Source organism: Chitinophaga sp. ARDCPP14, from assembly GCF_051362515.1.
Classification (GTDB): Bacteria; Bacteroidota; Bacteroidia; order Chitinophagales; family Chitinophagaceae; genus Chitinophaga.
In genome coordinates, this window is the sequence record NZ_JBKIXB010000002.1 from 1 (window position 1) to 57,671 (window position 57,671).

The following is a 57,671-nucleotide window of genomic DNA, read 5'->3' on the forward strand; positions in this document are numbered from 1 at the left end:
ACTAACGGATTGATAATCATTCTCAACTGCCATCACAATGGCTAATTTTTGCTCAAAACTGTATTTTCTGCGTTTATCCATAAAAATGCCCCCTAAAAGTGTCTAACTTTTAGGGGGCAGTACATATATCCGCTTCTATCTCCCTTAATCCTTTATAAAATCAAAAGTAAAAAATCAAAGTAATCAGTATAATCAGCGTAATCCTGAGCCAAGACAAAATCCGCACCGGAGGCGATTACACCGCTGCTTTATAACGTTTCTCCACCTCATCCCAGTTTACGGCATTCCAGAAAGCGTCGATGTATTCCGGGCGTTTGTTCTGATGTTTCAGGTAGTAGGCGTGTTCCCATACGTCGAGCGCCAGGATGGGGGTGCCCTTATCTTTCACAATATTATGCATCAGCGGATTGTCCTGGTTAGGTGTATTGATGACAGCCAGTTTCTTATCCGGGGTTACGATGAGCCATGCCCAGCCGGAGCCGAAAACAGTTTTTGCGGCATCATTGAATTTTGTCTGGAATGCTTCCCAGCTGCCGAAAGCGCTGGTGATGGCTGATTTCAGCTTATCAGAAGGCGTCTTTTTTGTGGGAGACAATAATGTCCAGAAGAGGGAGTGATTATAATGTCCGCCACCGTTATTGCGAATGGCTTTATCTTTGTCCGTCACTTTGTTCATGATTTCTTCGAGCGACAGTGTTGCAAACGCTGTACCGGCGAGGTTATCATTCAGGTTCTTCACATAGGCAGCGTGGTGCTTATCGTGGTGAATTTCCATAGTGAGCTTGTCGATATGAGGCTCAAGGGCGTCATATGCGTAAGGCAACGCAGGTAGAACAAAGGGGGCTTTAGGATCGGCAAAGGCCGGCTGGCCGGATACAGAAGAAGTAGCCAGGCTGCTCAATGGCCCACTCAGGATGGCGGCGCCGGCAAGACTGGTAAGCTTGAGAAATTCTCTCTTATCCATGTTTTATTATTTAAATATATTATTGAGTAATAAAGATCGAGTCAGGCCGGGAATGCCGCAAATATTAAACCAAATCTCGTTGGTGGAGAGAGATGAAAACTAATATTAAAACTAAGGTAAAAGTATAAAAACGATGATTTAATATCAAAATAAAGGGAAACTTTTACTTTGTTTTCATATTAAATTACTATTTTACCTTACATTCATATCATTTTTGTAATGAAAAGTTGCAATTAATTGTGTGATTGCCAGATATATTTATCCCGGGCCTGGCAGGCAAACAAAGGAACCTGTTCATTAACCCGCCAATGCGCCAACGTAATAACCGATCAGATATAATTAATATTTTAAGCGAATACTAAAGAGCAACAGGAATTGCTTTACACACGATAATTTAGCGTCATTCAGTGCAAGCAATCCTGGTCCAACCTCGATAAAGCAGGAAACATGATACAAGAGTACCTCAGGAAACAACAGGATAAGAGCAATGACTACAAGCCTGTTTTTTATGATTTGAAGCGCGCACAAGACCTTCAGTCCTTCGAGACCCTTCTGGAAACCCATCCGCACCTACGCATCAACGACCATATCGACTCTCAGTTAAAGGAGCTGATGAAAATCAGGAATCCTACCAAACGCTTGACTGCAGAGGAATACGAGGAAAAAGTACAGGCACATCTTGGTGGTGTTTCCCCCGAAAAATATGGCGTGTGGGTATACTATCCCTGGAATGACCAGCTGGTGCACCTGGTAAATGAAGCGGAGTTTATTGAGTTACGTACCAGCAGGAACCAGCATAAAATTACTGCGGAAGAAATTGCGGTATTGTCAAAAAAGAAGATCGGCATTGTCGGCTTATCCGTTGGGCAATCGATCGCATTAACGCTGGTCATGGAGCGTATCTGTGGCGAACTGCGGCTGGCGGACTTCGACCGGCTGGAGCTGACCAACATGAACAGGATCCGTTGTGGTGTGCACAATATACAGTTGCCGAAAGTGGTGATAGCCGCCCGTGAAATTGCGGAGCTGGATCCGTTTATTAAAGTGAGCATTTACCAGGATGGCATGACAGAAGCCAATATGGATGACTTCTTTACCGGCGGTGGTGTGCTGGATATTTTTGTGGAGGAATGTGATGGCGTTGATATTAAGATATTAAGCAGAATAAAGGCGAAAGCGCTGAAGATACCGGTTGTTATGGAAATGAACGACAGGGGCATGATAGATATTGAGCGGTTTGATCTTGAACCAGACCGGCCGCTTATGCACGGTTTGATACCGGAGGTGAATATTGATACCTTAAAGGGTTTAACGGATGCCGAGAAGCTGCCCATCTTCAGTCCCATGCTGGCGCTGGACAAAGCATCTGACAGGATGAAATTCTCCCTGGGTGAGATTGGTAAAACTATTACCACATGGCCCCAGCTGGCCTCTTCAGTTGTACTGGGAGGAGCCCTGGTTGCCGACACCTGCCGTCGTATCGCCCTGGATCAGTTAAAGAGTTCAGGCAGGTATTACATAGATTTTGAGCAGTTGATTGTTTAACATACTTATGCCTTGTATAAGCGCTATTCCGCAATGTCATGATTAATGTAAGGGTATTTAGGGCTCCGGATGATCCTGAGGCTTGCATGAGATTTTATACCGGTCACCTCAAGTTGCTGGAAATTTATTTTGGTATTGCCCAGGTAACATCCGGCAGCGCTGACTGGATGCAACATGAAAATACAATAGTGATCATAGTGGAGGACGATACTCGTACCAAAACATATGGTGGGGCACGTGTGCAGATTGCTGACGGCGTGTTACCACTGCCCATTGAAACGGCGATAGGCAAATACGATCCGAAAATATATTCATATGTAAAAAAAGGCAGTGCGGAGATCTGTGGAATGTGGAATTCCAAAGAAGTGGCCGGGATGGGAATCGGCAGCCAGGTATTGGCAAGAGTAGGTGTTGTATTGGGCGCACAGTTACCGATAGACACCTATCACGTGTTATGCGCACCCATCACCACCCGGGTAGGGAAACGTGTAGGTTTTGTTATAGATGAATCACTGGGGAATAACGGTACGTTCTTTTATCCGAAAGACGACTTCCTGGCCACCGCTATGGTGATCAACGATTGCTACGAGCTGCCACATGCCGATCCCAAGGAGAAATTACTGATTTCAGATCTGCGTGAAAATCCAATGCAATCTAAAATTGAAGTAGGCCCAAAGGGTTCCTACGAGGTAAACTACAGCCTCCGGATCCCTACACACGCCCACTTTACCCCTTAAAACAATTAATCGGGGCCGGTATTTCTGAAAAAAACATATAAATTCAAGCCTGATACTAATCTATTTTCGTGATGCTGTCCAAGATTGTTGGTTTATGGTCAATCTTTACCCTGTTAGTCCTGTTTCATGTAACGGCACAACCTGTTGTGTTTAAAAACAGCAAATCGCTGTTACAGATAGGTGGTTATCTTGAGCTATACACTGATAAGGCAGACACGCTCACTATTGCCTCGGCTCCCATGCAGGCATTCAAGGCTTCCGGGCAGGACGTACCAAACCTGCAGATCACGCCATATACCCAATGGGCAAGGTTTTCCATCAATAACCAGTCGAAAGCGGAGAAGCTGCTGCTGGAGGTGGAATATCCTATTATAGATGACATCACGCTATACGAACTGTTGCCGGATGGCACTATCAGGCAAACCCGGCTGGGGGAGTTTACTGCTTACAAAAACCGGGGATACGACCACCAGAATTATCATTTCCCTATACGGCTGCTACCGAATGAAACCCGCCAGTTCTATCTGAAAGTAAAGGCAGGAGAACAGCTACAGCTGCCGATTTACCTGGGCACCCCGGAAAGCATCTTTGAAAAGAACAACAAACGGGAGCTGATTTTTGGTATATACGTGGGCGTTATCCTGGCCATGGCTTTTTATAATCTCTTTATTTACATATCTACCCGTGACAACAGCTATCTCATCTACGTGAGTTATATTATATGCGTAGGGCTTACCCAGGTAACGCTGCAGGGTTATTCCTTCCGTTTCCTGTATCCCAACAGTCCATGGCTGGCTATGCACGCCACGGTGCTGGTGCCGGTGTTCAACGGGCTTACGGCGCTGGTGTTTATCCAGCAGTTCCTGTCTACCAAGGTAAACTACCCGCTGGGACATAAGCTGATGAATGCCGTGATTGTACTGTACATGCTTTGCTTTATACCTACCTTCCTGGATATGTATAATTATGCGCAGATACTTGTGCAGCTGGATGCTTTCCTCGCCGCGGTGATGGCCTTTGTTGTTGCCTACCGTATCAGTATGAAGGGAGTGAACGCGGCCCGTTTCTTCCTGTTGGCATGGTCAATATTCCTCATCAGTATTTTCGTTTTTGTACTGCGCAATTTCAATATCCTGCCGTATAACAACTTTACCTACTATGCGCTGCAGATTGGTTCCGGCGTGGAAGTACTGCTGCTGTCGTTTGCACTGGCCCATAAGATCAATGTGTTCAAGGCGGAAAAAGAAGCATCGCAGCAGATGGCCCTGGCTATTTCCCAGGAAAATGAAAGACTGGTAAGGGAACAAAACATCATACTGGAAAGTAAAGTAAAGGACAGAACTGAAGACCTGCAGGCTACCAACCTGGAACTGAACATGGCCTTAACTAACCTGAAAGATGCACAAACCCGGCTGGTGGAAAAAGAGAAAATGGCATCGCTTGGTCAGCTGACGGCCGGTATCGCGCATGAAATCAATAACCCGATCAACTTTGTTACATCCAATATCAAACCGTTGAAACTGGATATCGCTGATCTGAGGGAGCTGTTAAACCGCTATGATGAATTACCTGTGAGCACAGATATATCCAAATCGCTGGCGGATATTGCCCTGTTCAAGAAAGAAATTGATATTGACTACATCCACGAAGAAATTTCCTCGCTTATCAAGGGTATAGAAGACGGCGCTTCACGCACCGCCGAAATTGTGAAGGGGTTACGTACTTTCAGCCGGCTCGATGAAAGCGAGGTAAAATCCATTGACATCCACGAGGGACTGGACTCCACGCTGGTACTGCTTCGTAATGCCATACCGCCTTATGTGAACATCATAAAGGATTATGCAGGCTTGCCGAAGATTGAATGTTACGCCGGTAAAATAAACCAGGTGTTCATGAACATTTTCAGCAATGCGCTGAATGCTATCAAAAGCAAGAAGGAGCAACACAATGAATTCATCTCCATTACCACCAGGCAGGAGAACAGCTTCATTGTTATTACCATTAAAGATACCGGTATTGGCATGTCGGAAGCGGTGCGGGAAAAGATCTTTGATCCGTTTTTCACCACCAAAGATGTGGGGGAAGGTACCGGGCTGGGGTTATCTATCGTATTCAGTATCATTGAGAAGCATAAAGGGAAGATTGTTGTGAACTCGGCGCCGGGTGAAGGAGCGGAATTTATTATATATTTACCTCTTAGTATCGCAAATCATTTATCCTAATAACCATAAGGCCCTTCAATGAAAGAAAACCGCATAAGAATATTATACATAGATGATGAGATTCATAACCTGAACGCGTTTAAAGCAAGCTTTCGCAGAAGTTATGAAATCTACACCGCTACTTCTGCGCAGGAAGGCAAACTGCTGCTGAAGGAGATCATGGTGCATATTATCATCGCCGATCAGAAAATGCCAGTAGCTACGGGTGTGGAATTCTTCAATGAAATAAAGGATATCTTGCCTGACCCGATGCGCATTTTGCTGACCGGTTATACGGATGTGGAAGATATTATTGATGCCATTAACAAGGGCCACATCTACTCCTATATCAAGAAGCCCTGGGATGAGCATGAGCTGCACAAAACCATTAACAATGCCTACGAAATATACCGCACACGAAAGCAACTCCGGGAAAAGATAGAAGAGCTGGAAAAAACGAATGATGAACTCAACCGGTTTATTTATTCCACTTCCCATGATTTGCGTTCACCATTGATGTCTGTGCTGGGAATTATCAATCTGTCGAGGCTGGATAATTCTGTGGTAGATCCCAATGGTTATATAAACATGGTAGAAACCTGTGTGTTAAAGCTGGACGATTTCATCCAGAAGATCATTGAGTACTACCGTAATTCCCGCCTGGAGATAGAATATGAGAGAATTGACTTCAATACCCTGCTGAACGATTGCATCACTGCGTTTAAACCGCAGAATACCCAGATCCGCTTTCAAACCAATGTGGACCAGGCCGTTGATTTCAGGGGGGATACCTTCAGGATCAGTGTTATTTTGAACAATCTTATTTCAAATGCTGTTAAATACCAGAAGCCGGAGGAAACAAACCCGATGGTTAACCTGGCGGTTAAAGTAGAGCCACACAAAGCAACTATCTGTATACGTGATAATGGGATCGGCATTTTAAGCGAGCATCTGAACAATATTTTCAAGATGTTTTTCCGGTCCAAGAACAATAATAAACCGGGCAGTGGTATTGGCTTGTATATTGTAAAGGAAGCATTGAGTAAAATAGGCGGTACCATTAATGTGGAGTCCAAATATGGCGAGGGCACCCAATTTGAAATTACCATCCCCAACAGAAATGAATTCGATACCTGACCTGCGAGTCATATTGATTGATGACAATGAAATTGATTTGTTGCTGCATGAGAAGTTGATCGGATTTCAACAAATCAGCAGAACGGTGATTTCGTTTGCAAATGCCAATAAGGCACTGGAATTCCTGTCTTCCAATATTGCCTTGCCTAAAATTCCGCCCACTGTTATCCTGCTGGATATCCAGATGCCGGAAATGGATGGCTTTGAATTTCTCCAGGCATTTGATTCTTACCCCAGTAAGATTAAGTCCCAATGTCATATCGTAATGGTGTCTTCTTCCCTTGATTATGGGGATATTACCCGTACCAACGCGAATCCCATGGTAATTAAATTACTCCGGAAACCCTTGCTGTTAAAAGATCTCAAAGAAACCGTGGAAGGAATTTTCAAAGATTTTTTATAAAATGTTGGTGTTTACAGGAAAAAATATATTTTTGCATCCCGAAGAAAGCAATAAACGGGGGATTAGCTCATCTGGTAGAGCGCAAGCATGGCATGTTTGAGGTGAACGGTTCGAGCCCGTTATCCTCCACCCGTAAAGCCTGACACAATGTGTCGGGCTTTTTTTATGGCTGTAGCCGGCGATCAGGCCAGTACATCAGTTAAGCCAGCTGCCACAGGCCTGGTTTGTTTCAGGGGTAATACAATGATGAAGGTAGCGCCCTCTCCTTCCCTGCTCCTGGCGGTGATAACTCCGCCGTGTTTATCAATCACTTTTTTGGCAATAGCCAGCCCGATGCCGGTGCCCTCATAGAGTTCCGAAGTGTGGAGGCGCTGGAAGATGGTAAATATTTTAGAAAGATATTTTTCATTGAACCCGATTCCATTATCGCGGATAATAATGCGGCAGTAATGCCCGCCTTCAAAGCTGGCACTGTCGGGGTTTAGATCCGTTACAACATCTGCGGTAATATGTATCTGAGGAGGTATATCTTTCCGTGAAAACTTCAACGCGTTGCTGATGATGTTTTGAAACACCTGGCGTATTTGCCCCGGCACAGCTTCAATCTGAGGCATTTTCTCCACAGTAATAACCGCATCCCGTTCAACGATCATCAGCTCCAGGTCGACCAGGATCTCCTGGATGATTTTATTGAAATCGGTAACTTCGTTTATGCTTGACCCGGATAAACGGGAATAGTTCAACAGGTCGTTGATGAGCCTTGCCATTCGTTCTGAGGAGCCTACAATCCTTTCCATATAGGAAAGGGCGTTAGGGTCCGTGTGTAGAAACTTATCTCTTAAAATAGCGCCGAAAAGCTGAATTTTCCGCAGGGGTTCTTTCAGGTCATGGGAAGCGACGGATGCAAACTGTTGCAGATCGTGGTTGCTGGCTTCCAGCGATTTATTAATCTCTCTCAGTTCTTCTGTCCTTTCCCTTACTTTCTGTTCCAGCATATCATTTACCTGTTGTTGATGTGCTATCAGTGCTTCCTGTGCGAGTTTTCTTACCTCTACTTCTTCTTTGAGCGACTGATGCATTTGCTTCAGTTCCTGCGATTGCTGATAAAGGCGGGAGAATGTCTTTACTTTCATCAGGAGGATATCCGGGTCCACCGGCTTGGTGATATAGTCGATACCGCCGGAGTCATATCCTTTTACAATAAACCGTTTGTCTTTATTCACGGCAGACAGGAATATAATCGGAATGTCCTTCGCTTTACTGTGCCCCGACAGTGCTTCCGCCACTTCAAAGCCGTCCATGCTGGGCATTTGCACATCCAGGATGATGAGCGTGTAGCTGTGTTTGAGTATTTTCTTCAGGGCTTCTTCCCCGGATAGCGCGGTATCCACTTCGAACTGGTATAGTTCGAGGGTTTTCCTGATAGACAGTATATTTTCCGGCTTATCATCTACAATTAAGATCATACGACATACTCGTTATAACAGATGGGCAACGGGTGGAAAGCGGCCCAATGTTATTCTTTTAAACTTTTAAACAATGACAGCTCAATAATCATACCTCTGCCATTCGGTTTATGAAGGCAGCCATTTCCTGTGGCTGCAGTATAGCGTCAACGGGCGCCTGGAGGATGGCTTGCCTTGGCATGTAATCCACATCTGCTGTAGCCGGGTCCTGCACGGCGGTGGTGCCTCCTGCCTCGTGTACATCTTTCAGTCCTTCGGTGCCATCTGTGTTGGCGCCGGAAAGCAGTATGGCGGTCATTTTACTGCCATAGGCCAGCGCCGCGGAAGTAAAGGTAACGTCAATACTTGGTCGGCTGAAATTCACTTTCTCCGAATCATCCAGGGAAAAAGTATGATCCGATTCTATCAGTAAATGGTAATCTGCCGGCGCGATGTAGATGGTGGCCGGTAGCAGGGGTTCTTTTTCACCAGCTTCTCTGACCGGCAGGATGGATTTACCAGACAATAACTCCGTTAATACCGACTCATAATGGCTTTGGCGGTGCAATACAATTAAAATGGCTGCAGGAAGTGAAGCAACAAGTCCTGGTAACAATGTCAGGATAGGTTGCAATCCCCCGGCAGAACCGCCTATTACAATTAAATACGGTGCTGTAGTCATATGCCTCTTATTTTGTTATTACAGCTGCACCTTCCGCCAGATCTTCTCCCGGTTTTCCAGTTGTTTAAATTTACCGGTCACGCTGGTAAAGTTAAGTGTTTCCTTACTTCCCAGTGCCAGGAAGCCCAGCTGCTCCAAACTGTCACTGAATAACGTTAATACCCTGTCCTGTAGTTTTTTATTAAAGTAGATCAATACATTGCGGCAAATGATCAACTGGAATTCATTAAATGAGCCATCTGTTACCAGGTTATGCGGGGAAAAAATGATCTTTTCCCCGAGGTCTTCCCGGAACTTGGCATATTCATAATTGGCCGTATAATAGGAAGAGAAATCTTCCCGGCCACCGGCCTCCATATAGTTGCGGGAATACTGCTGCATTTGTGAAAGCCGGAACATTCCTTTGCGTCCCTTTTCCAATACGCCTGCATTGATATCGGTAGCATAGATCACTGCCTTGTGCAGCAGTTTCGCTTCTTTGAGCAGGATGGCAAAGGAATATACCTCCTCCCCGGTGGAGCAGCCGGCATGCCATACCCGGATAGACGGATAGGTGGCCAGCACCGGCAATACCTGGGTACGCAATGCCTGGTAGAAAGAAGGGTCCCTGAACATCTCCGTTACATTTACCGTTATTTCTTCCACAAAACGTAATGCGTATGCCGGATCGGAAATAATACGGTAGCGGTATTCGGCAAAACTGGGAAAGCGGTCTACCTGGTACAGATGGTTTACCCGCCGGTTAATAGAGGCGGGCGCATACTCTGTGAAATCATACCCATACCTTTCCAGTATGTCATTCAGTAACAGCAACACTTCCTGTTCACTTATCGGGTTCCTGCTCACGTTTGCTCAGATAAATATTGTTGTAGCTGCAACAGTAGCTCATCTACATCAATTGGTTTGGAAATATAATTATCGGCGCCTGCTTCCAGGCATTTTTCACGATCGCCTACCATCGCTTTTGCAGTAACGGCGATCAGCGGCAGGCGGCTGTTCCAGGGCATGGCGCGGATGGCGGAAATCGTTTCATAGCCATCCATATCCGGCATCATGATATCCATCAACACAGCGCCGATTGCATGCTCCGGCGATAATACCCGTAATGCTTCCGCACCGGTGCCAACAGCCACGCATGGGATATTCCTGGATCGCAATACTGCCTTTAACGCAAAGATATTGCGTGCATCATCATCTACAATTAATACCTGTTTCTGTTCCATAAAAGTTATTTCATGGCTTTATCGTATAACCATACCCGTAATAAGGATAGCAACTGATCTATATCCACTGGTTTGGAAATATAATCAGAGGCCCCCGCCTGCAGGCATTTTTCCCGGTCGCCCATCATCGCTTTGGCGGTAACGGCAATCACTGGCAAACCTTTGAGTCCCGGTTGTTTGCGGATAGCCGCAATGGCATCATAGCCGTCCATTTCCGGCATCATCATGTCCATCAGCACTACGTCTACCGGGTGCTCTTTCAGCTGCTGCAGCGCTTCGTTACCGTCGATAGCAGACAGTACTTTCATCTGGTGTTTTTCCAGTGCTTTTGTTAAAGAGAAAATATTGCGTACATCATCATCTGCTACCAACACGGTTTTATCTTTCAGCACTTCATTCAATACGCCCATCTTCCCACTTCCACCCTGTGCAGCTGGCGCGTTTTCAGATACCAGGTGCAGGAACAGGGATACTTCGTCCAGCATACGCTGATAGGAATGCGCCGTTTTTACCACGATGGAATCAGCATACTGCCGGATCCGTTGTTCTTCTGCCTTTGATAAACTTTTACCGGTAAAAATGATAATAGGAAGATTTTCCAGTCCCTTTATTTCTTTCACCATTTCCAGCGCCTGATAAGCCCGCTGGTCAGGAATTCCCATATCAAGGATTACGCAGTCCACATCTTGCTGTTGCAGCAGCGATACGCCATCTTCCACGGTATTGCTGATTTCAGAACTTACGTGGTAGTTACTGAGGAAATAGGCCAGCGCTTTGGCGTGCTTCGCATTTTCTTCCAGGATCAGTACTTTTTTGGTAGATCGTTGCAATACAAACTCCATCTTTTCAAAGATCAGTTGCATGCTTTGCACGTCTACCGGCTTGCTGATAAAGTCGACCGCACCTTTCAGGAGGCTTTCTTTTTTTGCTTCCATGGAAGACATGATATGTACCGGTATCGGCCTGGTGGCCGGATCACTTTTCAGTTCTTCCATTACCTGCCAGCCGTCTTTTATGGGCAGCTGGATATCCAGCAGGATACCCAGCGGTTTGTAGATGCGTGCCAGTTCTGCGGCTTCATCACCGCGTACAGATACAATTCCTTTATATCCTCTTGCATGGGTAAAGTCTAGCAACGCCTTCGCAAAATGCGTATCGTCTTCCACGATGAGTATTACGGAATCGCCGTTTTCAATGAGGCCACGGTCGTCGTAAACGTCTTCCGGAACGGTGGGCGACAGGTATCTCTGTTTCGGACCGGCGGCTGTTTCTTCCACTACCGGTGACGGCAGTACGAAAGGTTGGCTTACGGGTGCTCCCGTTTTACGAACCACCGGGATCGTAATGACGAATTCACTTCCCTCATTGTTGGTACTGCTCACCGAAATATGTCCGCCGAGCAGCTTGGCCAGTTCCCGGCTGATAGACAGCCCCAGGCCGGTGCCGCCGTATTTCCTCCGGGTAGATCCATCAGCCTGCTGGAAAGCTTCAAAAATCACCTGTTGCTTTTCCGCCGGTATACCGATGCCGGTATCTTTTACTGCAAAGCGGATGGTTTCGGGTGTTTCTCCTTCCAGTATTTCCATGCGGACAAATCCCCTCGCGGTAAATTTCAGGGCATTGGACAACAGGTTTTTGAGGATCTGTTCCAGTCTCAACTGATCTGTTTCAATACTGGCCGGCACCGCAGCGTCTTTATGTATCAACAGCTGCAATCCTTTTTCTTTAGCCATTGGTTCAAACAACGCCTGCATATTGGAACTGATATCGGCAATGGATACCTGGCTGAATTCCAGTTCCATTTTGCCGGATTCTATTTTCGAGAGGTCGAGTATTTCGTCTATCAGCGTGAGCAGCCCTTTTCCGGAGCTATTGATCACCTGTGCATATTCGATCTGGTCGCCGTTAAGATTGGTGTCGTGATTTTCAGAGAGGAGCCTTGATAACAATAAGATAGAATTCAGCGGTGTGCGCAGTTCATGCGACATATTAGCCAGGAACTCTGATTTGTAGCGGGTGCTGAGTGCCAGCTCTTCTGCTTTCTTATGGATATCCAGGTTCCGTTCCACGATGATCTGGTTTTTTTCTTCGAGGAGGCGGCTTCTTTCTTCCAGTTCAGCGTTCGACTGCATCAGTTCTTCCTGTTGTACTTTCAGTTCTTCTTCAGACACCTGGAGCTTTTGTGTTTGGGCTTCCAGTTCTACGTTCAGGCTTTCGAGTTCGGTGTGTTGTGTTTGCAATTCTTCTGCCTGCGCCTGCGTTTCCTCCAGCAGTTCCTGCAGGCGGGTGCGGCTCCGGGTACTTTGCAGGGCAATGGCGATTTTCACAGCAGCCTGCTGGGCAAAGTCGATCACATTTTCTTTAAAAGGGAACAGGGAACCTAGTTCTACTACGCCCTCCGTAACACCTGCATGGATCAGCGGGATAATGAGCACGTGACCAGGTTGTGCGGAGGCTGCAGCGCCGGCGATATGCAGGAAATCATCCGGCGCTTCGCGGAGATATAATGGTTCCTTTTGTAACACGCTTTGCCCGAGTAAGGTTTTCCCTACTTCAACCACCCGGGGGGCCGGATGGGCCGGCGACAGCGCATATTCAGCGGATAAACGAAGTTCACCGGAGTACCGGATATACAGCACCCCTGTTTGTGCGCCGATGTATTGTATCACATCCGTTAAGGCATCTTTACTCAGTGCCTCCATGTCCTTTTCACCGAGCAACGTTTCGCTGAGGCGGTTAATACCTGTTTGTATCCATATTTTCTGGTCGGCATGATAGCGGAATGTTTTCAGGTCTGCGGCCATTTGTACTATTGCATGGCCGAGTATATCATTTTCGCTGCGGGGTTTTACATCAATATTAAAGTTGCCCTTACCGATACTGTCGGCCGCAGTAGCCAGTTCCTGGTTAGTTTGGTCAATAACAGTAAAAGAACGCCCCAGGCTTCCGATAGCATCTTTTGTGTGTACTTCGGGCGCCGATCCCGGTACGCCTTTCGCGATATTTACAGCCGCTGCCCGCAGCAGTTCCAGGCTGTCGGTGATGCCTTTAATAGTAAAGGAAATAAATACCACCACCAACACGATGATACCTACCAATACAAGCAGGTAGCGGGTTTTCAGATCATTTTCTTTTTTAGAGATAATTTTTGCATCCCTGCCTACTTTATCCATTACGGCGCGCTGCAACAGCTTCAGCTGATCTACGGCCAGGGTAGAATTGTCCCACCAGGAGTCTGCATTAAACAGGGTATCAATTTTACGGGAGGCGATGGTGCTTTTAATAAAATCGTTTGTGATAACCATTTCATTGGAGGATTCCGTTTTAAGATAATCCTTTGACACGGCGGGAGAAGCTTTGTCTACCAGCTCTGCACGCAGGGCTGCAAACATGTCGGCGTTATTTTCTATGCGGGCAAAATCTTCCGGCCACACTTCTTTTTTCAGCATGAAATAGTAAATATCCATACGGATCATTCCCTGGTAAGCTGCCATCTGTGCCAGCAGGTATTGCGCGTTCATATCCTGCTGAACGGCTTTTAATACCGGGATATCCGGGGTGTTGGTATTGGCCAGGTCGTTCAGGCGGAAAATAAGGTTGGAATAATAGTCCAGTACCTCCCGTTGCGGCATGCTTTTACTATCAATATCTTTTCTCTTTTTGGGGAGTGTATTTAGCAGTGAGTATTGGAAGAAACGGCTGTCGCTGGCCAGCAACCTGCCTTTCACCGCATCGATGGCCAGATCAGTTTTGGCGCGTTGGGTGAGCAGGTCATTCAGGCTTCCGGTTTGCAGTACATAGTTTACGCTGTTCCTGCGTTCCATATGAATTTCATCGGCCACTTTCATGATAGTGGTGGCAGTCGTAATTTTCTGCACCAGGTTATCAATAGTATCTATATCTTCAGTCTGTTTATTGAATACGGCTATACCAAAATATACGAGACACACCAGCGGTATTACAGCAACTAACATCAGCTTCCTGGGAAGAGGGAGCTGCATAAAGTATTTCTTCATTTGCCTGAGCTTGTTTAATTTTTACAGGGGCACTATTCTGCAAACTGTGCTTTCAACGGGTTTTAACACATTTCGTTCCAAACAGTACCACTAAAACGAATAATATGATAATAAAATAACAACAAAATCTTAGATTTGTCTCTATTCCAAAACGATATATGCCCGATAGTTGTAAATATACCTCAGTACTTTTAATTGACGATGATATAGATGACAGAATGATATTTGGTGAAGTATTAAAGGAGCTGGCACCGGATATTATTTACCATGAAGCTATTAACGGAGAAGACGCACTACTTAAGCTGAATAATAACCTGGCGCCGGATCTTATCTTCCTGGACCTAAATATGCCCAGGGTAGACGGGAAACAGTTTCTTGCAGAAATACGGCAGCAGGAGCATTTAAAACATATCCCTGTAGTTATCTATTCCACGTCTTCACATGAATCGGATAAAAAAGAAACCCGCGAACTGGGGGCCTCTTATTTTCTGACGAAACCTAACAGTCTTCATGAGCTGACACATATACTGGGTCATCTTCTACAACAAAAGTTATTTTAATGAAAAAGCCTCACAAAGAATTGTGAGGCAGCTTTTCTACCATTGTTACTATTTTTAAACCCTTATATGCTCACGCATATGCTTATACCTCAAAGGTGGGTTTTAAATTATGTTCAAGTGTTAACCGGATCTTAACGACTCCTGCATTAAAATTGTTTCACTACTTCTTCGAGCCATCCTGCCGAATGGAAATTTACTTTCACCGCTGGCTGAATGCCTTTATTGTCAATACCCTGCCCTGCAGCAATCCTGCGGGAGCGGGTAACGGGATAGTCTATTGAAAAATCAGGCGCTGAAAACCTTACCCTGGCTATATTAGAGTAATCCAGCGCCCCTGCCGTGGGAGCTCCCATGAGCTTCACTTTCTGACTTTGTACCGCTTCCAGTAAAAACTGTTCTGCGGTATTGCTGCACCGGCCATTAATGAGCACCGCTACTTTTGCCGGGGCTGGCAAAGGAGCCGGCAGGATCATGTTTTCATCCGGCCCCATACTTACCAGCCGGCCTTGCAAACCACTACCCTGTTCAATTACAGTGCGGATCTGCTCTACATATTCGCCGGGTAGTTTTCCGGTTTGTTCGTCCAGGGTATGGCGCCATGCAGCAATGTTATCCGGTGTAGCATAAAAGTCGGCCCCGGTAATCCTTACAGGTTGGGTATACAGCAAGGGCCGCAGGCGTTCAATCAGTTTATCAGCGCCCGCACCGTTGTTGCGTACATCAATGACCAGGTTGGGGTTTCTCCGCAGATACTCGTCGCTGGCATTCAGCACAGAATCGGCGGCCGGATAGGACGCCGCGTCAAAGCTGCTTATACGCAGATAGCCGGTGCTGTCGTTTATTTGCCGGAAAAAGAAAGGCGCCGTCATATCGGCGAAGGCGGGTATTTCCGCCGGTGTATTGTCACTCTTCTTCACGCCCGTGAATTGCTGCGGCGATGCCGCAGCGGGTTTCTGCCAACCCAATGCAGACAGGCCATCGCGTTGTTTTCCGATGGTGAGGGTATCAAAGTTCACTTCCTGCGCGGCGTAGCTGATCATATCAAATTTATCCGGCCCGGTAGCGGCCAGTTCAAACAATACGTCTCCGGGTTTCCAATCCGGCGAGGCTGATTCCATGATTACGCCGGCGTAAGTGCGCAATCCCCGCAGGTTCTTTACCAGGGCCACTTTATAGAGGGAGTCGGCCTGGTAAATACCAGCCACACCGCTTACGGGCTGTTTCTGCAGCAAATCCAGCTGCTGTGGGGTGAGGGTGATTTTTTCTCTGAGGGGCGTGTAGCCAATGTGCAGGGCGAGATGCTGGTCTTTGAAGAAGCGCAGGTAGCGGTTTACCAGCAGGAGACAATGCGTGGCGCCCTTGATGGTAGCCGCCTGTAACCGTAGTTTTGCCAGCATGGCAGTATAAGCCTGCTCCGTAACCGGGGTTACTTTGTCGATAAACCCTGCATAATTCTTCCTCAGATAGACCTGTACGCTGTCAAATTTCTTCCTGCAATCGCACTCCTGCGCGTTTACAACTGTATTACACAGGAGTAATAACAATACTGCTATTGCTTTCATGGCAAAGGATTTGAATGTTTCTGGCTGATAATAAATGGTCTTTAAATATATATATTCGGGAGGACACTACCAGAAAATATTTATCATCCTCCACCAATATTAATAAATTACATGTCCTAATAAAGCGCATATGCATTTTGACGAACTGGAAAGGCTGTATAATGAACAGGCATATACTGAAGCAATTACCAAACTGGAAATATACCTGCAGGATAACCCCGGCGAGGCCCGGGGCTGGCAACTACTGGGCTTATCCCAGCTGGAAAACGCCAAGGCCACTGATAACCGCGACCTGGCCACCGCTATGTACAACGAGGCTTACGAGGCATTCAGCCAGGTGCTGACCATTGACCCCGCACATGTGCAGGCCCGTGTACACCGCGCCTATATGGGCGCCAATGTGATGGCAGACAAAGGAGATGAAACGATCGGCGATTGTGATATCCTCATTGCCGGCGGCGATGAAGAACTGACTACCAAAGCATTACTGTACCGTTTCCAGGTATGGGTGCTGAAAAATGAAACCGAAAAGGCCCTGGCAGATATGCACCGCAACCTCCAGGTATATGAATCACTGTACGCCGACGATCTGCCACAGCTGAATGTGGCGCGGTTCCAGTGTTTTACCCGTATCGGCGATGTATATTATCACACGGAAAACAGGCCCGCCGCCCTGGAATATTACAAACAGGCCTTTGAATGTACGGTGTTTAACAACCGCCTGCTCTCTACCACCTGGTTCGCACTGGATATGGCGGATTATGATTTTGCAGCCAGCATGCTGCAGATCATGATCACGGCAGGAGAAAATACACAGGAAGACATGCTGCGTTTGCTCCGGCATATCCAGCAACTGCTTGCGGATGGCGTGCGGAATGCCGCGCTGGCAAGGGAGTTCTGCAAAGGCACTACCGAATTCTGGCAGCAGTTTTTTGGAGATGATGATGACGAAGGTACCCTGGAACAGATTTCCACCGGCAAACACTTTATTGCTGAGTACCCCGACGAAGCCTACTTCTATCATTATACCGCTACGGCGTTCTTCAACATTGGCAGTTACCAGGAGGCATTGCCCTGGTATGAAAAGTCGATGGCCATAAAACCTTATCCGTTCAGCATGGTGAGGTGGTATTTTACGAGCTATAAAGTGAACGGGCAATTCCCCGAAAGCTGGCCGGATGTGGAGCATCACATTCCGTACGACTGGTACGCAGCGGGTGTTATCTTCAGTGAAATTATTCAACTGGAAAAAGACAACGGCGTAAAACAGGCGTCCACCGCGCTGAAGCGCTTCCTGTATAAAAAAGCATTTGATATCTATCATGCCTACTGGTATGAAAATTCAGGTAACTCTTATGCAGGCCATCCTCATCATTTTGCCATGTGCTGTAACAACTATGGCATTGCCTTGTATGAAGGCGGCATTTTTGTGGAAGCAGCGCATGTACACACCATCGGTTACAATATGTCGCCCTTCTGGGAACAGCTGGAATCCAGGGCTGATGCGTATCACAGCATGGGTAAGCTGGCCGAGGCCATCGCCGACCGCCATACCATCCTGGAAAATTTCACAGAAGTATTGCCGCTGATGTACTATGTGTCTATCCATGAACGAATGATCGACGACCTGTGTACGTTAGAGAAACATGCCGAAGCATTGGATCTCTATGAAAAAATACTGGCGGAATACAATACCTGGATTGCAAAGGATATGCAGGAACTGGATGACTACGACCGGGAAACCATTACGTATAACATTGACCGTATTAAAACCGGCCGCGCATTTATCCGTACCAACAGCGCCGATGATTTATCTGAACGCATACTGGCGCTGGAAACGCACCTGGTGGAAAAACCGGATGACAGTGACGCCTATTTCAACCTGATGTACCTGTATTTTGATAATGCCCAGTACGAACATTGTATTGGCGCTATCAACAACCGCATTTCCATTGGCGGCATCACCAAACTGCCGGTGATTTCGCAAATGAAGATCTATTACTTCCGTGGAAAGGCTGCGTTAAAGCTTGGCCGCTACAAAGCCGCGATTACTGATCTGCTGCATACGCTGCAGATTATGTCTAACGGCGACGCTGCAGACAATGCCCCCAACTACCGGTTTGGGGTATACGCTTTTCTTGCAGAGGCATATTTGGGAGAGAAAGAATATGACGAGTGCCTGGCATATGCCACGCAGTGTTTGAATATTTATGCCGGCAACAACTGGGCATGGGATACAGAGGCGTCTGCCGTAAGATATACAATGGCGCTGGCTTATGAAGCAAAAGATGACCCCGGTACCTGCAAAAAAATCATTGACCTGATTGTGGCGAATGATCCGGAATTCAGGCCTGCGGCAGAGAAAAAAAATGAACTGAGAGGAGGAGGATTATTTTCTTTTTTCAGGAAGAAGAAATAATAATTCAGCTGTTTACTTTCTGCACAAACTGCAGCAGGTAAACAGCTGAAAAAAGATCTTGGTCCTTTTACATGGGCTTGTTAAAGCTCACCATCCAGGGGAAACCATATTTATCGGTTAACATGCCAAAGCGGTGCGCCCAGAAGGTTTCTGCCAGGGGCATCGTAACTTTCCCCCCGGCGGATAACGCATTGAATAATTTTTCTGATTCTTCGTTTGATTCAGTGCCCAGCGCCAGTGTAACGTTGTCACCATTTTTGGGCGCCTGGCCTCCCATGCCATCAGAGGCCATGAGCTCGAAAGAAGATGTTTTCAAAAACGCATGCATCACCAGGTCTTTGGACGCAGTGGGTACGTTTTCGCTTTCAGGCGCCTCGCCCATTGTCATGATAAACAATTCTCCTCCGAAGATGTCTTTGTAAAAGTTCATGGCTTCGCGGCAATTGGTTCCAAAAGTGAGATAAGGTGTTAATGTGGTGGACATAACAATCTTTTTAGGGTAAGAAAATGGAATTTGGGTAGCTCCTAAAGTTAGGCAAAAACTAACTTATCAACACCTTATTTCTTACCAGCAGGCAGGCGCCGATGATACCGGCGCTTTCACCGAGCCTCGACATTTTCAGTTTGGAATCGTTGCTTACCAGGCTGAGGGAATATTTTTTCATAGCGCTTTTTATGGGCAGGCGGATGTGGTCCTGTGTAGCAGCCAGGGCGCCGCCAAGTATGACGAGTTCGGGGTTGAAGATGTTCATGAGCAGGGCAACGCCGCGACCCAGGTTCTCTCCTACTTTGGCAATAAGTTCTATGGCCAGCATATCGTCGTTGTTGGCTGCGTCTATAATATCGTGCAGGTGGATATCTTCGGGGGATTGATGCGTGCGGCTCAGCATAGAGGAAGAACCTGCGGCGAGCTTTTGCCGGAACATATTCACCAGCGCCCATCCGGAGGCTTCTGTTTCCAGGCATCCTTTTTTCCCGCAGTGGCAGATGATTTCATTGTCGAACATCGGGATATGCCCTACTTCGCCGCTGTAGCCGGATTTACCGTAGTATAGCTCCCCGTTGATGAGTACGCCCATACCTATACCATAGTCGAGGTTGAGGAACAGCACGTTACGTTCGCCGTTCACCAGGTCCGAACAAAATTCTCCGTAGGCCATTGCCCGTGAGTCATTTTCCAGGAAAACGCGGATGCCTACTTTGGCGGCGATGACTTTGCTGAGGGGTTCATCGTCGAAATAGAAGAGGCTGTAGTTGTAGCCGGTGGCGTAATTGATGCGTCCCTGGATATTGATACCGATGCCGAGGATCTTTTCTTTGGGAACGGTGAGGCCATCGATAAAGTTGTTGATCAGGAGGCACAACTGTTCCAGGGAAGCTTTGGTATTATCCAGTTCGTAGGGGAGTCCTTCCACGGTGGTGACCAGGTTTTTGTGGAGGTCCGACAGGCCCAGGTTGAGGTGATCCTGTTTTACATCCACCCCGATGAAGAAGGCGGAATCCGGTACCAGTCCGTACAGGTTGGGTTTACGGCCGCCGGTGGATTCTATTTTGCCATAGTCCATTACGAGGCCGTCGACAATAAGGTCATTCACCAGGTTGGTAACTTTGGGTGTGCTGAGGTTGAGCTCTTTGCACAGATCGGCGATAGTGGCGTTGCCGGTATTGGCAAAATAGGCCAGCGCCGCCTTTTTCAGGTTGATATTCTTATAGGCTACACCGGTAGCGTTTGCGCTGTTGAGCTCTTCAAAAAAGGTTTTAGCCATAGCCATCAGATAGACTTTTACAGTAATTGCTCACCAATTTAACAGCTTAATTCTGATTTTTTAAAATTTAGGGGTAGAAACAGGGGAATGTTTCTCTATATAAATGATTTTGTTAATTCGCAAAAAATAATACCTTTGCAATCCTTTTTGAGTTAAAAAGGGGCTCTTGTCATGTATAGCCGGATAGGGTTTCCGGGCCGGTTGAACACTGGGAAGAGTAAGTTCTTTTTATTTATTGCGGATGTGATGAAATTGGTAGACATGCCAGACTTAGGATCTGGTGCCGCGAGGCATGGGGGTTCGAGTCCCTTCATCCGCACATATAATATTATGTGGCAATGCGTCAATATGGCAACGTGATAATGCTATGCTCTCCCTCACTTTCATTGTCACTCCTGTCTTATTCAGACACAGTTTCACCTGATTTTATTCAAAAACAGTTTCCTGCCATTCCTACTTGCCGTTGTGACTTCATGGCAGAAAAATAAACAAGGAATCATTATTGCTTCTTAAAGAACACTTTATACAATTCAATTATGGCAACCGTTACGAGAGAAAACATTGGTTTATTGAACGATAAGATCACTGTGAAAGTGAGCCAGGAAGACTACCTTCCTAATTTTGACAAAGCAGTAAAGCAATTCAGCAAAAATGCGAACATACCAGGCTTCCGTAAAGGAATGGTACCTGCAGGTATGGTTAAGAAGATGCACGGTCAGGCTATCTTTGGCGACGAAATTCTGAAAACTGTTGAGAGAGAATTAATGGGTTATGTGCAGACAGAGAAACTGGAGATCTTCGGCCAGCCGCTGTCCCTGGAAAAACAGGCAAAAGACCTGGATTTCAACAAGCCTGCTGATTATGCCTTCGAATTTGAAGTGGGGCTGAAACCCAGCTTCAGCGTTACTCCCCTGGAAGATAACAAAACCACCCTTACAAAATATAAAGTAACCGTTACCGACGAAATGGTGAACGATGAAGTACAGCGTTTACAGCTGAAAGGTGGAAAAACAACAGAACCTGAAACAATTACTTCAGAAGATAACGTGATTAACGTTAAATTCGAAGAGTCTGACGAGAAAGGTAATGTAGTGGAAGGCGGTATCGTAAAAGAAAACGCCTTACTGGTTAAATACTTTGCACCGGCTATCCAGGCTGAACTGCAGGGTAAAAAGAATGAAGACAGCATTGTATTCCAACTGGCTACTTCCTTTGACGAGCAGCGTTTGGGCTGGATCCTGAAAGATCTGGGCTTTGAAGCAGGCGACAAGGAAGCAGCAAACAAATATTTCAAACTGACCATCACGAAAGTTGGTTTGATTGAGAAAAGAGAACTGAATGAAGAATTCTTCAAAGAAGTTTATCCGGGAGAAGAAATCACTACTGAAGAAGCTTTCCGCGCTAAACTGAAAGAAGAAATCGGCAAATACTGGGATTCTGAAAGCCGCAACCACCTTCACAACGACCTGTTTGAAGTACTGGTACACGAAACGCCGATTGAATTGCCAAAGGATTTCCTCAAACGCTGGCTGCAGGTAGGCGGTGAAAAGCCAAAAACTGCGGAAGAAGCGGAAAAAGAATTCCCTAGTTTTGACCATCAATTACGTTGGACACTCATCAGCGATAAACTGGTTAAAGAAAATAAACTGGAAGTTTCTTTCGAAGATCTGAAGGAAAATGCCAAACAAAAAGTATTAGGCTACTATGGCGGCGCCGCTGCTGATGGAGCAGAATGGTTAGACAGCTACCTGGATCGCCTGTTACAGGATGAGAAATTTGTAGACCAGACTTACCGTGAAATGATCACTGCCAAGTTATTTGACTGGGCTGAGGCTAAGGTGAACGTGAAAGAAGAGGAAATCAAAGCAGAAGATTTTGTTAATTTACCTCATAAACATCACCATCATGAACATTAATAATGAATTCAGAAAATATGCCATCCAGCATCGGGGAATCAGCAGCCTGGTAGTAGACAGTTACACCAAAAGCCACCAGATCAACAGTCTGACTCCTTATATCCTTGAAGAACGCCAGATGAATATGACCCAGATGGACGTTTTCTCCAGGTTGATGGCTGATCGTATTATTTTCCTGGGAGATCCCGTGAACGACTACGTAGCAAACGTGATTACTGCGCAGCTGTTGTTCCTTGAGTCTTCCGACCGTAACCGTGATATACAGATGTACATCAATAGCCCGGGAGGAAGCGTTTACGCCGGCCTGGGTATTTATGATACTATGCAGATCATTTCTCCTGACGTAGCTACTATCTGTACCGGTATGGCGGCCTCTTTCGGCGCTGTACTGCTGGTAGCAGGTACAAAAGGAAAACGTACCGCGCTGAAACATGCACGTGTAATGATTCACCAGCCTCATGGCGGTGCAGAAGGCCAGACTTCAGACATCGAAATCACTGCGCGTGAGTTCGTGAAACTGAAAAAGGAACTCAACGAAATCATTGCCGGCCATTGCGGACAGCCACTCAAAAAAGTGGAAAAAGATTCTGACCGTGACTACTGGCTGACTGCGGATGAAGCAAAAGAATACGGCATCATTGATGACGTACTCCAGAAAAATCCAAAGAAAAACCTGGAAACACCTCAGTAAAGCTTAAAGCACAAGGCATAAATAAGCTATTGTAGCGAAGATTACAGCGATACATATTAAAAAACGCTATTATCTTCGCTACAATAGCTTTTGTTTTGTGAGATGATAAGCTTTACTCTATTAAGACTTACGCTTTCGGCTATTTAGTGTAAATTTGTAACCCTGCAATAACAGTGCAGGCAATGATAGTTTCGTAGAAAAATAATCTATTCCGAAATGAAAGAATCTAAAATCCGATGCTCCTTTTGCAGCCGCTCCAAAGAAGAAGTGCAGATACTGATTGCAGGCGCTGAAGGACACATCTGTGAAAACTGTGTAGCCAACGCACAGGAGATAATTGACCAGGAGTTATTCACCCCCGGCAAAAAAGCAGCTGCAGCCGTAGCCCCCAACTTTGCACCCAAAGTGTCTAAACCAATTGACATGAAGAAATTCCTGGACGAATATGTAATTGGCCAGGATGATGCAAAGAAAATACTGGCAGTAGCTGTATACAACCACTATAAAAGACTTAACCAGCAGATTGGTGATGACGAAGTAGAGATTGAAAAATCCAACATCATCATGGTGGGCGAAACCGGTACGGGTAAAACCCTGCTGGCTAAATCCATCGCCAAACAATTAAATGTTCCCTTTGCTATTGTGGATGCGACCGTATTCACAGAAGCGGGCTACGTGGGTGAAGACGTGGAAAGTATCCTCAGCCGCCTGTTACAGGTATGTAACTACGACGTGGAAGCTGCTGAACGTGGCATTGTTTACATCGATGAGATCGATAAAATTGCCCGTAAAAATGATAACCCGTCCATTACCCGCGATGTAAGCGGCGAAGGCGTTCAACAAGGCCTCCTGAAATTACTGGAAGGCACCGAAGTACTGGTACCTCCGCAGGGCGGCCGTAAACATCCTGAACAGAAACTGATCAAGCTGAACACGCAGAACATTCTCTTTATCTGCGGTGGTGCATTTGACGGCGTCGAAAGAATCATCAGCAGAAGGGTACAGACCCACTCTATCGGTTTTACCGTAAACAAGGAAAAAGAAGAGGAAAACAGAAAACAGATCCTGCGTTATATCAACTCCCAGGACCTGAAATCCTTTGGTCTGATTCCTGAATTACTGGGCCGTTTACCAGTGGTTACCTATCTCAACTCGCTCGACAGGGATACCCTGAAACTGATCCTTACTGAGCCTAAAAACGCGCTGGTAAAGCAATACAAGAAACTTTTCAAGGTAGAAAATATCGATTTACAGATAGAAGAAGAAGCAATAGATTATATCGTAGACAAAGCGATGGAATACAAACTGGGTGCGCGTGGTTTACGCTCCATCTGTGAGGTGGTACTGAGCGATGCGATGTATGAACTGCCGTCTGCCAATGAAACACACTTTCATCTTACCAGGGAATATGCACAGGCAAAACTGGAGCAGTCAACCCTCATTAAACTGAAAGTGGCATAACTGTTCCGGTAATCCGTTAACAGCAATACTATCGCTAACTATAAAACGCTATTTATGCAGGAACTCATTCAGCAATTACAGGAAAAAGCCGGACTTACCGCCGAACAGGCCGCACAGTCCATCGATGTGATCAAAGAATATGTGAAGGGCAAATTACCTCCGTTTATTGCCGGTACAGTTGATAACTGGTTTGCAGGCATGTCGGATAAAGCCGAAGGAAAAAAGGCTGGTCTGATGGATCAGGCAGGTGATTTTCTGGATAACGTGAAAGATAAAGCGGAGGATTGGGCCGAAGAAGCAAAGGATAAAGTGTCTGATTTCTTCAACAAAGATAAAAAGTAGTTTAATATACAGTGAAGAAGGGCTTTCCGGAGGTATTTCCCCCGGAAAGCCCTTCTTCTTTTTAGAGGCTTCTGAGATAAAGATACAACGCGGTTAACTCTTCATCCGTGTACTGTGCAGTCATGTTCCACGGCATATCCTTTACCAGCAGCTGCTTTCCTTCCGGCGTTTTGCCGGTACGCAGCGTGGCAATAAAATCGTTTTGGCTCCATTTTCCGAGGTTCCCGGTAGAGGTGATATTGGCTACCGGCACAGCGCCCGGTACCGGGTTATCGCCGCCGGTCAATGTAGGCTTGTGGCAACCAGTGCAGGAAACCGCCAGGTACTGGCCGTACTCTTTTGTTGCCGCCTTTGCCACCTGGTTAGGCTGTTCCCGGTGATGATCTATTTTTTCCACGGGGAACAAGGGTATTTTACCCATTACAGACAGGACTTTTCCCATCGGTCCTATTTTTATGGGAATGGAAGGTGCATCTACTTTTGGCTGTGCCCTGCAAAACGCAATTATAGCCGCAATATCGTGATCATCCATTCGGGTGAACTCCTCTGAAGGCATCAGCAATAATGGCTTATTTGCGGTGTTTAAACCGTGCCGCAATGCCTTTAGCCAGTCAGTGTTATCATAGCTTTCCGGCAACCCTCCCAGGCCATAGGTGATATTATTACCCGCAATACGGCCGATAGCCGGGTCATCCACCACCATTTTTCCGCGCAGGTCTGTCCCGTGGCATTCGCCGCAACCCTTTATTTCATAGAGGTGCCGGCCCTCCGCAATAGTAGCTGAATCGGTGGGGATGGGAATGTTTCTTACTGTAACTGCATATTTTTTGCTGGCATGCTGATGGAAGAGAAAAGTAAAAACGCCGTATGCCGTTAATACGATCACTACCAGGCCCAACACGATACGTGTGGCCCACTTAAGACTTTTGGAGAACATAACAATTAAGGAATATTTCAGCTGTAAAAGTAATAGGGATAAATATTACAGGTATCAGTAGAACTACTGAATTAAAGAAGAATCATAACGTGGATTACAGGCTTCACATTTTTACTAAGCATCTTTATACGGGATAAACCAGTTCAGACCCGGTATAGAAAAGCACCCGTATTACAGGGTGCTTTTCATTGCGTAAAAGTGTTTCAAATCTTTCTTGATTTTGTGTGTTAAGGTTGATAAACGGTAAAGAGTGATGAATTAACCCAAATTTAACGTTCCTTTTGCAATATTCAATAACACTAAAGGGGTAATATTCAATTATTTTGAAAAAATGATGAACGGCTTATAAATACTCTTTTCATAAATTATAAAAATCCTGCTATCTCAATAGAATCAGTATCAATTGCAAAATCGTTATTCTATCTCAGGGCTTCCCGGGCAATTACAATCTTTTGGATCTCTGAAGTTCCCTCCCCGATGGTACATAATTTTGCATCTCGATAAAATTTTTCCACCGGGAAGTCCTTTGTATAGCCATAACCGCCAAAAATCTGTACGGCATCGTTGGCAACCCGCACGGCCACTTCCGACGCATAATATTTAGCCATAGCTGCCTGCTGGGTCATTTTTACCTTGCGGTTTTTCATATCTGCCGCCTGCATGGTGAGCAATTCTGCAGCAGCTATTTCTGTGGCCATATCCGCCAGTTTAAAGGACACGCCCTGGAAATTAGAGATGGGCTGGTCGAACTGGTACCGTTCCTTTGAGTATTTCAGGGCAGCGTCCATAGCGCCTTTGGCAATGCCAAGCGATAATGCGGCAATGGAAATCCGGCCGCCGTCCAATACTTTCATGGACTGGATAAAGCCGTCGCCTTCTGCGCCCAGCATATTTTCTACAGGAATGCGGCAATTGTCGAATACCATTTCCGCAGTTTCGGAGGCGCGCATGCCCAGTTTGTTTTCTTTCTTGCCTCCACTGAAGCCGGGAGTACCCTTTTCCACAATGAAAGCGCTCATACCATGACTGTCGCGCACGTCGCCGGTACGGACTATTACTACCGCCACATCGCAGCTTTTCCCGTGGGTAATCCAGCACTTCGTGCCATTCAGCACCCAGTCGTTCCCGTCTTTTTTAGCCACGCATTTCATATTCATGGCATCGGAACCGGTATTAGGCTCCGTGAGCCCCCAGGCGCCGATCCATTCACCGGTAGCCAGCTTAGGCAGGTAACGCTGTTTTTGCGCTTCATTGGCAAACTGCATCGTATGACCGGTACACAACGAGTTATGGGCCGCCACGCTTAGCCCTATCGCCCCGCAGATGCGTGAAATTTCACTCACCACGGTTACATATTCCAGGTATCCCAACCCGCTGCCACCGTACTCCTGGGGCACCAGTACGCCCATCAATCCCAGTTCCCCGAGCTGTTTGAATATATGTACCGGGAACTCCTGCTGCTCGTCCCATTCCATCACGTGAGGCTGAATATGTGTTTTCCCGAAATCCCGGATCATTTGTGCAATCTGTTGTTGCATCTCCGTAGGCGCAAAGTTCATAAACGTGTGGCTTTAATATTTGATCTCAATGTAATGTTCAATTTTACGATAAATAATCTCATCCACCAACGGCAGGTTGCGGAGGTCCGATACTGCCCTGAAACCCGCGTGGCTACTGCGGTACTGCACAATGAGACGGGCCAGTTTATAGCGTATGTATGGGTGAGCTGCCAAAGATTTTTCATCTGTGAGGTTGAGGTCTAGTTTTTTTAGAGAACTGCTACCTATCTGTAAGAACGGTTGAATTTTTTGAAATGTGGAGTCGGGTAAGCCATAACATTCCGCCACCTGCTCCACGGCATAAAAACCTCCCAGCCGCTCACGGAAGGCAATAATCCGCCGCGCGAAGCCCGCTCCGATGCCCGGCAGCGACTGCCAAACGATGCTGTCTGCTGTGTTAATATCAATAGGTACAGCCGGGGCTTTCTTACGATAACGGGTAAACGACGTATCATTATACCTGACAAATGCGCTGTCCCGGTAATAGTGATGTCCTTTTTTAAATCTTTCATGCAGGGCATTGCTGTCCCCGTAGTATGATTCCCTGCCATAGTTTTTATTTCCGGGTCCGCTCCGCGGACCATATCTCCCGGAAAACCGGTTATTGTCCTTACCCGCAATGCGCACATAAGGTATCAGCTGTGTGCATAAGACGGGAGGCAACCCATATATCTTGCCCAGATCAGCCGGCGTCCTGAAATACCCGCCCCTGGCCAGGTACTTACCAATAGTAACAGCGGTGCGTTCGCTTACACCCAGCTGCTGCCAGCCGCTTGCCGGCAACGTGTTGGGATCGAAGTAAAACAGGCTATCTGTGTGTGCATTACTCCGCCGGGTAAAAGCCGGTTCTTTCTCCACTGCTGCCAGCCTGGCTTCAAAGGCCGTTACGGCCGCTTTCAGGTTATCACTACCGGCAACGGGCGTACGCTGAAAATAAAAAACCAGGTTGGGGATATAGCTGGTTAATATCATGAGCAGCGCCAGCGTTAATATGCCTAGCCGCTCTTTCCGGGAAAACCGCAGATATTCGCGGACAAATGATTTCCACATGGGTCAACAACAATTTTGACCAAGCTAGGATTATGTATGCTGTGTTTTGTTAACAGAAATAAAACGCCTCTAAATTTCGAGGCTAAGGCCGTCGTAGGCCAGGTGGGTACCCGCAGGCAGCTCCGCTGATACCGCTTCATGCAGCCCGAGCTGATGGCTGATATGGGTGAGGTATACTTCCGGCACCTCCAGCTCTTTTCCCAGCGCGATGGCTTCTTCCAGGGTAAAATGAGAAATGTGCTTTTCGCGTCGCAGGGCGTTCAGTACGAGGATCTTAGAACCACGGATCTTTTCTTTTTCCTCCGGCGCAATGTAGTTGGCGTCGGTGATATAGGTGAAATCATGGATGCGGAAGCCCAGCACGGGCATCTGATGATGCATGACATGTACCGGTGTAATGGTTAGTCCGTTTACATCGAAAGGATCGGCGGCAATGGTCTGCAGGTTTATTTCCGGAATGCCAGGGTATTTAAAATCAGAAAAAGCATAGGCAAACTCACGTTTGATCACACTTTGCGAGAACTCTGTGGCGTATATATTAATGGCGCTTTTCTGAAAATAGTTAAAGGCGCGGATATCGTCCATGCCGGCGATATGATCTTTATGGGAGTGGGTGATGAGTACTGCCTCCAGGTGTCCGACTTTTTCGCGCAGCATCTGGTAGCGGAAATCCGGGGTGGTATCTACTACGATATTACCGGCGGGCGCCGAGATCATAATACTGCTGCGTAAGCGTTTATTTTTTTTATCGGCCGAGGTGCAAACTTCGCAACCACAAGCTATAACCGGAACTCCCTGCGACGTACCTGTACCTAAGAATGTAACTTTCATCCCAACATCATTTGTCTGTTTTTGCCTATTCTGCTGCGTGTTCTTCCGAAGCCCCGCCTTCTTCCTCCCCCGCTTCCGGGATCGGTTTGCTGGCCTGTATCTGTTTGTAGAGCTTATGCGACTCTGCCGTCAGCGCTTCTTCATCCAACGGCAGCGTCGTTAAAATATCGATCAGCGTATTGATACGCCCTTCGAGGTTCAGGAATTTGTTGATCACTACCACCTTCTTGTGTTCCAGGATGCAGTAACCGGACAGGAAACTACCTTTTTCGAAGCGCAATACATATTTGGCCTCGTCGAAGATCTTTTCCAGTTTAGTCAGGTTATTAGGTGTGATTTTGATATTCATGTCGCAAAAATAGCAAAAAGCTGTTGTTACTTTGTTACCATCCTGGCAAAAGGCACAATCATTTCTTCCAGGGAAATACCGCCGTGCTGGAAGGTATTCCGGTAATAGTTCACAAAATAGTTATAGTTGTTGGGATAACAGAGATACCCATCTCCTTTTGCAAAGATGTAGGAAGAGTTGACGTTGGGCTTTGGCAATCCGGCATCACGGGGATCGCGGAAGGCCAGCACTTCTTTCGGCTCATAGTTCAGGTTACGGCCGTGTTTGTAGCGCAGGTTGGTAGTGGTTTGTTTATCTCCGATCACCTTTACAGGTGTTTTTACCCTTACGCTGCCATGGTCTGTGGCGATGATCAGGTTTATTTTTTTATCGCTGATACGTTTCAGGGCCTGGTGCAGCGGGCTGTGTTCAAACCAGCTGGCAGTGATAGAGCGGTAAGAGGCTTCATCGCCGGCCAGTTCCTTCAGTACTTCCATTTCGGTGCGGGCATGGCTGAGCATATCCACGAAGTTGTATACAATTACGCTCAGCGGGTAATCCAGCATGTTATGGATATTATTGAGCATGGTTTGGGCATCGGCGTGATTGGTCACCTTGGTGTATGAAAACCGGGGATCCATTTTCATCTGCTTCAGCTGGGCTGCAAAAAAATGCTCTTCATACAGATTTTTCCCGCCTTCTTCATCGTCGTTCTTCCATTCCTGGGGAAACCGGTGTTCAATATCTATGGGCAGCATGCCGGCAAAAATGGCATTACGGCTGTATTGTGTGCTGGTAGGCAAAATGCTGTAAAAAGACTCTTCCTCCACCAGCCGGAACGATTCCTGGAAAATAGGCTGGATCGCCTTCCACTGGTCGTACCGCAGGTTATCGATGAGCAGGAATACGTTGGGCACGTTGGGGTCCAGGTTAGGCACTACCTTATCGCGGAACAGGGTATGAGACATCACCGGGGCTTCTTTTGTTTTTGGATGGAGCCAGTCGCTGTAATTACGGCTGATGAACTTGGAAAACTCGTTGTTGGCCTCGGTTTTCTGGGCATTGAACACTTCCAGCATTTCCGGGCTGTTGGTTTTTGTCATTTCCATTTCCCAATACACCAGTTTCTTGTAAATGTCCATCCACTCGTTAAAGTCGGGGTTGGAGCTCAGCGCCATAAACAGGCTGCGGAATTCCTGCTGGTAGGCGGTAGTGGTTTTTTCGGCCACCAGTCTTTTGTTATCAATTATTTTTTTGAGAGATAATAATACCTGGTTTGGATTTACCGGTTTGATAAGATAGTCGGTGATCTGGGAGCCGATAGCATCGTCCATGACATTTTCCGCTTCATTTTTGGTAATCATTACCACGGGAATCTGCTGATCAATTTCCTTGATTTTACCGAGTGTTTCCAGTCCGGTGATGCCGGGCATGGATTCGTCCAGTAATACTACATCTACCACCTGTTCTTTCAAAAATTCGAGTGCGTCATATCCGTTGGTAAGGGCCGAAACTTTGTAGCCTTTGCTTTCCAGGAAGATAATCTGCGATTTCAGGGACTCTATTTCATCATCTACCCATAGTATATTTATCTGACTCATAATAAGATTTAAGGTTCCGGTAAAAAAAGGAATTTACCCCTAATTTTTTGCAAATATCATTCCCCGTCTATCATTTGCCGGTAATTATATGTTAAAAAGGGCTGAACACGGTAAAATCATAGCAGGAAAAAGTGAACAGGCTGATAAAGTTATTTACCTTCGCATCCATAACTTTAATTACCTGTAACCTACCAATTGTTTTGAACTGTCATAGGGGTATCGTGGATGCCGCGCGTCATTATAAGTAAAAAAATTACATATAATTAATTTCGGGTGTAGTTTTGCATACAGGCACCAGGGATTCAGACGCGGACGCCCCCGTCTGAAATCGTATAATTAAATGCAATGACCGAACGCAAGCGAAAAATTGTTAATGATCCGGTGTATGGCTTTATTACCATAGATCACCCGTTGATTCTTAACCTCATTTCACATCCATATTACCAGCGGCTCCGCCGCATACACCAGATGGCTTTGGCGCACCTGGTGTATCCTGGTGCTATGCATACGCGGTTTCATCATAGCATGGGCGCCTATCACCTCATCAGTATGGCGCTGCTGGAGCTCCGGAGCAAGGGGGCAGACATTACCCCGGAAGAGGAAGTAGCGGCCAAAATGGCCATTTTACTGCATGACATAGGGCATGGGCCTTATTCCCACGCTTTAGAGAATGGCATTATTGAAGGGGTATCTCATGAAGAGATTTCCCAGTGGCTGATGGAGGCATTGAACAAGGAGATGGATGGCGCCCTGTCCCTTACACTGGATATTTTCAATGGACGTTATCATAAAAAATTCCTGCATCAGCTGGTGTCGAGCCAGCTGGATGTAGACAGAATGGACTACCTGAACCGCGACAGCTTCTATACCGGGGTGGCCGAGGGCACCATCGGGTACGACCGCATCATCAAGATGCTGATTGTACATAAGGGGGAGCTGATGGTAGAGGAAAAGGGAATTTATTCTATTGAGAAGTTTATCATAGCCCGGCGGCTGATGTACTGGCAGGTATACCTGCATAAAACGGTGCTCAGCGCCGAAAACATGCTGGTAAAAATCCTGATCAGGGCTAAAGCGCTGGCACAGGAGGGAAAGGAGCTGTTTTGCTCTCCTGCCCTGTCATATTTCCTGTACAATACCATTACAAAGAACAATTTTGAATGCGGACCGGAATGCCTGGAATTATTTTGCCAACTGGACGACTATGATATTATGGGGGCGATTAAAGTTTGGACAACACACGAGGACAAGGTTTTGTCCCTTTTATGCAAGTGGCTGATAGACAGGAACTTATTCAAGGTTGTATTAAGTAATCAGGCGTTTGACGGAAGTGCAGCACTATTATTGAAGGAACAGGTCAGACAAAAATGGGGGATTGAAGGAGCGGATCTGGACTACTTCGTTTTTTCCGGTGCGGCCTCGTTAAGGGCTTATAACGTTAATGACGAGAAGATCAATATCCTATTTAAAGATGGAACTGTAAAAGACATTTCCTCTATCGACAATGCACTGATTAGCCATACACTGGCGATACCGGTAAAAAAATTCTACATTTGTCATCCAAAAATTCAGGCTAACAACGTTTTATAAGGAATAAAATGTTAAATAAATAAGTTCATACTATCCGGTGTAGCCTGGAAAACATTACAATTTTAAACTATGCAGTTTAGCGCATTACAATTAGCTACCATGTTAGATGGTAAGCTGGAGGGAAATCCGGACGTAAAGGTGAGCAACATCGCCAAGATTGAAGAAGCTGGCGAGGGCATGCTCAGTTTCATTGCCAATCCTAAGTATGAAGAATTCATATATACCACCAATGCCTCCATTCTGATTGTGAATGAGAGCCTGGTGATTGAGCGTCCGATCAAATCGACCCTGATCCGGGTGAAGGATGCCTATAGCAGCTTTGCGTTGTTATTGGAGCAGTACAGGTACCTGACCGGCAATAAATCCGGTATTCAGCAGCCATCTTACATTCCTGCATCTGTGAAGATGGGGGAAAACGTGTTTGTGGGTGCTTTTGCATACCTGGGTGAAAATGTGGTGCTGGGCAACAACGTAAAAATATACCCTGGCGTATATCTGGGTGATAATGTGATCGTTAATAACGATTCCATCCTGTATCCGGGCGTAAAAGTATACGACAACTGTATTGTGGGTAGCCGCGTAATGCTGCATGCAGGTTGTGTGATAGGCGGCGATGGCTTTGGATTTGCTCCTCAGCCGGATAGTTCCTATAAAAAAGTACCCCAGATTGGCAACGTGGTGATCCACGATGATGTGGAAATCGGCGCAAACACTACTATCGACCGCGCTACCATGGGTAGTACGGTGATCCGTAAGGGTGTGAAGCTGGATAACCTGATCCAGGTGGCACATAATGTGGACATCGGCATTAATACGGTGATTGCGGCACAAACCGGGGTTTCCGGCAGCACCAAAATCGGCCAGAACTGCGTGATCGGTGGCCAGGTAGGGATGGTTGGTCATATCCACATAGCCGACAATACCAAAATCAATGCACAGAGCGGCTTATCCAAGTCGATTACAGTACCCAATACCTCTCTGACAGGCTCTCCGGCGTATGATTATAAAAGTTCGCTGAAAAGTCAGGCAATTTTTAGAAATTTGCCGGACCTTGAAAAGCGCGTAAAGGAGCTGGAAGAGATGGTTAAACAACTGCTGCAAGAGCGGGCAGGTGTATAAATGATTACTGGTTAAATAGTTATATATTAGTTACCTTATTATGGAAAATCAACAGTTGCAATACCAGCATACCTTAAAGGGTGAGATCACCTTGTCGGGTATTGGCTTGCATACAGGCGCCTATGTTAATATGACCCTTAAACCGGCTACGCCGGGGCATGGGATTAAGTTTCAACGTGTAGACCTGCCGGGACAACCCATCGTAAAAGCAGATGTGGATTATGTGGTAGAAACAACCCGCAGCACCACGCTCGAGCACAACGGCGCCAGAGTGAGTACCGTAGAACACATTATGGCTGCTTTGGCAGGAACCGGTGTAGACAACGTACTGGTGGAACTGGATGGTGGCGAAATTCCTATCATGGACGGAAGCGCCTACGCGTTTATTGAAGCGATAGAAAAAACCGGTCTGCAAAACCAGGATGCCAAGAAAGTATACTATACTATTGATACCAACATCACTTACTATGATGAGAAGAAAAAGGTAGAAATGGTGGCGATGCCGGCCCTGGATTACCGCATTACCTGTCTTATCGACTTCAACTCACCGGTATTAGGTACCCAGCACGCGAAAATGAAGGGTATCGAAGAGTTCAAAACAGAGATTGCACCCTGCCGTACCTTCTGCTTCCTGCATGAACTGGAATACCAGCTGTCGCTGAACCTCATTAAAGGCGGGGATATCAACAACGCGATTGTGGTAGTTGACAAGCCGGTTACCGAAGAGGAGCTGGAACGTTTAGCAAAGGTATTTAACCGGGAAACCATTTCTGTACAGAAAGAAGGTATCCTGAACAATATAGAATTACGTTTCCCGAACGAACCGGCACGTCACAAACTGCTGGACGTGGTGGGTGATCTGGCCCTGATCGGATATCCGATCAATGCGCATATCATTGCCAACCGTCCCGGACATGCCTCCAACGTGGAGTTTGCCCGTGCGATCAAAGCGTATATCAAAAAGAACAAACATAATAAAGACGTCCCTGTTTACGATCCCAATCAGCCACCTGTATTTGATACACCACGTATTGAAAGAACATTGCCGCACCGTTACCCGATGCTGCTGGTTGATAAGATCATTGAACTGGGAGAAGAAAAAGTGGTAGGTATCAAGAATGTTACCTTCAACGAGCATTTCTTCCAGGGACATTTCCCTTCAAATCCTGTAATGCCGGGCGTTCTGCAATTGGAAGCGCTGGCGCAGGTAGGCGGTATTCTTGCATTGAACCGCGTACCTGATCCTGAAAACTATGATACCTATTTCCTGAAGATAGATAATTGTAAATTCAAACAGAAAGTAGTTCCGGGCGACACCATGATATTAAAAATGGAGTTGCTGAGTCCTATCAGAAGAGGACTTGTGGAAATGCGGGGGACAGTATTCATCGGCAACAAAGTAGCTACTGAGGCCGACATGATCGCACAAATTATAAAAACAAGAGAAGGCAAATAATAGCAATGATCCACCCGCTTACATACATACATCCGGACGCCAAAGTTGCGCCTAATGTAAAAATTGATCCATTTACCGTTATACATAAAAACGTAGAAATCGGTGATGGTACCTGGATAGGTTCCAACGTAACTATTATGGAAGGAGCCCGCATCGGCAAAAACTGCCGTATTTTTCCAGGCGCTGTTATTTCTGCCATCCCCCAGGATTTGAAATTTGCGGGTGAAGAAACTACCGTTGAAATCGGCGACAACACCACTATCCGTGAATATGTGACGATCAACCGCGGTACCAAAGACAAATGGAAAACCACTATCGGGAATAACTGCCTGATCATGGCATATAGCCACATTGCACACGATTGCGAAGTAGGCAACTACTGCGTATTTTCAAATAATACTACCCTTGCCGGTCACATTACCGTGGGCGACCACGTGGTACTGGCTGGAATGGTAGCCATTCAACAATTCTGTAAAGTAGGCGATCACGCATTTGTAACCGGCGGTTCCATGGTGCGTAAAGATGTGCCTCCTTTCGTAAAAGCAGCACGCGAACCACTTTCCTATGTGGGCGTAAATTCCGTAGGATTAAAGAGAAGAGGTTTTTCCCTGGAAAAGATCAACTCTATCCTGGACATTTACCGTGTCATCTTTGTAAAAGGTTATAAATTATCAAAAGCCGTGAATATCATCGAAGCGGAATTTCCTGCTACCGATGAAAGAGATGAAATCCTGTCGTTCATCCGTGAATCAGGACGTGGCATCATGAGAGGCTATACTTCCAGGACCAATGACGATATCTCTTAACCAGACAGGTAAGCGTTTTAACTACGACTGGATTTTCCGTCGGGTAACCCTCACCTTTAGTGAAGGACAACGTTATGCCATACTGGGTCCCAATGGTTCAGGGAAATCCACTTTATTACAGGTAATCAGCGGCGCCATTCAACACAATGAAGGCGCCGTTACCTATAGCACGCCGGAAAAACCCATCGCTCCCGATGCGTTTTTCCAGTATTGCGCCATCGCTGCTCCTTATCTTGAACTCATCGAAGAGTTCACCCTCACAGAAATCATCCAGTTCCATCAACAGTTCAAAAGCTTCCTGCCGGGAATCACTCCCGCCATTGCCATGCAACTGGTAGGACTGGAAAAAGCCGCCAACAAACAACTCCGCAACTTTTCTTCCGGGATGAAACAGCGTATCAAGCTGGCCCTCGCCATCCTGTCTGATGTCCCCGTTCTTTTGCTGGATGAACCCTGTACTAACCTGGATGCCGCCGGTATCGCCGTATACCAGCAACTCATCAATGAATATGGCGGCAACCGCCTGATTATTGTAAGCTCCAACGATGAACAGGAATACTTCATGTGCCGCGAACATATCCATATCCTGGATTATAAATAGATAAAATCACCGGGAATATTATCTTCGTGAAAAGCTAAAAGCTATATGAAGACTGCCAGTAAGAAAGTGATTAATGGCTGGGCCATGTACGACTGGGCTAATTCCGTGTACAACCTCGTTATCACCACTACTTTTTTCCCTATCTATTTTTTAGCGGTTACAGGTGAACATGTTTCCTTTCTCGGGATGAACTTTGTAAACTCCGCACTGTACAATTATTCCATGGCAGCCGCTTACCTGCTGGTGGCCCTTGCCTCTCCTATCCTGTCCTCTATTGCGGATACCAGGGGTAATAAAAAGAATTTCCTGCGCTTCTTTACCATACTGGGGGCACTTTCCTGCTGCGCCCTCTACTTTTTCGACGGGGATCATCTCCTGCTGGGCGTGATTTGCTTTATCCTTTCTACCATTGGGTATTGCGGCGGCCTCGTATTTTACAACTCCTACCTGCCTGAAATTGCAGCGCCGGAAGACCGCGACCGTATCAGCGCCCGGGGTTACAGCATGGGCTATGTAGGCAGCGTGATTTTACAACTGCTGGGGTTTGGCCTGGTGGTATTGGGTCCCAAAATGGGCATGGGTAAAAGTCAGCCGGTGCAGCTTACCTTCCTGCTGGTAGGTATCTGGTGGTTTGGCTTTGCACAGATCACCTTTGCCCGCCTACCCAAAAGCACCGTGATCACCAAACACACAGTTAACGCATTCACAGAAGGATTTACGGAATTACGAAAAGTATATGCCCAGGTAAAACAACTGCCGGTGCTGAAAAGATTCCTGCGTGGATTTTTCTTTTACAGTATGGGGGTACAAACCGTGATGATGGCCGCCACCATCTTTGGTGGCAAGGTGCTGAAGCTTCCGGATGAAATGCTGATCGTTACCGTGGTGATTATCCAGATTGTGGCTATTGCCGGTGCATGGAGCATGGCCAGGCTTTCCACAAGGTTTGGTAATTTACGTGTATTGATTGCCGTTGTCATATTCTGGATAGGCATCTGTATTGCCGGTTACAAAATGCAAACGGCTATGCATTTTTATTTACTGGCCACTGCGGTAGGACTGGTAATGGGTGGTATCCAATCCCTCAGCCGGTCTACTTATGCCAAGCTGATGCCCGAAACAGAAGACACTACGTCCTTCTTCAGCTATTATGACGTTACCGAAAAACTGTCTATTGTAATTGGTATGTTTTCGTTTGCCTATATAGATGATCTCACGGAAGACATGCGGAATTCCGTGCTGGCACTGGTGGTATTTTTTGTGATCGGACTGATATGGATCATTTCCGCATTGCGCAAGCAAAAGCAGCTATCGCAGAATTAGGTATCTTTCAAAATAGAACTATCCAACAAAATTCAAGGATAATGAAATTATACACCATAGAAACAGGATTCTTTAAACTGGATGGCGGCGCGATGTTTGGCGTAGTGCCTAAAACCATCTGGAATAAACTGAATCCGGCAGATGAAAACAATTTATGCAGCTGGGCCATGCGTTGCCTGCTGATCGAAGACGGCAACCGCCTCATCCTGGTAGACAACGGCATTGGCGATAAGCAGGATGCAAAATTCTTTAGTCATTATTACCTGCACGGAGATGCGACCCTGGATAAATCGTTGGCGGCACATGGTTTCCACCGGGATGATATCACCGATATGTTCCTTACCCACCTGCACTTCGATCACTGTGGCGGCAGTATTATCCGCCAGGGCGAACAGCTGGCGCCTGCTTTTAAAAATGCGACCTACTGGAGTAATGAAGATCACTGGAAATGGGCTACACAACCCAACGACCGGGAGAAGGCATCTTTCCTGAAAGAGAATATCCTTCCCATCCAGGAAAGCGGTCAGCTGAAATTTATTAATCATCTTGAAGGCGTCAACTTCACGGATAATATTTCCATCCGGTTTGCCAATGGGCACACCGATGCTATGATGCTGCCGCAGATCAGCTATAAGGGCAAAACCATTATATACATGGCCGACCTGTTGCCATCCACTGGTCATATACCACTGCCCTATGTAATGGCGTATGACATGTTTCCACTGAAAACATTGCAGGAAAAGAAAAGCTTTTTACAGGAGGCGGCAGATAAAGAATATATCCTTTACTTCGAACACGACCCGGTAAATGAATGCTGTGTACTGCAACAAACTGAAAAAGGTATCCGTGCAGGTGAAACTTTTTCACTCAGCAGTATTTAAATTCCTGTCAGTCTGTCACAATTATGGCTGCTGCATTATATTTGATAGCAATCCTGTATGGCTATACACATAACAACAGATAATAAATTGAAAAAACTGATCGTTGTGGGCGACCGCGTGCTGATAAAGCCAGCTACACCCCACGAGCGCACCAGCAGTGGATTATACCTGCCTCCCGGGGTTCAGGAAAAAGAAAAGGTTCAACGTGGCTATGTTATTAAAACGGGGCCGGGGTATGCTATACCTGTGCCTGTGGACAATGACGAGGCCTGGAAGCCTGAAGAAGAGAAAGTAAAATATATTCCGTTACAGGTGAAAGAAGGCGACCTGGCTATTTTCCTGGTCAGTGGTTCCACCGCGGTAGTGTACGAGGAAGAAACCTATTATATCGTACCACAGGCTGCTATCCTGATGCTGGAAAGAGAAGAAGATCTGTAGATCATCTTCTGTTATCTTATAAATAAAAAAATCTGCTAACGAATAGCAGATTTTTTTTTGTCTATCATGTATGAAAAAGCAATCTATTCTTTGTATTCCAGTATATCGCCCGGCTGGCATTCCAGTACCCGGCAGATCTCTTCCAGTGTGGAAAACCGGATGGCCTTTGCTTTGCCACTTTTTAGTATACTGAGATTTGCCATCGTAATACCCACCTGTACACTCAGCTCCGTCAGCGACATCTTCCTTTTTGCCAGCATCACGTCCAGATTGACGATTATCCCCATTGTATATTGTTATTTAGATCATTAAATGGTCAACGCCTGTTCTTCCTTCAGGCTCACCGCCCTTTCGAAAACGATGGCCAGCGCCAGGATCACCATGAAAGCCATCAGCAGTTCCCAGGAAGCGCCCAATACGCTCAGCAGCCGGAAATAAAGCCGGTTGTTGTACACCTTTATGCTGTCGCCCGCTATCCAGGCAAAAACGATTTTAGTGAGCAGCAGTCCCGATAACACCAGCAGGATCCCTTTTACCGCGCTGAGATTTTTACGGGAGATAATATCTTCACTCCCGGCGCCGATCAATAACCGGAAAAGATACCAGGTCATTACCAGGTACAATAAACCCAGTATGGTATTTTGAAGAACGGCTGCTTTTAAACCGGGGGTATCAGGACTGAAACGTGATTGAAAAAAAGCAACACCATTAAAGATCGTGATGTAAACACTGATCAATACAGAAATGAGCAGCACGATTTTCAACGGGAGAAGATACTTACTGATTTTCATGTTACGCCCTGTTTAATAGCTCAAAGGTATTTTCATTTTATCGAAAATCAAAATAATTTTATCGTTTATCAATAATTAATGATCGATAATCGGTATGTATAGACGGATAATAATTTGAAGCTCAACCGCTTGTTGCTTTTTATTATCTTCATAAAAAAAATTACGTCATGCCCAATCAGGATGCATTTCTGGAATATATCAAAAGCGGCTATACTTTTAAAGGCGAGCATTTCAAGCTGGGATGTGCCATGCTGAACGGCGAAGTAGTAGCCGGGGCGGATGTTTTCCTGCCACTCAAAACACTTAACCGTCATGGTTTGATTGCCGGCGCCACCGGTACCGGTAAAACCAAAACGCTGCAGGTGATCGCCGAAGGACTCAGCGATGCCAGCGTACCGGTATTGTTGATGGACATCAAAGGAGATCTGAGCGGCATTGCAGCTGCCGGCAGCGACAACCCGAAAATTGCGGAGCGTTATCAGAAAATAGGTGGCAGCTGGAGTGCAGCGGCCTATCCATCAGAACTGTTATCCCTCAGCCAGGAAAAGGGCGTGCGCTTACGGGCTACCGTCAGCGAGTTTGGCCCCATCCTCCTGTCGAAGATCCTGGAACTGAACGATACGCAGGCTGGCCTTGTAGCCATGCTTTTCAAATATTGCGATGATAACAAACTGCCTTTACTGGATCTGAAAGACTTTAAAAAAGTATTGCAATTTGCCGGCGATGAGGGCAAAGTAGCACTGGAAAAGGATTACGGAAAGATATCCACTACCTCGACCGGCACCATCCTGCGCAAAGTGATTGAACTGGAGCAACAGGGCGCTGCATTGTTTTTTGGAGAGAAATCTTTTGAAGTAGATGACCTGATGCGCATCAGCGACGATGGCCGCGGTATCATATCCATACTGCGCGTAAATGATATACAGGATCGTCCGAAACTGTTTTCCACCTTCATGCTCAGCCTGCTGGCAGAATTATACGCAACCCTTCCCGAAGAAGGCGACCTGGACAAACCCAAGCTGGTGATGTTCATTGATGAAGCGCATCTTATTTTCAATGAAGCCAGCGACGCCTTGCTGAAACAGATAGACACCATCATTAAACTGATCCGTTCAAAAGGTGTCGGCATTTTCTTCTGTACCCAAAACCCGATGGATGTACCTCCTTCCGTGCTGGGACAACTGGGTCTTAAAGTACAACATGCCCTGCGCGCCTTTACCGCCAACGACCGCAAAACAATCAAGCAAACGGCGGAGAACTACCCGTTATCAGATTTCTATAAAACAGATGAGTTGCTAACCCAGATAGGTATTGGTGAAGCGCTCATTACCTGCCTGAATGAAAAAGGTGTTCCTACCCCGTTAGCCGCTACCATGCTGGTATCTCCACGGTCACGTATGGATGTATTAACACCGGCGGAAATTGACGGACTGGTGAACAATTCCAAACTGGTAAAGAAATACGGGCAGGAAATTGACAGCGAAAGCGCGTATGAAATCCTCACCGCCAAGCTGCAGGAAGCCGCCGAGAAAACAGCCGCTACTGAAGCTGCGCCAAAATCTTCCGGGAAACAAAAACAGGAAAAAGGCGTTCTTGAGCAGGTGATGGATAGCTCTGTAGCGCGGCAGGTGGGTCGTACCGCTGCCAACATCATCACCCGTAGCCTACTGGGCGCATTGGGCCTGGGTGGAAAAAGCAGTAAAAGTAAAAGCTGGTTTTAATTATGCAACGACAGTCACGCTGTCAGTTTACATCAATATATCAAAAGTATGAGTAGAATTATTAAAACGGGCGTATGCTCGTACGGCATGTCTGGACAGATATTTCATGCCCCGTTCCTGCACGTAAACCCGGGATTTGAATTTACAGCGGTAGTAGAAAGAAGTAAAAACCTGGCGCAGCAACGCTATCCTAACGTTAAAGTATATACGAGCGTGGAGGATATGCTGGCAGACAAAGACCTGGAACTGATCGTAGTCAACACTCCTAACTACACACACTTCGACTTTGTAAAAGCAGCACTGGAAGCAGGAAAGAATGTGATTGTGGAAAAGCCTTTCACCGTACACGCCAAAGAGGGTGAAACACTTGCAGCCTTAGCGGCCGAGAAAGGTTTGCTGCTCAGTGTTTACCACAACCGCCGGTACGACAGCGACTATAAAGTAGTAAGAGAGGTATTGCAGTCCGGTCAGCTGGGTGATGTACTGGAAGCAGAAATACACTACGACCGCTTCAAGGAAGAGCTGAGTTATAAAAAACATAAAGAACTGGGAGGCCCCGGCACCGGCGCTTTATATGACCTGGGCTCACACCTGATCGATCAGGCCATTACCTTGTTTGGCATGCCCAAACGCATCTGGGCAGACATCCGCGTGATCCGCCGCGACTCCATTGTAGACGATTATTTTGAACTGGTACTTTACTATGATCATCTGCGGGCGCGTGTAAAATGCAACTACCTGGTACGCGAAGCCCTTCCAGCCTACCAGCTGCATGGCCGTATCGGCTCCTTTATCAAAACAAAATCTGATATACAGGAAGCGCAGCTGCAAAGAGGGCTTTTCCCCAACAGCCCCGACTGGGGCGCCGAACAGCCGCATGAATGGGGCCTGCTCCACACGGAAATTGATGGCAAAGTAGTAAAGAAATATGTTCCCGGTGGAAGCGGCAACTACATGGACTACTACCAGGGCATCTACGAAGCCTTAGTAAATAAAGCTGCCAACCCGGTACCACCGCAGGACGCCATTAAAGTGATCAAAGTAATCGAAGCTGCTTTCGAGAGCAGTAAGGAGGGCAGGGTGATTGATCTTTAACGCGGATGTTGTCTTACTCAGGATTACACTGATTATGCTGATTACCTGGATTTTCACTTTTGGATTTTTATATGATTTTTAAAGAGATTCGGGGAGACAAAAGCGATTAACCAGGATATTGATTTTAAAAGATTCGGGGAGATAAAAGCGGTTAAGCTGGATTGATCACCCTGGGTTTTAAAAGAATTTGGGGAGATATAAGCGGTTACATTCGCTTGTATCTCCCCGAATCTTTTTAAAAATCATATAAAAATCCAAAAGTAAAAATCCAGGTAATCAGTAAAATCAGTGTAATCCTGAGTAAGACAAACTCCGCTCTCACCGTGCGCAAGACAGCCGCCCCGCCTCATCCCGCACCACGATGCCTTCTTCGTTCAGGAACTGGAGGACTTCCATCAGGTCGCTTCTTTTTACATCGGGTAGTTTGGTTTGCAGCATGTTAAACAGCAGTGGTTCTTCTTTCAGCATGGTGATAACGTGGTCGGATATACGCTTGAATCCGGCGGCGTCCATAGGCTGTGATTTCTTTTTTAAGCAGATGTCGCATACGCCGCACGGAGTGGCATCCTTTTCGCCGAAATAGGCTACCAGTTGCTGCGTACGGCACATATCACGGTTACGTACATACGCAAACATGGCGGCGAGCCTGTCCGCATAAACTTTCTTGCGTACTTCCACCCTGGCCATATTGATGCGCAGGTTTTGTGAGGATACCCGTTCCTGGAGGAAACACAGCTGTGGTTCGTCGCGGCGGGGCTGATAATGCAGGATGCCGTATTGGTGCAGCTGGTGCAGCTGTGCGGCAATATCATCATCTTCCATCAGCATGATGCGGCCTATCTGCCGTTCATAAATGGGTACGGCATTATCGAAAATCCCTTCGTAGGTACGCAACAAAGTTTTGATAATTTCTTCCAATGCAGGATACGCATTTTCAAACTCGTACAGTGATTCTTTATTGGTAACGAATTCCGCCCGGGAGGGGAGGAATACGCTTTCGCTGAGCTGCAGCACGCCTTCCTGTTCCAGCACGCGCACCGCGCTGTAAGCAATGGTGAGGTTCAGGTGGAAGGTGCGGGCAAAATCGTTGATGTCAAAATCGAAGTACATGCCTTCCGCGCTGCCTACCGGCACCTGGAGGTAGTTAACAATGCCCTGGTATACTTCACGGATCTGCTCCAGCGAGGGAAACTGCAACGCAATCCGTTCATGCATATCCGTTAGTTCCTCTTCGTTATAGAGCAACACGGCATATGCTTTCTGTTCGTCCCTGCCGGCGCGGCCTGCCTCCTGGTAGTAGGCTTCCAGTCCGTCGGGCATATCGTAATGCACCACTATGCGTACATCCGGTTTATCGATTCCCATGCCGAAGGCATTGGTACAAACCATGATGCGTGTTTCATTATTGATCCAGGCTTCCTGCCGGGCGGCCCTTTCTGCCTGTGGTAAACCGGCATGGTAATAACTGGCAGGGATGCCCTGTAGTTCCAGCAGGGAAGCAATTTCCTTGGTGCGTTTACGATTACGGCAATAAACGATGCCGCAGCCGGGTACGCGGTCCAGTATATGTTTTACCTTATCAATTTTGGTAGATTCTTCCAGCACGCTGTAAGAAAGGTTGGAGCGGGCAAAGCTTTTGGTAAACACCCGGGCGTCCTTCATCAGCAGTTTCTCACAGATATCCGTTTGTACCCTTGGTGTAGCCGAGGCCGTGAGTGCCAATACCGGCGCTTCCGGGAAGAAGCTGCGGATATCCGCGATCTGCAGGTATGCCGGACGGAAATCGTATCCCCACTGCGAGATGCAATGCGCCTCATCAATCGCCAGCAGGCTTACCGGGAGGCCATCACAATAGGTTTGAAAAAGTTTGCTTTGTAATCTTTCGGGAGATACATATAAAAACTTGCATCCACCGCGGCGGGCGGCTTCCAGGACCCTTTCCACCTCCTGGTAAGGCATACCGGAATAGATGGAGTATGCAGTGATCCCTCTTTTTTTGAGATTGGCCACCTGGTCTTTCATCAACGCAATGAGCGGGGTAATGACCAGGCATAGCCCTGGCTTCATCATGGCCGGCACCTGAAAACAAATGGACTTACCACCACCTGTGGGCAGCAGGGCCAGTGTATCCTGTCCTTCCAGTACAGCATTCACGATATCTTCCTGTAACGGGCGAAACTGTTCGTATCCCCAGTATTGCTGTAATATGGCTACGGGCGTACTCAAATAAAAATTTAATGGTTAGTGCGAAGATACGCGATTAGAGCGGATTTTGTCTTACTCAGGATTACGCTGATTATACTGATTAGCCAGGATTGATCATGTTGGATTTTTAAAGGATTTTAAAGGATTAGCGAAGATATAAGCGAATGATATACCCGCTTATATCTTCGCTAATCCTTTAAAATCCTTTAAAAATCCAAAAAGTAAAATCAAAGTAATCAGTATAATCAGCGTAATCCTGAGTAAGACAACATCCGCTTAGATCACGTTTTTGTAGCGCAGGCGTATAGAGTTTACTGCCAGCACCACATCGGAGAGGCCCATTATGCCGGCGCCTACGATGGGATTCAGGAATCCGAGGGCGGCTACCGGTATCGCCACTACGTTATAAATGAATGCCCAGAAAAGATTCTGTTTGATGGTGAGATAGGTATGTTTTCCCAGTCCCAGCGCCAGTGGCAGCGAGCCCAGGTTGTTATTAAGCAATACTACGTTAGCGCTTTGCATGGCTACCTGGGTGGCATCGCTGAGAGAGATACCAATGGTGGCTTTAGCCAGTGCGGGCGCATCATTGATACCGTCGCCTACCATGGCGGTAGGGGCGGTTTTCATGAGGGCGTCTATCTTTTGTAGTTTTTGTTCGGGCGACTGTTCCGCGTATACTTCTGTAATACCCAGCTTGGCGGCCAGTTCCCGGCACTTGCGGGTGGTGTCGCCACTTAGTAAGATGGATTTGATACCGGATTGCTGCAGTTGTATAATTACCTGTGCGGCTTCTGGCCGTATTTCATCTGTAAAATCGATCCATCCTGCCAGCAGGCCGTTTTTCAGGAGATACAGGTTATGGCTGTCATCTTCCGTAATACCATTTGCCATGCGGAAAGAGCCTAACTGCCACTGGTTACCTGCTTTATCGCTGGCACGCATGCCAAGACCCTTGTGTTCGCGGACCTGCTGCAGCGGCACTTCTCCGGCAGATTTCCAGAGCGAAGCAATAGAGCGGGCAATGGGATGGGAAGAATATTTTTCCAGGCTGTATACTATCTGTTTAAAATCTTCTTCCGGCATATCAAAAAAGTGGTATTCGCCCAATTGTAATTTACCGGTGGTGAGGGTACCTGTTTTATCAAATACTACCTGCCTGATATCCTTAAACATTTCCAGGGTGTGACCTCCTTTGATCAGGATACCATTGCGTGCGGCGCGTCCCAGTCCTACCATCACGGCGGCGGGTGTGGCCAGGCCCATGGCGCAGGGGCAGGAAATAACCAATACGGCTACACTGCGCATCATGGCAGTGGCCAGCGTGGTATGCCCTATAAAATACCATCCAAGGAAGGTAACCAGGGCTATGCCGAGTACCAGTGGCACAAATATGGCGCTGATGCGGTCGGCCAGTTTCTGCATGGGTGGCTTATCCGACTGCGCCTGTTTTACCAGTTCTATGATATAGGACAACACGGTGTCTTTACCGGTGGCCGTGATATATACTTTGATGCTGCCGTCTTCCAGTATGGTACCGCCAATTACTTTGTCCTTTTCTTTTTTGCTGACAGGCGCGCTTTCGCCGGTGATCATGGCTTCGTTGGCATGGCCGCTGCCCCAGTAGATGGTGCCGTCCATGGGTATTTTATCACCTGTATTCACCAGTACGCAGTCGCCCGTACGCAGGGTACGGTTATCCACTTCATGGATATGTTCGTGGCCGTGATCGGTGTTAATAAGCCGGGCTGTAGTGACCTGCATGCGTGCCAGTTCGGCAATCGCGGAAGTGGTTTGTTTTACGGACCTTTCCTCCAGCATATTTCCCAGGAATACCAGGGTGATAATGGCTGCCGTGGTTTCGTAGAACATATAATCGGGGTTGCCGTACACAACGGTTCCTACAAAACTGTATACAAAGGCTGCGGTGGCGCCGATCGATACCAGCACGTCCATATTGGCCATGCGGTTGATGACGGAACGCACCGCGCTACGGCCGAAGTGCCACATTCCCACGAGGTATACTGGCAGCGTAAGCCAGAACTGTACCCAGGGGTGGTGTAACCACGACCAGCTGACCCACATATGCAGGAGCAGGGGTAACGTAAATATGAGACAAAAAACAAATTTGAATGTAAGGGTGGTATATATTTTCTTTTCTGCGGGTTTGTCTTCCGGCAACACTACGCGATATCCCATTTGGGTAATACCGTTGAGTATTTCCGTTGAGTTGGCGCCTTCCGGTGCGTTGAAACTAACTTCTTCCGTGGCAAAGCTGACGTTAACGTCCTGCATTCCCTTTTTCTCCAGGTATTTGGAAACGCCGAGTGCACAACTGGTGCAATGCATTCCTTCCACCTTGCAATTAATGGCTGTCATCTGACATCTTTCCTCCTGCATACAAAGTTAGCAGCGGATGAAATAGGCAGGTAAAATATTAATGCAACGAAGCGGCAGAAGTGCCATACAGGTGCCCGGAAACAGGCCGGACAAGGGCCTTACCCGATTTTTGACGCAGTGCTGCAACTTTTGCAAAATCTGGTGACAATCGCTTTTGCTTTCCGCTTTCTCCTTATTTTTGGGGATGCAATGGACATTTACGCTGGATCAACTGCCGGAAACAGCCCGGCAGTTCTGGGATCATTTCACCGGTAAACAGGTTTTCACCCTTAAAGGCCCGATGGGGGCCGGGAAAACTACCCTGGTAAAGGCTTTATGCGCCGCCAAAGGCGTGCAGGATGCTACTGCCAGTCCTACGTTTTCAATCATAAATGAATATGCCTACACCGACGCAGCGGGAACACCCCGCCGCATTTTCCACCTGGACCTGTACCGGCTCCGGGATGAAGACGACGCCATCAGCGCCGGCGTGGAAGACACACTTTACCAGGATGCCATTTGTTTCGTGGAGTGGCCGGAAATAATAGCGCATATGCTACCGCCGGATACCATTCACCTCCAGCTGGAGGTACAACCGGATCAAAAAAGGGTCCTGCGCGAAATCGCTTCATCTCTCAAATGATGTATCTTTGGATACTTCGATTTAAAAAAACTGAACACGCATATGGAGCAGAGGCAAAAACCTGTAGTAAGTGCTGGGTTTACCTATTCACCGCTGGAAGAAACGTTGGATATTCCGCAGAAAAATTCCCGTTTGTTTATAGGTATCCCGAAAGAAACATCTTTCCAGGAAAACCGGATTGCCCTTACGCCCGATGCAGTCAGCATTCTAGCGGCACACGGACATCACATAGTGGTAGAGCATAAAGCCGGCGACGGGTCGCATTATTATGACACCGACTATTCGGAAGCCGGGGCGGAAATTGTATACGACAAAAAGGAGGTCTTTAAAGCAGAGATCATTGTAAAATCCGCACCGCTGAACGATGAAGAGATAGAGCTGCTGCACCCGCACCAGATCGTTATTTCTCCCATCCACCTGGCTGCCCTGAAAGCGCCACAGGTAGAAAAAATGATGGATAAGCGTATTACGCTGTTATCTTTTGAGAACCTGAAAGACGATGCAGGCACCTACCCTATTGTGAGGGCCATGAGCGAAATTGCCGGGGGCGCCTGTATGCTGATTGCGGGACAGTACCTGAGCAACGACAACAAAGGAAAAGGTATCCTCCTGGGAGGTATTACCGGCATTCCTCCTACGAAAGTAGTGATCATAGGCGCTGGTATCGTGGGTGAGTTTGCAGCCCGTACTGCACTTGCATTGGGATCTTCCGTAAAAGTATTTGATAATAACATTTATAAGCTGAAAAGGCTGCAGAACAACATCGGGGTACGTGTATTCACCTCCGTTATCCAGCCTAAAGTGCTGGCAGAGCAGCTGCGCAATGCCGATGTAGCGGTAGGCGCATTGTCGTCACAAAGCGGGCGGACGCCTATTGTTGTCAGCGAATCGATGGTGAGCAACATGAAAGCGGGTTCCGTTATTGTGGATGTGAGCATCGACCGGGGCGGCTGTTTTGAAACCTCGGAAATCACTACACACGAAAACCCGGTATTTAAAAAGTACGATGTGGTACATTACTGCGTACCCAATATTCCATCCGGTTTTGCCCGCACCGCCTCTGAAGCCATCAGCAATGTGCTGATGCCCTTACTCGTGGAAGCTGCCGACGACGGCGGATTCGAAAACCTTGTATGGATTAAACGCGGCGTACGTAACGGCATCTATCTTTATAAAGGCGCATTAACGAACTACCACCTGAGCGAAAAGTTCAAGCTTAAATACACCGATTTGGAGTTATTGCTGGCGGTAAAAGGATAGAGCGGATGTTGTCTTGGCTCAGGATTACGCTGATTTTACTGATTACCTGGATTTTTACTTTTGGATTTTTCTGATTTTCTTAAAATAATAATTAAGGGAGATAAGAGCGGATATCCGCTTCTATCTCCCTTAATCCTTTATAAAATCAAAAAAGTAAAATCCAGGTAATCAGTAAAATCAGCGTAATCCTGAGCCAAGACAACATCCGCTCTACACTTCGAGTTGGTAGCCCATCAATATGGCCGCTATGATGATAATGCCCACCACGATGCGATAGTATCCCCACATTTTAAATCCGTACTTTTTTACGGCCCCTATAAAGAATTTGATGGCGCCCAGGGCTACTACAAAGGCCACGATGTTGCCGATTAGCAGGAGCTTCAGGTTTTCGGGATGCGCGGTTAGCAACTCCCGTCCTTTTAGCAGTTTGTAGCCGGTGGCTGCTGCCATGGTAGGTACTGCCAGGAAAAAAGAGAATTCGGCTGCTACGCTGCGGGACAGCTTTTGCTGCATACCACCGATGATGGAGGCTGCACTGCGGCTGGTGCCGGGAATAAGCGCCAGGCACTGGTAAAAGCCTATGCGTAAAGCGGTAAAAACGTCTATTTTTTCTTCGGTGGTAATAGTGGGTTCTTTAAAATAGTCGTCTACAAACAGGAGGATGATACCACCTACCAGCAGCGTAATTCCTACTGTTAGCGGGCTTTCCAGCATGGCATCGATCTTGTCGCTGAAGAGGAAACCGAGGATCAGCGCCGGGATCACGGCGATGGCCAGTTTCAGGTAAAAGTTAAACCGGTTTTTATCAAATACCAGGAACTTTCTCCAATAAAATACCACCACTGCCAGGATCGCTCCCAGCTGGATCACTACTTCGAATAGCTTGGTAAATTCGTCTTTACCAATACCCAGCAGTGCGCTCACAATGATCATATGCCCGGTGGAGGAAACCGGCAGAAACTCCGTTAGTCCTTCCACGATGGCAATAATGATAGCCTGAAAAACATTCATCGAATTTAATATGGTTAAAAGTTAAAAAAAAAGCGATGAGGGATCATCGCTGTTAAAATACTTTTATAGAAGCAATTATGCCTTTGGTTTCGGACGGTGCATAATAGCATATACTTCTATCACCAGGCCCAGTACAATAACGATAGGCGCCAGGGTGATTCTGCGGAAGCTATATACCTGTTCCGGTTTAAAGCTGTTGGGATCGCTGGAATCTCCTCCCATCATGAAGAGGAAGCCCAGGATAATCACCACAATACCAGCCAGCATAAATTTGTAGTTTTCTTTTGGGAAAATAGGGCGGCTGTCGGCCAATGTGTTTTCTGCCTCCTTATTTAAAGCTGTTTTAGCCATAGTGTTTGGTATTATATCCTCGTTAAAGATTTAAAGTTAATACAGATCGTCCAGTTTCAGGCGCAGGTATTTCATGACGGAGCGGTGTGTGCTCACCAAAGAAATACTGATTCCGATGAGGATCATGCCTATAAAGAGGAACGCTATCATCAGGTTATCACGCAATCCTGCCAGTTCCGGCAATAATTTATCGGATACCGACATAATACCGATCAGGCCTGCGATGGCGATTACCGCGGCGATAGCGCCATTGGCAATGCTGCGAAGGTCAAAGGGCTTGGCAATAAACCAGCGGGTAGCTCCCACCATTTGCATGGTTTTGATCAGGAACCGGTTGCTGAACATGGCCAAACGAATGGTATTGTCGATCAGGAAAATCACCACCAGGCATAATAATCCGCTGATGATCAGGATAATTAATCCAATCCTGTTAACGTTTTCGTTCAGTTTGCTCACCAGCATACGCTGATAGGATATTTCCCTTACGATGCTTTGCTGTGACAGGTTATTTTCAATGATCTTCAAACTGTCATTGTTTACATAATTGGCGTTTGCCTTTATGTTAATGCTGCTGTACAGCGGGTTATATTGCAGAAGGGTGATAAAGTCCTCCCCGAAATCCTTTTTGAACCGCTGTGCCGCCATATCTTTCGACACATATTCAATTGACTTAATATATGGCCTGTGTGCCATTGAATCGCGCAGGGCCGTGGCCTGTGCTTCTTTCACGTTATCCCGGAGGATGACCTGTATTTCTATGCTTTCCTTAAAATACACACTCAGCTTGTTAGCATGTATTACCACCAGACCCAATGTGCCCAGTAAAAACAATACCAGTGCTACACCAATGATGGAGTACAGGTAGGATGGTTTCGACTTCTTTGCTGATGATTTCCCGGATTGCGCCATTAATCTGCAGTTTATCGGCGAAAATAATAAAAATTAGTAGTTATGTGTTTAATTTTGCCAACCCGGTCAGGTAATAAACCCTTTCCGGCCAATAGAATGGCAATATATAGAGATGTTGGGGAATGACATTGGAGTATTAATGAATTTAACATTATTTTGCTGAACAGGCATTATAGCAACTTTTTAAATTATAACTGATAACGCCTTAATGACCGGACGTATTGTTTATATCCGGACAATTAAGGTTCATCTACAACAGATATGGAATACAATTTCAGGGCAATCGAAAAAAAATGGCAGCAACAATGGGAGCAGTCGCATGCTTACCGTGTGAGCAATAACAGTCCAAAGCCCAAATGTTATGTACTGGACATGTTCCCCTATCCTTCAGGGGCTGGTTTACACGTAGGCCACCCGCTGGGATACATTGCAACGGACATCTACTCCCGCTATAAAAGACTAAAAGGCTTTAATGTACTCCATGCCATGGGGTACGATGCATTTGGCTTGCCAACAGAACAATATGCCCTCGAAACAGGTCAGCATCCCGCAGTAACCACCGAACAGAATATCAAGGCTTTCCGTGAACAACTGGATAACATCGGCTTTTGCTACGACTGGGACCGCCAGGTAACTACCAGCGATCCCTCCTACTATAAATGGACGCAGTGGATTTTCCTGCAGATCTTTGAAAGCTGGTACAACCGCAGCACAAAGAAAGCAGAACCCATCACTTCCCTGGTAGCTATTTTTGAGAAAGAAGGTAACGCCGGTCATATCTGCCCCGGCGACCGGAGTATACAATTCACGGCGGCCAACTGGAAAAGCTATAGTGAGCCGGAACAGCGCAACATATTGATGCAGTACCGCCTCGCCTACCTGGCGCATGCGGAAGTTAACTGGTGCGCAGCACTGGGCACCGTACTCGCCAATGACGAAGTAGTGAACGGCGTAAGTGAACGCGGCGGTTACCCTGTAGTAAAGAAGAAGATGAGCCAGTGGTTCCTGCGTATCACCGAATACGCTAACCGTCTCCTGGAAGGACTGGAAACAGTATCCTTCAGCGATGCCATGAAAGAAATGCAGCGCAACTGGATCGGCAAAAGCCAGGGAGCCGAAATTAAGTTCGCCCTGAAAAACTCCACCGAACATGTGGAGGTATATACCACCCGCCCCGATACCATCTTCGGCGTGGACTTCATGGTGATAGCGCCTGAACACGAGCTCGTATCCCGGATCACCACCCCGGATCAGCAAGCTGAAATTGATAAGTACCTCGAATACGTGCAAAGCCGCTCCGAGCGGGAGCGCATGGCCGATGTAAAACAAATTACCGGCTGCTTTACCGGCGCCTACGCCATCAACCCGTTTGATGGCCGCGAAATACCGGTGTGGATTGCGGAATACGTACTGGCCGGCTATGGTACCGGCGCCATCATGGCGGTGCCCTGCGGCGATCAGCGCGACTTTGGCTTTGCCAAACATTTCAATATCCCTATCACCAACATCATTGGCGACGCCTTCAACGGGCAGGAAGCCAATCCAACCAAAGAAGCCAAACTGCAAAACAGCGGCTTCCTCAATGGCATGGACATGAAACCTGCTATGGATGTGGTGATCACCAAACTGGAAGAACTGGGTATCGGTAAACGCCAGATCAATTATAAAATGCGTGACGCCGGCTTTAGCCGTCAGCGCTACTGGGGCGAGCCTTTCCCGATCATTTATAAAAACGGTATTCCTTACGCGATGGACGAAAAAGACCTGCCGCTGGAATTACCGCATGTGGAAAACTATAAACCCGGTGAAGAAGGTGAAGGCCCGCTGGCCAACATCACCGATTGGGTGAACGTAGCCCCCGGCGTAAAGCGCGAAACCAACACCATGCCCGGCTATGCCGGCAGCAGCTGGTATTTCCTGCGCTATATGGATCCACATAATAACAACACCTTTGCAGACCGTAAAGCCACCGATTACTGGAACCAGGTAGATGTGTATGTAGGCGGCACCGAACATGCCGTAGGACACCTGCTCTACTCCCGTATGTGGACGAAAGTGCTGTACGACCTGGGACATATCGGTTTTGATGAGCCATTTAAATCACTGATCAACCAGGGGATGATTGGTGGCAGCTCCAGACTGGTGTATCGCGTACGTGGCACCCACCAATATGTTTCACATGGTTTGAAAGATCAGTACGAAACAGATGAACTGCATGTAGATGTGAATATAGTAGATGGTGTAGAACTTAATACCGCTGCCTTCAAAAAATGGAAGCCCGACTTTGCAGATGCTACCTTCATACTGGAAGATGGCAAATACATTTGCGGCGTACAGCTGGAGAAAATGAGCAAGCGCTTATTCAACACCGTTAATCCAAATGACCTGGTTGAGAAATACGGCGCTGATACTTTCCGTATGTACGAAATGTTCCTGGGACCAGTAGAGCAATCCAAACCCTGGGATACCAAAGGTATTGAAGGCGTACACCGCTTCCTGAAAAAACTGTGGCGCCTGTTTGCCGATGAGCAAAAAGGCATCCTGGTAAATGAACAACCAGCCACGCCGGAAGAACTGAAAATATTGCATAAAACGATCCAGAAAATAGATCACGATACTTCCAGCTTCTCCTACAATACAGCAGTAAGCCAGTTTATGATCTGCGTAAATGAACTCGCTACCCTGCGTTGTCACAAACGCAGCATCCTGGAACCATTGCTGATCCTGCTCACCCCCTATGCGCCTCACCTGTGTGAAGAACTGTGGCAGTATATAGGCAATAATGAAAGTATTCTGAATGCACTTTACCCGGTGTATGAAGAACAATACACAAAAGAAAGCGCTTTCAATTACCCTATTGCGATCAACGGTAAAACCCGCTCTGAAATGGGCTTTTCACTGGACGCCGCTATTCCCGACATTGAAAAAGAAGTACTGGCCAGCGAAGTAGTGCAGAAATGGCTGGAAGGTAAGGCGCCTAAAAAAGTGATTATCGTAAAAGGGAAGATGATCAATGTGGTGATATAATGCCGCGCGGAGGTTGTCTTTCTCAGGATTACGCTGATTTAATGGATTAGACCTTTTGTGATTTGCGGAGATCGGAGCGGAGGTTGTCTTGGACGCTGATTACGCTGATTTTACTGATTAATCTTTTTGTGATTTTGGGAGATTGATGGAGGAGTTGGGGATGAATAAAGATTACTTAAAGAGTGACTGGGAAATACTTCGTTCATACTTAGCATATGCTTAATACATGCAGATGACCCGGAGGTGATGTGGAGGTGACGTGGACTTGAAGCTAAGATCGTTTATCACAGGCCCTTACAGACGAAAAAGTGCAGGGTGTTTAGACGCGGCACTACCATATAAATGAAATGTGTACCCGATATAGCGTGAGCGGCATTTAATAGCAATAGCTTATTAAATGCCGCTTAACTTTTTAAATTATTTAAGGAATACTGTTGGTAAGAGCTGCTGAATTTCACGGAATTTTCCAAAAATTCAATGAAAAGCCAAATTTAAATCAATTTTCAATAGAGAATACCGATGCTGAATTAAAATCCGGCCAATGCACTCATCTCCAAAAATCCCAAAAATTAATCAGTAAAATCAGCGTAATCAGCGTCCAAGACAACCTCCTTACCGTATACTCAACCCGCTTAAAATAATCCCGCACGTGGACAACCCCACCAGCAAAATAATCCCCGACGATAATAATAATACTTTTCCTATGTGGTTCTTATTGGCAATGATCAGTATCAGTCCGATTATAAAATAACCCCCTACCAAAAACATTGCTATCAGTCCCGCAGCAATGATCCCTTCATCGCCGGCTACGCACATCAGCAGGAAAATGCCCAGTGGTATCAGGGTAAACAAGAGTACATCTTTGAAAAATTTATTCATATACAATTATTTAAACAATAGGAATAAAAGTCCGTTCTTCCTGGAGTTGTTTTAAATAGGCTTCCTTATCATCACGGTAAAAAAGGTTCATGGTTTCAAATGGGATAATGCGGCCATCTTTATGCACAATATGCACGCACGACTTTTTAATGGCGCGCACATCAAAATCATAAGCATCGAGGAAGCGCATGATCACAATGCGGAACAGGTTCGTATAGTCGAGACCGGGAGCCTGTACCTGTGGCAGGCAGCAAAGCAGCGACTGCATATCATTTACCGCAGCATCGGTGGAGATGCCGGTACTGAATATTTTCAGGATGTGCTGATGCAGTCTTTCGTCCTGTTCATACACGATGGTGTTTTTTGAATTATTCAGCAGCACAGCAGGATCCACGTAGCGGGTGAGCGGGTATACCTGTCCTTCTATTTTGAGGGCATAGGCCATTGCCAAAGCGTCCGGGTTGCAGGGAACGGGAATAATGTCGTGATCGTTCCAGATGGGTGATTGCTCCAGGATACGTTGCCGTACTTCTGTAAGGGTGATACGATCCGTAGCGGGGTCGAAGCCATCGGTGCGGCCGGCCACCTGTACCGGCTGAAACGTAACACCGCGAACGCAGGGTTGTTTCAGGGCATAGTCGATGATAGCGCCCATTTCGTCTTCATTCACGCCGCGTTGCAGGGTTACTACTAAGGTAGTACTGAGATTTACTTCATTAAGATTTTCCAGCGCCTGTTTTCTTACATCTGTCAGATCCTTTCCCCGCATACGTTCCAGCGCTTCCGGCTTAAAGCTGTCGAACTGAAGATATACCTCAAAATCCGGCATGTAGGTAGCAAGGCGTGCGGTGAATTCTTTATCTTTTGCAATGCGCACACCATTGGTGTTGATCATGAGATGCCGGATCGGCTTTGTTTTAGCGATATCCAGTATTTCGAAGAACTGCGGATGGATAGTAGGTTCTCCCCCGCTGAGTTGCACTACATCGGGCTGACCTTCGTTTTCCACGATGATATCCAGCATCTGCTCTATTTCTTCCAGGGTACGGTGCCGGCCGTAATGCGGCGACGACATGGCGTAACACGTAGGACAGGTAAGATTGCAGCGGTCTGTTACTTCAATGACGCTCAGGCAGGAATGCTGCTCATGATCTTTACAGAGGCCGCAATCATAAGGACAGCCATAGTGTGTGCTGGTATTGGTTTTAAGCGGCGCTTCAGATGGTTTGTTATAGTTGCGGGTATTTTTGTAATAGTCGATGTCGGTAGCGATTAACACCTTTTCTTTCCCATGATGCGGGCAATGCTTGATCATGAAAACCTTTTCATCTTCAAATATCACCTTCGCGTCTACACGGCGCAAACAGGTACTGCAGATGCTGAGTGTAAAATCGTAGTAGGTGTAATTTTTTTCAGGCATATTGTTTTTGTGTTAGTCGTGACGGAAAAATAATCACCGGTGAATAATAGAGTAACCCGGCCAAACAGGCCAGCTGTATAGATCCCAGCCCGAAAGCGAAGCGATATCCTGGTTTGATAAAATCCAGCCCGAAACGGAACAGCAGGTAGGCAATCATGAAAAGTTTAAACCGTGCGCCGTTTGCCAGGGAATAGCGGCGGCTGATGCCGGTTAACATCTGCCATAATAATATTAAAAAAATAATTTCATAGAGAGATACCGGATGCCGGGGGATGCCATCGCCCAGATCCATGCCCCAGGGCAATGAAGTGGGCAGCCCATAGGTTTCTTCATAAATACCCATCGTAAAACAACCTATGCGGCCTATGATCATGGCCAGTATCAGCGGAT

Annotated in this window: 49 protein-coding genes and 2 tRNA genes (1 of these 51 running past the window's edge); 26 read left to right on the plus strand and 25 right to left on the minus strand. The window is 46.8% G+C overall.

All coding sequences use genetic code 11. The annotated features are described in order from the left end of the window. Positions 1-235: 235 nt before the first annotated feature. On the minus strand, positions 236-964 hold the full coding sequence (locus ACLHR0_RS04545) for a superoxide dismutase (RefSeq protein WP_370913345.1): 729 nt from the start codon (positions 962-964) through the stop codon (positions 236-238). 447 nt (positions 965-1,411) lie between these two features. Here ACLHR0_RS04545 and ACLHR0_RS04550 point away from each other — a divergent pair, with 447 nt between their 5' ends. The 6 genes from ACLHR0_RS04550 to ACLHR0_RS04575 all read left to right on the plus strand — a co-directional run bounded on the left by ACLHR0_RS04550 (position 1,412) and on the right by ACLHR0_RS04575 (position 7,116). After that, positions 1,412-2,509: a ThiF family adenylyltransferase gene (locus ACLHR0_RS04550; RefSeq protein ID WP_436485033.1), complete on the plus strand. Its 1,098-nt coding sequence runs from the start codon at positions 1,412-1,414 to the stop codon at positions 2,507-2,509. A gap of 86 nt (positions 2,510-2,595) precedes the next feature. Next, positions 2,596-3,246, plus strand: coding sequence for a hypothetical protein (locus ACLHR0_RS04555; protein ID WP_370913347.1), 651 nt, complete (start codon positions 2,596-2,598; stop codon positions 3,244-3,246). Positions 3,247-3,317: 71 nt separating this feature from the next. After that, positions 3,318-5,468 carry a sensor histidine kinase gene (locus ACLHR0_RS04560; protein ID WP_436485035.1) on the plus strand — a complete coding sequence of 717 codons (2,151 nt, stop codon included), beginning with the start codon at positions 3,318-3,320 and terminating at the stop codon, positions 5,466-5,468. An 18-nt stretch (positions 5,469-5,486) separates the two neighbouring features. Next, complete coding sequence (locus ACLHR0_RS04565; RefSeq protein ID WP_370913349.1) at positions 5,487-6,584, plus strand: sensor histidine kinase; 1,098 nt, start codon at positions 5,487-5,489, stop codon at positions 6,582-6,584. Next, positions 6,568-6,987 (plus strand): response regulator, encoded by a 420-nt coding sequence (locus ACLHR0_RS04570; RefSeq protein ID WP_370913350.1) that lies wholly within the window; start codon positions 6,568-6,570, stop codon positions 6,985-6,987. Before ACLHR0_RS04565 ends, ACLHR0_RS04570 begins: the two co-directional genes overlap by 17 nt. 56 nt (positions 6,988-7,043) lie before the next feature. Then, a tRNA-Ala gene (locus ACLHR0_RS04575) sits at positions 7,044-7,116 on the plus strand. A 53-nt stretch (positions 7,117-7,169) separates the two neighbouring features. Here the strand turns inward: ACLHR0_RS04575 and ACLHR0_RS04580 are convergent. The 5 genes from ACLHR0_RS04580 to ACLHR0_RS04600 all read right to left on the minus strand — a co-directional run bounded on the left by ACLHR0_RS04580 (position 7,170) and on the right by ACLHR0_RS04600 (position 14,353). Beyond that, positions 7,170-8,453, minus strand: a complete 1,284-nt coding sequence (locus tag ACLHR0_RS04580) for a hybrid sensor histidine kinase/response regulator (protein WP_436485038.1) — start codon at positions 8,451-8,453, stop codon at positions 7,170-7,172. Positions 8,454-8,541: 88 nt separating this feature from the next. Further along, positions 8,542-9,114 (minus strand): chemotaxis protein CheB, encoded by a 573-nt coding sequence (locus tag ACLHR0_RS04585; RefSeq protein ID WP_429042080.1) that lies wholly within the window; start codon positions 9,112-9,114, stop codon positions 8,542-8,544. 18 nt (positions 9,115-9,132) lie between these two features. After that, complete coding sequence (locus tag ACLHR0_RS04590) at positions 9,133-9,960, minus strand: CheR family methyltransferase (protein WP_429062661.1); 828 nt, start codon at positions 9,958-9,960, stop codon at positions 9,133-9,135. Further along, positions 9,957-10,337 (minus strand): response regulator, encoded by a 381-nt coding sequence (locus tag ACLHR0_RS04595; protein WP_429062660.1) that lies wholly within the window; start codon positions 10,335-10,337, stop codon positions 9,957-9,959. Before ACLHR0_RS04595 ends, ACLHR0_RS04590 begins: the two co-directional genes overlap by 4 nt. 5 nt (positions 10,338-10,342) lie before the next feature. Next, positions 10,343-14,353 (minus strand): response regulator, encoded by a 4,011-nt coding sequence (locus ACLHR0_RS04600; RefSeq protein WP_436485041.1) that lies wholly within the window; start codon positions 14,351-14,353, stop codon positions 10,343-10,345. 158 nt (positions 14,354-14,511) lie between these two features. Between ACLHR0_RS04600 and ACLHR0_RS04605 the strand changes: the two genes are divergently transcribed. Next, a complete protein-coding gene (locus ACLHR0_RS04605; protein ID WP_436485043.1) occupies positions 14,512-14,913 on the plus strand; it encodes a response regulator in 402 nt (133 codons plus the stop codon). Between the two features lie 146 nt (positions 14,914-15,059). Here the strand turns inward: ACLHR0_RS04605 and ACLHR0_RS04610 are convergent, their stop codons facing one another. Continuing rightward, positions 15,060-16,475, minus strand: a complete 1,416-nt coding sequence (locus ACLHR0_RS04610; RefSeq protein WP_436485045.1) for a S41 family peptidase — start codon at positions 16,473-16,475, stop codon at positions 15,060-15,062. A gap of 130 nt (positions 16,476-16,605) precedes the next feature. Here ACLHR0_RS04610 and ACLHR0_RS04615 point away from each other — a divergent pair, with 130 nt between their 5' ends. Continuing rightward, complete coding sequence (locus ACLHR0_RS04615; protein ID WP_429042091.1) at positions 16,606-18,894, plus strand: hypothetical protein; 2,289 nt, start codon at positions 16,606-16,608, stop codon at positions 18,892-18,894. A gap of 67 nt (positions 18,895-18,961) precedes the next feature. Here ACLHR0_RS04615 and ACLHR0_RS04620 read toward each other — a convergent pair whose 3' ends face one another. Next, on the minus strand, positions 18,962-19,378 hold the full coding sequence (locus ACLHR0_RS04620; protein ID WP_436485047.1) for a VOC family protein: 417 nt from the start codon (positions 19,376-19,378) through the stop codon (positions 18,962-18,964). A 58-nt stretch (positions 19,379-19,436) separates the two neighbouring features. Further along, positions 19,437-20,660, minus strand: coding sequence for an ROK family transcriptional regulator (locus ACLHR0_RS04625; RefSeq protein WP_370913360.1), 1,224 nt, complete (start codon positions 20,658-20,660; stop codon positions 19,437-19,439). 237 nt (positions 20,661-20,897) lie between these two features. On the opposite strand from ACLHR0_RS04625, the gene ACLHR0_RS04630 reads away from it, so the two are divergent. From ACLHR0_RS04630 to ACLHR0_RS04650, 5 genes are all read left to right on the plus strand, one after another. Beyond that, positions 20,898-20,979 (plus strand) — tRNA-Leu (locus ACLHR0_RS04630). 217 nt (positions 20,980-21,196) lie between these two features. Continuing rightward, a complete protein-coding gene (tig, locus tag ACLHR0_RS04635) occupies positions 21,197-22,576 on the plus strand; it encodes a trigger factor (protein ID WP_370913361.1) in 1,380 nt (459 codons plus the stop codon). Continuing rightward, on the plus strand, positions 22,566-23,267 hold the full coding sequence (gene clpP / locus ACLHR0_RS04640) for an ATP-dependent Clp endopeptidase proteolytic subunit ClpP (protein ID WP_370913362.1): 702 nt from the start codon (positions 22,566-22,568) through the stop codon (positions 23,265-23,267). Before tig ends, clpP begins: the two co-directional genes overlap by 11 nt. Positions 23,268-23,483: 216 nt before the next feature. Next, entirely contained in the window at positions 23,484-24,728 is a 1,245-nt protein-coding gene (gene clpX / locus ACLHR0_RS04645) for an ATP-dependent Clp protease ATP-binding subunit ClpX (RefSeq protein WP_079473576.1), read from the plus strand. A 54-nt stretch (positions 24,729-24,782) separates the two neighbouring features. Next, positions 24,783-25,070, plus strand: coding sequence for a hypothetical protein (locus tag ACLHR0_RS04650; protein ID WP_079473575.1), 288 nt, complete (start codon positions 24,783-24,785; stop codon positions 25,068-25,070). A 61-nt stretch (positions 25,071-25,131) separates the two neighbouring features. On the opposite strand, the gene ACLHR0_RS04655 is transcribed toward ACLHR0_RS04650, so the two are convergent. From ACLHR0_RS04655 to ACLHR0_RS04680, 6 genes are all read right to left on the minus strand, one after another. Continuing rightward, the gene (locus ACLHR0_RS04655) at positions 25,132-26,007 is read right to left on the minus strand and encodes a c-type cytochrome (RefSeq protein WP_436485051.1); all 876 of its coding nucleotides are present in this window, start codon (positions 26,005-26,007) and stop codon (positions 25,132-25,134) included. 419 nt (positions 26,008-26,426) lie between these two features. Beyond that, positions 26,427-27,566 carry an acyl-CoA dehydrogenase family protein gene (locus ACLHR0_RS04660; protein ID WP_436485053.1) on the minus strand — a complete coding sequence of 380 codons (1,140 nt, stop codon included), beginning with the start codon at positions 27,564-27,566 and terminating at the stop codon, positions 26,427-26,429. Between the two features lie 12 nt (positions 27,567-27,578). Continuing rightward, the gene (locus ACLHR0_RS04665) at positions 27,579-28,616 is read right to left on the minus strand and encodes a helix-hairpin-helix domain-containing protein (protein ID WP_436485055.1); all 1,038 of its coding nucleotides are present in this window, start codon (positions 28,614-28,616) and stop codon (positions 27,579-27,581) included. A gap of 69 nt (positions 28,617-28,685) precedes the next feature. Then, the gene (locus ACLHR0_RS04670; RefSeq protein WP_429042104.1) at positions 28,686-29,447 is read right to left on the minus strand and encodes an MBL fold metallo-hydrolase; all 762 of its coding nucleotides are present in this window, start codon (positions 29,445-29,447) and stop codon (positions 28,686-28,688) included. Between the two features lie 25 nt (positions 29,448-29,472). Then, positions 29,473-29,796 (minus strand): hypothetical protein, encoded by a 324-nt coding sequence (locus ACLHR0_RS04675; protein ID WP_370913367.1) that lies wholly within the window; start codon positions 29,794-29,796, stop codon positions 29,473-29,475. 26 nt (positions 29,797-29,822) lie between these two features. Next, the gene (locus ACLHR0_RS04680) at positions 29,823-31,376 is read right to left on the minus strand and encodes a response regulator (protein WP_370913368.1); all 1,554 of its coding nucleotides are present in this window, start codon (positions 31,374-31,376) and stop codon (positions 29,823-29,825) included. A gap of 345 nt (positions 31,377-31,721) precedes the next feature. On the opposite strand from ACLHR0_RS04680, the gene ACLHR0_RS04685 reads away from it, so the two are divergent. The 8 genes from ACLHR0_RS04685 to ACLHR0_RS04720 all read left to right on the plus strand — a co-directional run bounded on the left by ACLHR0_RS04685 (position 31,722) and on the right by ACLHR0_RS04720 (position 39,590). Then, a complete protein-coding gene (locus ACLHR0_RS04685; RefSeq protein ID WP_429042107.1) occupies positions 31,722-32,966 on the plus strand; it encodes an HD domain-containing protein in 1,245 nt (414 codons plus the stop codon). A gap of 69 nt (positions 32,967-33,035) precedes the next feature. After that, positions 33,036-34,085: a UDP-3-O-(3-hydroxymyristoyl)glucosamine N-acyltransferase gene (gene lpxD / locus ACLHR0_RS04690; RefSeq protein WP_429042108.1), complete on the plus strand. Its 1,050-nt coding sequence runs from the start codon at positions 33,036-33,038 to the stop codon at positions 34,083-34,085. Positions 34,086-34,125: 40 nt separating this feature from the next. Next, complete coding sequence (locus ACLHR0_RS04695) at positions 34,126-35,541, plus strand: bifunctional UDP-3-O-[3-hydroxymyristoyl] N-acetylglucosamine deacetylase/3-hydroxyacyl-ACP dehydratase (RefSeq protein ID WP_429062650.1); 1,416 nt, start codon at positions 34,126-34,128, stop codon at positions 35,539-35,541. A gap of 5 nt (positions 35,542-35,546) precedes the next feature. Continuing rightward, positions 35,547-36,347: an acyl-ACP--UDP-N-acetylglucosamine O-acyltransferase gene (gene lpxA, locus ACLHR0_RS04700; RefSeq protein ID WP_325643621.1), complete on the plus strand. Its 801-nt coding sequence runs from the start codon at positions 35,547-35,549 to the stop codon at positions 36,345-36,347. Continuing rightward, positions 36,331-36,948, plus strand: a complete 618-nt coding sequence (locus ACLHR0_RS04705; protein ID WP_429062648.1) for an ABC transporter ATP-binding protein — start codon at positions 36,331-36,333, stop codon at positions 36,946-36,948. The genes lpxA and ACLHR0_RS04705 overlap by 17 nt, the downstream gene beginning before the upstream one ends. 45 nt (positions 36,949-36,993) lie before the next feature. Then, a complete protein-coding gene (locus tag ACLHR0_RS04710; protein WP_436485059.1) occupies positions 36,994-38,271 on the plus strand; it encodes an MFS transporter in 1,278 nt (425 codons plus the stop codon). Positions 38,272-38,312: 41 nt separating this feature from the next. Beyond that, complete coding sequence (locus tag ACLHR0_RS04715) at positions 38,313-39,152, plus strand: MBL fold metallo-hydrolase (RefSeq protein WP_370913373.1); 840 nt, start codon at positions 38,313-38,315, stop codon at positions 39,150-39,152. Between the two features lie 57 nt (positions 39,153-39,209). Next, a complete protein-coding gene (locus ACLHR0_RS04720) occupies positions 39,210-39,590 on the plus strand; it encodes a co-chaperone GroES (protein ID WP_429042122.1) in 381 nt (126 codons plus the stop codon). 83 nt (positions 39,591-39,673) lie between these two features. Here ACLHR0_RS04720 and ACLHR0_RS04725 read toward each other — a convergent pair whose 3' ends face one another. After that, positions 39,674-39,877: a helix-turn-helix domain-containing protein gene (locus ACLHR0_RS04725; RefSeq protein ID WP_079473561.1), complete on the minus strand. Its 204-nt coding sequence runs from the start codon at positions 39,875-39,877 to the stop codon at positions 39,674-39,676. Positions 39,878-39,898: 21 nt separating this feature from the next. After that, positions 39,899-40,381 (minus strand): DUF2975 domain-containing protein, encoded by a 483-nt coding sequence (locus ACLHR0_RS04730; RefSeq protein WP_370913375.1) that lies wholly within the window; start codon positions 40,379-40,381, stop codon positions 39,899-39,901. 167 nt (positions 40,382-40,548) lie between these two features. On the opposite strand from ACLHR0_RS04730, the gene ACLHR0_RS04735 reads away from it, so the two are divergent. Continuing rightward, positions 40,549-42,102, plus strand: a complete 1,554-nt coding sequence (locus tag ACLHR0_RS04735; protein ID WP_436485062.1) for a helicase HerA-like domain-containing protein — start codon at positions 40,549-40,551, stop codon at positions 42,100-42,102. A 48-nt stretch (positions 42,103-42,150) separates the two neighbouring features. After that, positions 42,151-43,197 carry a Gfo/Idh/MocA family oxidoreductase gene (locus tag ACLHR0_RS04740; protein WP_429042126.1) on the plus strand — a complete coding sequence of 349 codons (1,047 nt, stop codon included), beginning with the start codon at positions 42,151-42,153 and terminating at the stop codon, positions 43,195-43,197. Between the two features lie 318 nt (positions 43,198-43,515). Here ACLHR0_RS04740 and ACLHR0_RS04745 read toward each other — a convergent pair whose 3' ends face one another. Together ACLHR0_RS04745 and ACLHR0_RS04750 are read right to left on the minus strand one after the other, a co-directional pair. Further along, complete coding sequence (locus ACLHR0_RS04745) at positions 43,516-45,423, minus strand: RecQ family ATP-dependent DNA helicase (protein WP_436485064.1); 1,908 nt, start codon at positions 45,421-45,423, stop codon at positions 43,516-43,518. Between the two features lie 255 nt (positions 45,424-45,678). Further along, positions 45,679-47,781 carry a heavy metal translocating P-type ATPase gene (locus tag ACLHR0_RS04750; RefSeq protein ID WP_436485066.1) on the minus strand — a complete coding sequence of 701 codons (2,103 nt, stop codon included), beginning with the start codon at positions 47,779-47,781 and terminating at the stop codon, positions 45,679-45,681. Positions 47,782-47,986: 205 nt separating this feature from the next. Between ACLHR0_RS04750 and tsaE the strand changes: the two genes are divergently transcribed. After that, positions 47,987-48,424, plus strand: coding sequence for a tRNA (adenosine(37)-N6)-threonylcarbamoyltransferase complex ATPase subunit type 1 TsaE (tsaE, locus tag ACLHR0_RS04755; RefSeq protein WP_436485068.1), 438 nt, complete (start codon positions 47,987-47,989; stop codon positions 48,422-48,424). A 42-nt stretch (positions 48,425-48,466) separates the two neighbouring features. Next, positions 48,467-49,684, plus strand: coding sequence for an alanine dehydrogenase (locus tag ACLHR0_RS04760; protein ID WP_079473555.1), 1,218 nt, complete (start codon positions 48,467-48,469; stop codon positions 49,682-49,684). Between the two features lie 210 nt (positions 49,685-49,894). Here ACLHR0_RS04760 and ACLHR0_RS04765 read toward each other — a convergent pair whose 3' ends face one another. The 3 genes from ACLHR0_RS04765 to ACLHR0_RS04775 form a co-directional block, all read right to left on the minus strand. Then, entirely contained in the window at positions 49,895-50,695 is an 801-nt protein-coding gene (locus ACLHR0_RS04765) for an undecaprenyl-diphosphate phosphatase (protein ID WP_436485070.1), read from the minus strand. A gap of 75 nt (positions 50,696-50,770) precedes the next feature. Further along, the gene (locus tag ACLHR0_RS04770) at positions 50,771-51,046 is read right to left on the minus strand and encodes a DUF3098 domain-containing protein (protein ID WP_079473553.1); all 276 of its coding nucleotides are present in this window, start codon (positions 51,044-51,046) and stop codon (positions 50,771-50,773) included. 36 nt (positions 51,047-51,082) lie between these two features. Further along, positions 51,083-51,955 (minus strand): cell division protein FtsX, encoded by an 873-nt coding sequence (locus tag ACLHR0_RS04775; RefSeq protein WP_429042136.1) that lies wholly within the window; start codon positions 51,953-51,955, stop codon positions 51,083-51,085. A 261-nt stretch (positions 51,956-52,216) separates the two neighbouring features. Between ACLHR0_RS04775 and leuS the strand changes: the two genes are divergently transcribed. Further along, a complete protein-coding gene (leuS, locus tag ACLHR0_RS04780) occupies positions 52,217-54,982 on the plus strand; it encodes a leucine--tRNA ligase (protein ID WP_436485072.1) in 2,766 nt (921 codons plus the stop codon). A 612-nt stretch (positions 54,983-55,594) separates the two neighbouring features. Here the strand turns inward: leuS and ACLHR0_RS04785 are convergent. The 3 genes in view from ACLHR0_RS04785 to ACLHR0_RS04795 are tightly spaced (at most 10 nt apart) and all read right to left on the minus strand, a layout consistent with a single transcriptional unit that may run on beyond the window. Further along, positions 55,595-55,861 carry a hypothetical protein gene (locus tag ACLHR0_RS04785; protein WP_370913385.1) on the minus strand — a complete coding sequence of 89 codons (267 nt, stop codon included), beginning with the start codon at positions 55,859-55,861 and terminating at the stop codon, positions 55,595-55,597. A 10-nt stretch (positions 55,862-55,871) separates the two neighbouring features. Next, complete coding sequence (locus ACLHR0_RS04790) at positions 55,872-57,281, minus strand: radical SAM protein (protein ID WP_436485074.1); 1,410 nt, start codon at positions 57,279-57,281, stop codon at positions 55,872-55,874. Then, on the minus strand, positions 57,274-57,671 hold the 3' portion of the coding sequence (locus ACLHR0_RS04795) for a prolipoprotein diacylglyceryl transferase (protein ID WP_436485076.1). It continues 361 nt past the right edge of the window; 398 of the gene's 759 nt are visible here — the last part of the coding sequence; its start codon lies beyond the right edge, outside the window — the gene reads right to left on this strand; its stop codon occupies positions 57,274-57,276. Before ACLHR0_RS04795 ends, ACLHR0_RS04790 begins: the two co-directional genes overlap by 8 nt.

Coding starts and splice junctions, on each gene's coding strand:
- ACLHR0_RS04620 (WP_436485047.1), bottom strand. CDS start 19,378: ATGTCCACCACATTAACACCTTATCTCACTTTTGGAACCAATTGCCGC.
- ACLHR0_RS04790 (WP_436485074.1), bottom strand. CDS start 57,281: ATGCCTGAAAAAAATTACACCTACTACGATTTTACACTCAGCATCTGC.
- leuS (WP_436485072.1), top strand. CDS start 52,217: ATGGAATACAATTTCAGGGCAATCGAAAAAAAATGGCAGCAACAATGG.
- ACLHR0_RS04565 (WP_370913349.1), top strand. CDS start 5,487: ATGAAAGAAAACCGCATAAGAATATTATACATAGATGATGAGATTCAT.
- ACLHR0_RS04600 (WP_436485041.1), bottom strand. CDS start 14,353: ATGAAGAAATACTTTATGCAGCTCCCTCTTCCCAGGAAGCTGATGTTA.
- ACLHR0_RS04765 (WP_436485070.1), bottom strand. CDS start 50,695: ATGAATGTTTTTCAGGCTATCATTATTGCCATCGTGGAAGGACTAACG.
- ACLHR0_RS04570 (WP_370913350.1), top strand. CDS start 6,568: ATGAATTCGATACCTGACCTGCGAGTCATATTGATTGATGACAATGAA.
- lpxD (WP_429042108.1), top strand. CDS start 33,036: ATGCAGTTTAGCGCATTACAATTAGCTACCATGTTAGATGGTAAGCTG.
- ACLHR0_RS04710 (WP_436485059.1), top strand. CDS start 36,994: ATGAAGACTGCCAGTAAGAAAGTGATTAATGGCTGGGCCATGTACGAC.
- ACLHR0_RS04725 (WP_079473561.1), bottom strand. CDS start 39,877: ATGGGGATAATCGTCAATCTGGACGTGATGCTGGCAAAAAGGAAGATG.
- ACLHR0_RS04775 (WP_429042136.1), bottom strand. CDS start 51,955: ATGGCGCAATCCGGGAAATCATCAGCAAAGAAGTCGAAACCATCCTAC.
- ACLHR0_RS04660 (WP_436485053.1), bottom strand. CDS start 27,566: ATGAACTTTGCGCCTACGGAGATGCAACAACAGATTGCACAAATGATC.
- ACLHR0_RS04705 (WP_429062648.1), top strand. CDS start 36,331: ATGACGATATCTCTTAACCAGACAGGTAAGCGTTTTAACTACGACTGG.
- ACLHR0_RS04615 (WP_429042091.1), top strand. CDS start 16,606: ATGCATTTTGACGAACTGGAAAGGCTGTATAATGAACAGGCATATACT.
- ACLHR0_RS04580 (WP_436485038.1), bottom strand. CDS start 8,453: ATGATCTTAATTGTAGATGATAAGCCGGAAAATATACTGTCTATCAGG.
- ACLHR0_RS04550 (WP_436485033.1), top strand. CDS start 1,412: ATGATACAAGAGTACCTCAGGAAACAACAGGATAAGAGCAATGACTAC.
- ACLHR0_RS04585 (WP_429042080.1), bottom strand. CDS start 9,114: ATGACTACAGCACCGTATTTAATTGTAATAGGCGGTTCTGCCGGGGGA.
- ACLHR0_RS04730 (WP_370913375.1), bottom strand. CDS start 40,381: ATGAAAATCAGTAAGTATCTTCTCCCGTTGAAAATCGTGCTGCTCATT.
- ACLHR0_RS04610 (WP_436485045.1), bottom strand. CDS start 16,475: ATGAAAGCAATAGCAGTATTGTTATTACTCCTGTGTAATACAGTTGTA.
- ACLHR0_RS04740 (WP_429042126.1), top strand. CDS start 42,151: ATGAGTAGAATTATTAAAACGGGCGTATGCTCGTACGGCATGTCTGGA.
- tsaE (WP_436485068.1), top strand. CDS start 47,987: ATGCAATGGACATTTACGCTGGATCAACTGCCGGAAACAGCCCGGCAG.
- ACLHR0_RS04605 (WP_436485043.1), top strand. CDS start 14,512: ATGCCCGATAGTTGTAAATATACCTCAGTACTTTTAATTGACGATGAT.
- tig (WP_370913361.1), top strand. CDS start 21,197: ATGGCAACCGTTACGAGAGAAAACATTGGTTTATTGAACGATAAGATC.
- clpP (WP_370913362.1), top strand. CDS start 22,566: ATGAACATTAATAATGAATTCAGAAAATATGCCATCCAGCATCGGGGA.
- ACLHR0_RS04665 (WP_436485055.1), bottom strand. CDS start 28,616: ATGTGGAAATCATTTGTCCGCGAATATCTGCGGTTTTCCCGGAAAGAG.
- ACLHR0_RS04650 (WP_079473575.1), top strand. CDS start 24,783: ATGCAGGAACTCATTCAGCAATTACAGGAAAAAGCCGGACTTACCGCC.
- ACLHR0_RS04760 (WP_079473555.1), top strand. CDS start 48,467: ATGGAGCAGAGGCAAAAACCTGTAGTAAGTGCTGGGTTTACCTATTCA.
- ACLHR0_RS04785 (WP_370913385.1), bottom strand. CDS start 55,861: ATGAATAAATTTTTCAAAGATGTACTCTTGTTTACCCTGATACCACTG.
- ACLHR0_RS04675 (WP_370913367.1), bottom strand. CDS start 29,796: ATGAATATCAAAATCACACCTAATAACCTGACTAAACTGGAAAAGATC.
- ACLHR0_RS04720 (WP_429042122.1), top strand. CDS start 39,210: ATGGCTATACACATAACAACAGATAATAAATTGAAAAAACTGATCGTT.
- ACLHR0_RS04750 (WP_436485066.1), bottom strand. CDS start 47,781: ATGACAGCCATTAATTGCAAGGTGGAAGGAATGCATTGCACCAGTTGT.
- ACLHR0_RS04680 (WP_370913368.1), bottom strand. CDS start 31,376: ATGAGTCAGATAAATATACTATGGGTAGATGATGAAATAGAGTCCCTG.
- ACLHR0_RS04595 (WP_429062660.1), bottom strand. CDS start 10,337: ATGGAACAGAAACAGGTATTAATTGTAGATGATGATGCACGCAATATC.
- lpxA (WP_325643621.1), top strand. CDS start 35,547: ATGATCCACCCGCTTACATACATACATCCGGACGCCAAAGTTGCGCCT.
- ACLHR0_RS04715 (WP_370913373.1), top strand. CDS start 38,313: ATGAAATTATACACCATAGAAACAGGATTCTTTAAACTGGATGGCGGC.
- ACLHR0_RS04735 (WP_436485062.1), top strand. CDS start 40,549: ATGCCCAATCAGGATGCATTTCTGGAATATATCAAAAGCGGCTATACT.
- ACLHR0_RS04685 (WP_429042107.1), top strand. CDS start 31,722: ATGACCGAACGCAAGCGAAAAATTGTTAATGATCCGGTGTATGGCTTT.
- ACLHR0_RS04545 (WP_370913345.1), bottom strand. CDS start 964: ATGGATAAGAGAGAATTTCTCAAGCTTACCAGTCTTGCCGGCGCCGCC.
- ACLHR0_RS04555 (WP_370913347.1), top strand. CDS start 2,596: ATGAGATTTTATACCGGTCACCTCAAGTTGCTGGAAATTTATTTTGGT.
- ACLHR0_RS04625 (WP_370913360.1), bottom strand. CDS start 20,660: ATGGCTAAAACCTTTTTTGAAGAGCTCAACAGCGCAAACGCTACCGGT.
- ACLHR0_RS04670 (WP_429042104.1), bottom strand. CDS start 29,447: ATGAAAGTTACATTCTTAGGTACAGGTACGTCGCAGGGAGTTCCGGTT.
- ACLHR0_RS04695 (WP_429062650.1), top strand. CDS start 34,126: ATGGAAAATCAACAGTTGCAATACCAGCATACCTTAAAGGGTGAGATC.
- clpX (WP_079473576.1), top strand. CDS start 23,484: ATGAAAGAATCTAAAATCCGATGCTCCTTTTGCAGCCGCTCCAAAGAA.
- ACLHR0_RS04655 (WP_436485051.1), bottom strand. CDS start 26,007: ATGTTCTCCAAAAGTCTTAAGTGGGCCACACGTATCGTGTTGGGCCTG.
- ACLHR0_RS04560 (WP_436485035.1), top strand. CDS start 3,318: ATGCTGTCCAAGATTGTTGGTTTATGGTCAATCTTTACCCTGTTAGTC.
- ACLHR0_RS04770 (WP_079473553.1), bottom strand. CDS start 51,046: ATGGCTAAAACAGCTTTAAATAAGGAGGCAGAAAACACATTGGCCGAC.